General features: G+C 38.8%; 60 protein-coding genes, 17 tRNA genes and 1 rRNA gene. 77 read left to right on the forward strand and 1 reads right to left on the reverse strand.

The window, feature by feature from the left end; translation table 11 throughout:
- Nucleotides 1-11: 11 nt before the first annotated feature.
- The 29 genes from rrf (at nt 12) to purH (ending at nt 16,921) form a co-directional block, all read left to right on the forward strand.
- Nucleotides 12-127 (forward strand): 5S ribosomal RNA (gene rrf, locus ACYTR8_RS04560).
- 16 nt (nt 128-143) lie between these two features.
- Nucleotides 144-216 (forward strand) — tRNA-Val (locus ACYTR8_RS04565).
- A 19-nt stretch (nt 217-235) separates the two neighbouring features.
- A tRNA-Asp gene (locus ACYTR8_RS04570) sits at nt 236-308 on the forward strand.
- A 31-nt stretch (nt 309-339) separates the two neighbouring features.
- Nucleotides 340-412, forward strand: a tRNA-Lys gene (locus ACYTR8_RS04575).
- Nucleotides 413-417: 5 nt separating this feature from the next.
- Nucleotides 418-499: transfer RNA gene (locus tag ACYTR8_RS04580), tRNA-Leu, on the forward strand.
- Between the two features lie 10 nt (nt 500-509).
- Nucleotides 510-582: transfer RNA gene (locus ACYTR8_RS04585), tRNA-Thr, on the forward strand.
- Nucleotides 583-593: 11 nt separating this feature from the next.
- Nucleotides 594-665 (forward strand) — tRNA-Gly (locus ACYTR8_RS04590).
- 8 nt (nt 666-673) lie between these two features.
- Nucleotides 674-758 (forward strand) — tRNA-Leu (locus ACYTR8_RS04595).
- A 15-nt stretch (nt 759-773) separates the two neighbouring features.
- Nucleotides 774-847, forward strand: a tRNA-Arg gene (locus ACYTR8_RS04600).
- A 6-nt stretch (nt 848-853) separates the two neighbouring features.
- Nucleotides 854-927 (forward strand) — tRNA-Pro (locus ACYTR8_RS04605).
- 5 nt (nt 928-932) lie between these two features.
- Nucleotides 933-1,006: transfer RNA gene (locus tag ACYTR8_RS04610), tRNA-Met, on the forward strand.
- 20 nt (nt 1,007-1,026) lie between these two features.
- A tRNA-Ile gene (locus tag ACYTR8_RS04615) sits at nt 1,027-1,100 on the forward strand.
- A 12-nt stretch (nt 1,101-1,112) separates the two neighbouring features.
- A tRNA-Ser gene (locus tag ACYTR8_RS04620) sits at nt 1,113-1,202 on the forward strand.
- Nucleotides 1,203-1,211: 9 nt separating this feature from the next.
- Nucleotides 1,212-1,285: transfer RNA gene (locus ACYTR8_RS04625), tRNA-Met, on the forward strand.
- Between the two features lie 17 nt (nt 1,286-1,302).
- Nucleotides 1,303-1,375, forward strand: a tRNA-Phe gene (locus ACYTR8_RS04630).
- A 9-nt stretch (nt 1,376-1,384) separates the two neighbouring features.
- Nucleotides 1,385-1,455: transfer RNA gene (locus ACYTR8_RS04635), tRNA-Gly, on the forward strand.
- Nucleotides 1,456-1,481: 26 nt separating this feature from the next.
- Nucleotides 1,482-1,555: transfer RNA gene (locus ACYTR8_RS04640), tRNA-Ile, on the forward strand.
- Between the two features lie 7 nt (nt 1,556-1,562).
- Nucleotides 1,563-1,650 (forward strand) — tRNA-Ser (locus tag ACYTR8_RS04645).
- Nucleotides 1,651-2,563: 913 nt separating this feature from the next.
- Nucleotides 2,564-3,766 (forward strand): peptidoglycan hydrolase PcsB, encoded by a 1,203-nt coding sequence (pcsB, locus tag ACYTR8_RS04650; protein WP_479641745.1) that lies wholly within the window; start codon nt 2,564-2,566, stop codon nt 3,764-3,766.
- 153 nt (nt 3,767-3,919) lie between these two features.
- Entirely contained in the window at nt 3,920-4,882 is a 963-nt protein-coding gene (locus ACYTR8_RS04655; RefSeq protein WP_003049033.1) for a ribose-phosphate diphosphokinase, read from the forward strand.
- Between the two features lie 224 nt (nt 4,883-5,106).
- Nucleotides 5,107-5,871, forward strand: coding sequence for a DNA repair protein RecO (gene recO, locus ACYTR8_RS04660; protein WP_111714656.1), 765 nt, complete (start codon nt 5,107-5,109; stop codon nt 5,869-5,871).
- A gap of 106 nt (nt 5,872-5,977) precedes the next feature.
- A complete protein-coding gene (plsX, locus tag ACYTR8_RS04665) occupies nt 5,978-6,985 on the forward strand; it encodes a phosphate acyltransferase PlsX (RefSeq protein WP_111714659.1) in 1,008 nt (335 codons plus the stop codon).
- Entirely contained in the window at nt 6,978-7,220 is a 243-nt protein-coding gene (locus tag ACYTR8_RS04670; RefSeq protein ID WP_111714661.1) for a phosphopantetheine-binding protein, read from the forward strand. The genes plsX and ACYTR8_RS04670 overlap by 8 nt, the downstream gene beginning before the upstream one ends.
- A gap of 164 nt (nt 7,221-7,384) precedes the next feature.
- Nucleotides 7,385-8,095, forward strand: coding sequence for a phosphoribosylaminoimidazolesuccinocarboxamide synthase (gene purC / locus ACYTR8_RS04675; RefSeq protein ID WP_479641746.1), 711 nt, complete (start codon nt 7,385-7,387; stop codon nt 8,093-8,095).
- A gap of 208 nt (nt 8,096-8,303) precedes the next feature.
- Complete coding sequence (locus ACYTR8_RS04680) at nt 8,304-12,029, forward strand: phosphoribosylformylglycinamidine synthase (protein WP_479641759.1); 3,726 nt, start codon at nt 8,304-8,306, stop codon at nt 12,027-12,029.
- 118 nt (nt 12,030-12,147) lie between these two features.
- Complete coding sequence (purF, locus tag ACYTR8_RS04685; protein WP_138124332.1) at nt 12,148-13,599, forward strand: amidophosphoribosyltransferase; 1,452 nt, start codon at nt 12,148-12,150, stop codon at nt 13,597-13,599.
- 151 nt (nt 13,600-13,750) lie between these two features.
- Nucleotides 13,751-14,779, forward strand: coding sequence for a phosphoribosylformylglycinamidine cyclo-ligase (purM, locus tag ACYTR8_RS04690; protein ID WP_479640502.1), 1,029 nt, complete (start codon nt 13,751-13,753; stop codon nt 14,777-14,779).
- A complete protein-coding gene (gene purN / locus ACYTR8_RS04695; protein ID WP_111714673.1) occupies nt 14,772-15,326 on the forward strand; it encodes a phosphoribosylglycinamide formyltransferase in 555 nt (184 codons plus the stop codon). The genes purM and purN overlap by 8 nt, the downstream gene beginning before the upstream one ends.
- Before the next feature lie 50 nt (nt 15,327-15,376).
- Nucleotides 15,377-16,921 (forward strand): bifunctional phosphoribosylaminoimidazolecarboxamide formyltransferase/IMP cyclohydrolase, encoded by a 1,545-nt coding sequence (gene purH / locus ACYTR8_RS04700; RefSeq protein ID WP_479641747.1) that lies wholly within the window; start codon nt 15,377-15,379, stop codon nt 16,919-16,921.
- Nucleotides 16,922-17,000: 79 nt separating this feature from the next.
- Here the strand turns inward: purH and scrM are convergent, their stop codons facing one another.
- On the reverse strand, nt 17,001-18,128 hold the full coding sequence (gene scrM, locus ACYTR8_RS04705) for a peptidoglycan hydrolase ScrM (RefSeq protein WP_111714679.1): 1,128 nt from the start codon (nt 18,126-18,128) through the stop codon (nt 17,001-17,003).
- A gap of 280 nt (nt 18,129-18,408) precedes the next feature.
- Between scrM and purD the strand changes: the two genes are divergently transcribed.
- The 48 genes from purD to rplQ all read left to right on the forward strand — a co-directional run bounded on the left by purD (nt 18,409) and on the right by rplQ (nt 55,203).
- On the forward strand, nt 18,409-19,671 hold the full coding sequence (gene purD / locus ACYTR8_RS04710; protein ID WP_269760991.1) for a phosphoribosylamine--glycine ligase: 1,263 nt from the start codon (nt 18,409-18,411) through the stop codon (nt 19,669-19,671).
- Nucleotides 19,672-20,071: 400 nt separating this feature from the next.
- A complete protein-coding gene (purE, locus tag ACYTR8_RS04715; RefSeq protein WP_479641748.1) occupies nt 20,072-20,560 on the forward strand; it encodes a 5-(carboxyamino)imidazole ribonucleotide mutase in 489 nt (162 codons plus the stop codon).
- Entirely contained in the window at nt 20,547-21,629 is a 1,083-nt protein-coding gene (purK, locus tag ACYTR8_RS04720; protein WP_479641749.1) for a 5-(carboxyamino)imidazole ribonucleotide synthase, read from the forward strand. The genes purE and purK overlap by 14 nt, the downstream gene beginning before the upstream one ends.
- 14 nt (nt 21,630-21,643) lie before the next feature.
- Complete coding sequence (locus ACYTR8_RS04725) at nt 21,644-22,441, forward strand: hypothetical protein (RefSeq protein ID WP_479641750.1); 798 nt, start codon at nt 21,644-21,646, stop codon at nt 22,439-22,441.
- Nucleotides 22,442-22,509: 68 nt separating this feature from the next.
- A complete protein-coding gene (locus ACYTR8_RS04730; protein ID WP_479641751.1) occupies nt 22,510-23,049 on the forward strand; it encodes a hypothetical protein in 540 nt (179 codons plus the stop codon).
- A 148-nt stretch (nt 23,050-23,197) separates the two neighbouring features.
- Complete coding sequence (locus ACYTR8_RS04735; RefSeq protein WP_479641752.1) at nt 23,198-23,998, forward strand: hypothetical protein; 801 nt, start codon at nt 23,198-23,200, stop codon at nt 23,996-23,998.
- 202 nt (nt 23,999-24,200) lie between these two features.
- Entirely contained in the window at nt 24,201-26,369 is a 2,169-nt protein-coding gene (locus tag ACYTR8_RS04740) for a hypothetical protein (protein ID WP_479641753.1), read from the forward strand.
- Complete coding sequence (locus ACYTR8_RS04745; protein WP_479641754.1) at nt 26,359-26,670, forward strand: hypothetical protein; 312 nt, start codon at nt 26,359-26,361, stop codon at nt 26,668-26,670. The genes ACYTR8_RS04740 and ACYTR8_RS04745 overlap by 11 nt, the downstream gene beginning before the upstream one ends.
- Before the next feature lie 62 nt (nt 26,671-26,732).
- Nucleotides 26,733-28,025: an adenylosuccinate lyase gene (purB, locus tag ACYTR8_RS04750; RefSeq protein ID WP_269760994.1), complete on the forward strand. Its 1,293-nt coding sequence runs from the start codon at nt 26,733-26,735 to the stop codon at nt 28,023-28,025.
- Between the two features lie 142 nt (nt 28,026-28,167).
- The gene (locus tag ACYTR8_RS04755; protein ID WP_111714689.1) at nt 28,168-29,079 is read left to right on the forward strand and encodes a helix-turn-helix domain-containing protein; all 912 of its coding nucleotides are present in this window, start codon (nt 28,168-28,170) and stop codon (nt 29,077-29,079) included.
- An 86-nt stretch (nt 29,080-29,165) separates the two neighbouring features.
- Complete coding sequence (locus ACYTR8_RS04760; RefSeq protein ID WP_014611913.1) at nt 29,166-29,264, forward strand: quorum-sensing system DWW-type pheromone; 99 nt, start codon at nt 29,166-29,168, stop codon at nt 29,262-29,264.
- Between the two features lie 33 nt (nt 29,265-29,297).
- Nucleotides 29,298-30,296, forward strand: a complete 999-nt coding sequence (gene ruvB, locus ACYTR8_RS04765; protein WP_015057190.1) for a Holliday junction branch migration DNA helicase RuvB — start codon at nt 29,298-29,300, stop codon at nt 30,294-30,296.
- Nucleotides 30,297-30,430: 134 nt separating this feature from the next.
- On the forward strand, nt 30,431-30,862 hold the full coding sequence (locus tag ACYTR8_RS04770; protein ID WP_111714695.1) for a low molecular weight protein-tyrosine-phosphatase: 432 nt from the start codon (nt 30,431-30,433) through the stop codon (nt 30,860-30,862).
- 28 nt (nt 30,863-30,890) lie between these two features.
- Entirely contained in the window at nt 30,891-31,292 is a 402-nt protein-coding gene (locus tag ACYTR8_RS04775) for an MORN repeat-containing protein (RefSeq protein ID WP_111714697.1), read from the forward strand.
- Entirely contained in the window at nt 31,289-33,064 is a 1,776-nt protein-coding gene (locus ACYTR8_RS04780; protein WP_269760995.1) for an acyltransferase family protein, read from the forward strand. Before ACYTR8_RS04775 ends, ACYTR8_RS04780 begins: the two co-directional genes overlap by 4 nt.
- 319 nt (nt 33,065-33,383) lie before the next feature.
- Nucleotides 33,384-36,026 carry a bifunctional acetaldehyde-CoA/alcohol dehydrogenase gene (gene adhE, locus ACYTR8_RS04785; protein ID WP_479641755.1) on the forward strand — a complete coding sequence of 881 codons (2,643 nt, stop codon included), beginning with the start codon at nt 33,384-33,386 and terminating at the stop codon, nt 36,024-36,026.
- A 283-nt stretch (nt 36,027-36,309) separates the two neighbouring features.
- Nucleotides 36,310-37,326 carry an alcohol dehydrogenase AdhP gene (gene adhP / locus ACYTR8_RS04790; protein ID WP_479641756.1) on the forward strand — a complete coding sequence of 339 codons (1,017 nt, stop codon included), beginning with the start codon at nt 36,310-36,312 and terminating at the stop codon, nt 37,324-37,326.
- Nucleotides 37,327-37,516: 190 nt separating this feature from the next.
- Nucleotides 37,517-39,001: a threonine synthase gene (gene thrC / locus ACYTR8_RS04795; protein ID WP_479641757.1), complete on the forward strand. Its 1,485-nt coding sequence runs from the start codon at nt 37,517-37,519 to the stop codon at nt 38,999-39,001.
- Between the two features lie 39 nt (nt 39,002-39,040).
- Nucleotides 39,041-40,315, forward strand: a complete 1,275-nt coding sequence (locus ACYTR8_RS04800; protein WP_479640508.1) for an MATE family efflux transporter — start codon at nt 39,041-39,043, stop codon at nt 40,313-40,315.
- Between the two features lie 215 nt (nt 40,316-40,530).
- Nucleotides 40,531-40,839: a 30S ribosomal protein S10 gene (rpsJ, locus tag ACYTR8_RS04805; RefSeq protein ID WP_003046044.1), complete on the forward strand. Its 309-nt coding sequence runs from the start codon at nt 40,531-40,533 to the stop codon at nt 40,837-40,839.
- 105 nt (nt 40,840-40,944) lie between these two features.
- On the forward strand, nt 40,945-41,571 hold the full coding sequence (rplC, locus tag ACYTR8_RS04810) for a 50S ribosomal protein L3 (RefSeq protein ID WP_129555162.1): 627 nt from the start codon (nt 40,945-40,947) through the stop codon (nt 41,569-41,571).
- Between the two features lie 23 nt (nt 41,572-41,594).
- Entirely contained in the window at nt 41,595-42,218 is a 624-nt protein-coding gene (rplD, locus tag ACYTR8_RS04815; RefSeq protein WP_002986657.1) for a 50S ribosomal protein L4, read from the forward strand.
- A complete protein-coding gene (locus ACYTR8_RS04820; RefSeq protein ID WP_111714715.1) occupies nt 42,218-42,514 on the forward strand; it encodes a 50S ribosomal protein L23 in 297 nt (98 codons plus the stop codon). The genes rplD and ACYTR8_RS04820 overlap by 1 nt, the downstream gene beginning before the upstream one ends.
- Nucleotides 42,515-42,531: 17 nt before the next feature.
- Nucleotides 42,532-43,365 carry a 50S ribosomal protein L2 gene (gene rplB / locus ACYTR8_RS04825; protein WP_002986654.1) on the forward strand — a complete coding sequence of 278 codons (834 nt, stop codon included), beginning with the start codon at nt 42,532-42,534 and terminating at the stop codon, nt 43,363-43,365.
- Between the two features lie 138 nt (nt 43,366-43,503).
- Nucleotides 43,504-43,782 carry a 30S ribosomal protein S19 gene (rpsS, locus tag ACYTR8_RS04830; RefSeq protein ID WP_000533765.1) on the forward strand — a complete coding sequence of 93 codons (279 nt, stop codon included), beginning with the start codon at nt 43,504-43,506 and terminating at the stop codon, nt 43,780-43,782.
- Nucleotides 43,783-43,797: 15 nt separating this feature from the next.
- The gene (gene rplV, locus ACYTR8_RS04835) at nt 43,798-44,142 is read left to right on the forward strand and encodes a 50S ribosomal protein L22 (RefSeq protein ID WP_002986651.1); all 345 of its coding nucleotides are present in this window, start codon (nt 43,798-43,800) and stop codon (nt 44,140-44,142) included.
- A gap of 12 nt (nt 44,143-44,154) precedes the next feature.
- Nucleotides 44,155-44,808 (forward strand): 30S ribosomal protein S3, encoded by a 654-nt coding sequence (gene rpsC / locus ACYTR8_RS04840; protein ID WP_003046050.1) that lies wholly within the window; start codon nt 44,155-44,157, stop codon nt 44,806-44,808.
- A 3-nt stretch (nt 44,809-44,811) separates the two neighbouring features.
- Nucleotides 44,812-45,225 (forward strand): 50S ribosomal protein L16, encoded by a 414-nt coding sequence (rplP, locus tag ACYTR8_RS04845; protein WP_003049114.1) that lies wholly within the window; start codon nt 44,812-44,814, stop codon nt 45,223-45,225.
- Between the two features lie 9 nt (nt 45,226-45,234).
- Nucleotides 45,235-45,441, forward strand: coding sequence for a 50S ribosomal protein L29 (rpmC, locus tag ACYTR8_RS04850; protein WP_003046054.1), 207 nt, complete (start codon nt 45,235-45,237; stop codon nt 45,439-45,441).
- A gap of 27 nt (nt 45,442-45,468) precedes the next feature.
- Nucleotides 45,469-45,729, forward strand: a complete 261-nt coding sequence (gene rpsQ / locus ACYTR8_RS04855; RefSeq protein WP_003049116.1) for a 30S ribosomal protein S17 — start codon at nt 45,469-45,471, stop codon at nt 45,727-45,729.
- 24 nt (nt 45,730-45,753) lie between these two features.
- Nucleotides 45,754-46,122, forward strand: coding sequence for a 50S ribosomal protein L14 (rplN, locus tag ACYTR8_RS04860; RefSeq protein WP_000615920.1), 369 nt, complete (start codon nt 45,754-45,756; stop codon nt 46,120-46,122).
- Between the two features lie 83 nt (nt 46,123-46,205).
- Nucleotides 46,206-46,511, forward strand: a complete 306-nt coding sequence (gene rplX / locus ACYTR8_RS04865) for a 50S ribosomal protein L24 (RefSeq protein ID WP_003046059.1) — start codon at nt 46,206-46,208, stop codon at nt 46,509-46,511.
- Nucleotides 46,512-46,534: 23 nt separating this feature from the next.
- Nucleotides 46,535-47,077, forward strand: coding sequence for a 50S ribosomal protein L5 (gene rplE, locus ACYTR8_RS04870; protein ID WP_003046060.1), 543 nt, complete (start codon nt 46,535-46,537; stop codon nt 47,075-47,077).
- A gap of 15 nt (nt 47,078-47,092) precedes the next feature.
- A complete protein-coding gene (locus tag ACYTR8_RS04875; RefSeq protein ID WP_002987746.1) occupies nt 47,093-47,278 on the forward strand; it encodes a type Z 30S ribosomal protein S14 in 186 nt (61 codons plus the stop codon).
- A 207-nt stretch (nt 47,279-47,485) separates the two neighbouring features.
- Complete coding sequence (rpsH, locus tag ACYTR8_RS04880; RefSeq protein ID WP_003049119.1) at nt 47,486-47,884, forward strand: 30S ribosomal protein S8; 399 nt, start codon at nt 47,486-47,488, stop codon at nt 47,882-47,884.
- Between the two features lie 201 nt (nt 47,885-48,085).
- Nucleotides 48,086-48,622: a 50S ribosomal protein L6 gene (rplF, locus tag ACYTR8_RS04885; RefSeq protein WP_003049121.1), complete on the forward strand. Its 537-nt coding sequence runs from the start codon at nt 48,086-48,088 to the stop codon at nt 48,620-48,622.
- 104 nt (nt 48,623-48,726) lie between these two features.
- Complete coding sequence (gene rplR, locus ACYTR8_RS04890; RefSeq protein ID WP_003046068.1) at nt 48,727-49,083, forward strand: 50S ribosomal protein L18; 357 nt, start codon at nt 48,727-48,729, stop codon at nt 49,081-49,083.
- Nucleotides 49,084-49,101: 18 nt separating this feature from the next.
- The gene (rpsE, locus tag ACYTR8_RS04895; RefSeq protein WP_003046070.1) at nt 49,102-49,596 is read left to right on the forward strand and encodes a 30S ribosomal protein S5; all 495 of its coding nucleotides are present in this window, start codon (nt 49,102-49,104) and stop codon (nt 49,594-49,596) included.
- A 14-nt stretch (nt 49,597-49,610) separates the two neighbouring features.
- On the forward strand, nt 49,611-49,793 hold the full coding sequence (gene rpmD / locus ACYTR8_RS04900; RefSeq protein ID WP_002986624.1) for a 50S ribosomal protein L30: 183 nt from the start codon (nt 49,611-49,613) through the stop codon (nt 49,791-49,793).
- Between the two features lie 214 nt (nt 49,794-50,007).
- Nucleotides 50,008-50,448: a 50S ribosomal protein L15 gene (gene rplO, locus ACYTR8_RS04905; protein WP_003049124.1), complete on the forward strand. Its 441-nt coding sequence runs from the start codon at nt 50,008-50,010 to the stop codon at nt 50,446-50,448.
- A gap of 16 nt (nt 50,449-50,464) precedes the next feature.
- Complete coding sequence (secY, locus tag ACYTR8_RS04910) at nt 50,465-51,769, forward strand: preprotein translocase subunit SecY (RefSeq protein WP_003049126.1); 1,305 nt, start codon at nt 50,465-50,467, stop codon at nt 51,767-51,769.
- Nucleotides 51,770-51,915: 146 nt separating this feature from the next.
- On the forward strand, nt 51,916-52,557 hold the full coding sequence (locus ACYTR8_RS04915) for an adenylate kinase (protein WP_111714720.1): 642 nt from the start codon (nt 51,916-51,918) through the stop codon (nt 52,555-52,557).
- Nucleotides 52,558-52,674: 117 nt separating this feature from the next.
- A complete protein-coding gene (gene infA, locus ACYTR8_RS04920) occupies nt 52,675-52,893 on the forward strand; it encodes a translation initiation factor IF-1 (RefSeq protein WP_001040189.1) in 219 nt (72 codons plus the stop codon).
- Between the two features lie 25 nt (nt 52,894-52,918).
- On the forward strand, nt 52,919-53,035 hold the full coding sequence (rpmJ, locus tag ACYTR8_RS04925) for a 50S ribosomal protein L36 (protein WP_000868345.1): 117 nt from the start codon (nt 52,919-52,921) through the stop codon (nt 53,033-53,035).
- 17 nt (nt 53,036-53,052) lie between these two features.
- On the forward strand, nt 53,053-53,418 hold the full coding sequence (gene rpsM, locus ACYTR8_RS04930) for a 30S ribosomal protein S13 (protein ID WP_003046081.1): 366 nt from the start codon (nt 53,053-53,055) through the stop codon (nt 53,416-53,418).
- A 17-nt stretch (nt 53,419-53,435) separates the two neighbouring features.
- Nucleotides 53,436-53,819, forward strand: a complete 384-nt coding sequence (gene rpsK, locus ACYTR8_RS04935) for a 30S ribosomal protein S11 (protein ID WP_001118387.1) — start codon at nt 53,436-53,438, stop codon at nt 53,817-53,819.
- A 44-nt stretch (nt 53,820-53,863) separates the two neighbouring features.
- On the forward strand, nt 53,864-54,802 hold the full coding sequence (locus tag ACYTR8_RS04940) for a DNA-directed RNA polymerase subunit alpha (protein WP_479641758.1): 939 nt from the start codon (nt 53,864-53,866) through the stop codon (nt 54,800-54,802).
- A gap of 14 nt (nt 54,803-54,816) precedes the next feature.
- The gene (gene rplQ, locus ACYTR8_RS04945; protein WP_002986602.1) at nt 54,817-55,203 is read left to right on the forward strand and encodes a 50S ribosomal protein L17; all 387 of its coding nucleotides are present in this window, start codon (nt 54,817-54,819) and stop codon (nt 55,201-55,203) included.
- Nucleotides 55,204-56,024 lie beyond the last annotated feature (821 nt).

Raw genomic sequence — 56,024 nt, forward strand, 5'->3', positions numbered from 1 at the left:
AGGTTCAAAAGTTAAGTGACGATAGCCTAGGAGATACACCTGTACCCATGCCGAACACAGTAGTTAAGCCCTAGAACGCCTGAAGTAGTTGGGGGTTGCCCCCTGTTAGATACGGTAGTCGCTTAGCTTAGAGGCCACTCAATGGGAGTTTAGCTCAGCTGGGAGAGCATCTGCCTTACAAGCAGAGGGTCAGCGGTTCGATCCCGTTAACTCCCATAGTATTTGAAAAGATACAGGTCCCGTAGTGTAGCGGTTATCACGTCGCCCTGTCACGGCGAAGATCGCGGGTTCGATTCCCGTCGGGACCGTTCAAAGAGTAGTCATATTTTTTGAAGGAAAGACTCGTTAGCTCAGTTGGTAGAGCAATTGACTTTTAATCAATGGGTCACTGGTTCGAGCCCAGTACGGGTCATAGAAGCGGGTTTGGCGGAATTGGCAGACGCACCAGATTTAGGATCTGGCGCTTAACGGCGTGGGGGTTCAAGTCCCTTAACCCGCATAAAAGATTAGCCGGCTTAGCTCAGTTGGTAGAGCATCTGATTTGTAATCAGAGGGTCGCGTGTTCAAGTCATGTAGCCGGCATAAAAAAAGTTGCGAACGTAGTTCAGTGGTAGAACACCACCTTGCCAAGGTGGGGGTCGCGGGTTCGAATCCCGTCGTTCGCTTTTGAGGAGCCGGGGTGGCGGAACTGGCAGACGCACAGGACTTAAAATCCTGCGATGGTTTACATCGTACCGGTTCGATTCCGGTCCTCGGCATTAATTTAATATAGAGCACCCTTAGCTCAACTGGATAGAGTACCTGACTACGAATCAGGCGGTTAGAGGTTCGACTCCTCTAGGGTGCATCAGTTCGGGAAGTAGCTCAGCTTGGTAGAGTACTTGGTTTGGGACCAAGGTGTCGCAGGTTCGAATCCTGTCTTCCCGATTGATGGCGGTGTAGCTCAGCTGGCTAGAGCGTCCGGTTCATACCCGGGAGGTCGGGGGTTCGATCCCCTTCGCCGCTATTGTTTTTATGGATGACTTGGGACCTTTAGCTCAACTGGTTAGAGCACTCGGCTCATAACCGAGCGGTCGTAGGTTCGAGTCCTACAAGGTCCATATATTATATTTGGAGGATTACCCAAGTCCGGCTGAAGGGAACGGTCTTGAAAACCGTCAGGCGTGTAAAAGCGTGCGTGGGTTCGAATCCCACATCCTCCTTATAACTATCGCGGGATGGAGCAGTTAGGTAGCTCGTCGGGCTCATAACCCGAAGGTCGTAGGTTCAAATCCTGCTCCCGCAATACATATAAATGTAGTTGGCTCGGTAGCTCAGTTGGTAGAGCAATGGATTGAAGCTCCATGTGTCGGCGGTTCGATTCCGTCTCGCGCCATATTATATCGCGGGTGTAGTTTAGTGGTAAAACTACAGCCTTCCAAGCTGTTGTCGCGAGTTCGATTCTCGTCACCCGCTTTATAGTTTTTCCCAAGCTATGGCTTGGGCGCGTAGCTCAGGTGGTTAGAGCGCACGCCTGATAAGCGTGAGGTCGGTGGTTCGAGTCCACTCGTGCCCATTTATTTGGAGAATTACTCAAGTGGCTGAAGAGGACGGTTTGCTAAATCGTTAGGTCGGGTAACTGGCGCAAGGGTTCGAATCCCTTATTCTCCGTTGGTTAGACAAGGTTATCTTTATGGTAACTTTGTTTTTTTATATAGAATTTTCCTAGCTCATTATCAGCTGTAGTGGGTTCTTATAGCTAAGTATTATGAGGAGCGAAAACGGTCTCCTCTTTTGCAATACTCAAAACGAGGAAGGTACAAAGTTTTCAAAATTTCGATATCAGAAGACTCCTATTTGATGAGTTTATTCATTTCTATGAGCTAAGTTAGTTCTTTAATGATATTAGTGGTAGATAGGATAAAATGGATTAAGTGATAGTTACCTATTCATTTTTGAATAAGTTTCGAGGAGTATTTGAGATCCCGATTCATGTATTGAACAATTTGGAATATAGGAGGAGCGATTGAATGATGGGGGTATCGGGTACAATTAGAGTGACTGTTTTGATTTTATAGTTCAGGTGTTCTTTATATGGATTTGTTTGTATGCTCCAAAAGGCTAATAATCACTACGATCGTTTTACCCAGTACAGAAATTAGAGAGATGGATTTCTTTGATGAGTACATAAGTTACTTGTAAATGATTTCAACTATTTCTTTTTTGTGAGGGAATGAAGTAATGGGCTATACTACTAAAGGACTATAACCTTATTTTGTTATTAACATGTGGATAAGTTTACTAATTGCAGTTTCTATCTGTGGATAAGAAAAACATAACCTTAGTAAGTCTGATAAAGAGAGAACAATGCTTTACATACAATTGGTAATAGTTTGAATCTGATAACATTTCAGAAATACGCTCTATTAGTTGGGAGAGGTCTTTGACTTTCCACATCTACTAATAAATAAGAAGAGAATTTTAGTGATTATTACACATAACTGTAACAATTGCGTAACATTAAATGCTTATTTTTTTGGTAAAATATAAGATGTCTTATCGAAAAAGGAGTAATTTTTTAATTATGAAAAAAAGAATTTTATCAGCCGTTCTTGTAAGTGGTGTAACCCTTGGAGCAGCTACTGTAGTTAGCGCGGATAATTTTGATACCAAAATCTCTGATGCTAACTCAAGAATCTCAGCCTTAACTGCAGAACAGCAATCTGCTCAGAATCAAGTTAATGCATTACAGGCACAAGTTAGTTCATTACAATCTGAACAAGAGAAATTAATAGCAAAAAATTCAGAACTTGAAGAACTTTCAAAAGGATTCGAACAAGAAATTCAATCTCTTACAAGCCAAATTATTGCTCGTAACGAAAAACTGAAAAATCAAGCACGTAGCGCTTATAAGAATAATGAAACATCTAGTTACATCAATGCGCTTTTAAATTCTAAGTCAATTTCTGACGTGGTTACTCGTTTAGTTGCTATTAACAGAGCAGTCTCTGCTAATGCTAAAATGCTAGAGCAACAAAAAGCTGATAAAGCTTCACTTGAAGAAAAACAAGCGGCTAACCAAGAAGCTATTAACACCATTGCTGCTAATATGGCAGTGATTGAAGAAAATCAAAATACTTTACGTACTCAACAAGCAAACTTAGAAGCTGCAACTGCTAATCTAGCTCTTCAATTGGCAACTGCTAATGAAGACAAAGCAAACTTAGTAGCTCAAAAAGAAGCAGCAGAACAAGTAGCCGCTCAGGCTTTAGCAGAAGAACAAGCAGCTAAAGCTAAAGCTCAAGAACAAGCAGCTCAACAAGCAGCTTCTGTTGAGGAAGCAAAAGCGGCAATCGTTGCACCAGCAGCTATGGTAGCTGAAAGCCCAGCAGCTCCTGCTCCAGCTTCAGTTACAGCACTTTCTGCAACACCAGTAGCATCTGTAGCAAGACCACAAGTTTCATATAGTTCTGTTAATAATTACCCAGTAGGACAATGTACATGGGGTGCGAAATCATTAGCTCCATGGGCAGGAAACAATTGGGGTAACGGTGGACAATGGGCTGCAAGTGCTCAAGCAGCGGGCTACTCTGTAGGATCTACACCTATGGCAGGAGCTATTGCAGTTTGGAATGATGGTGGTTATGGTCACGTCGCAGTAGTTGTTGAAGTTCAAAGTTCATCAAATATTCGAGTGATGGAATCAAACTACAGTGGTAAACAGTATATTGCTGATCACCGTGGCTGGTTTAACCCATCTGGAGTCGTATTTATCTACCCACATTAATGATCGTTTAGGTTAGAATAGTTCTGTTCTAACCTTTTTTATTTCTTTTCAAAAATAAAGGGAAGAAGTTTTGTGAGTTGCCTTTTTAATTTCATTTGATAAATACCTTAAAAAACGTTAAAATAGTATAGGATTAAAACTTTGGAGGAAAAAATGTCTTATTCTGATTTAAAATTGTTTGCCTTATCGTCAAACAAGGAATTAGCAGAAAAAGTTGCGTCTGCAATGGGGATTCAACTTGGGAAGTCTACTGTACGTCAGTTTTCAGATGGTGAAATTCAAGTAAATATTGAAGAATCAATTCGTGGTCATCATGTCTTTATTTTGCAATCAACTAGTTCGCCAGTCAATGACAACTTGATGGAAATCCTGATTATGGTTGATGCATTGAAACGAGCTAGTGCAGAGAAAATTTCAGTTGTGATGCCTTACTACGGCTATGCACGCCAAGACCGTAAAGCACGTTCTCGTGAACCGATTACTTCTAAATTAGTTGCTAATATGTTAGAAGTTGCTGGTGTAGATCGCTTATTAACGGTTGATTTGCATGCTGCTCAAATTCAAGGGTTCTTTGATATTCCAGTTGACCACTTGATGGGTGCACCTTTAATTGCAGACTATTTTGATCGTCATGGTTTAGTGGGTGAAGATGTTGTCGTTGTCAGTCCTGACCATGGTGGTGTGACTCGTGCGCGTAAGTTAGCACAATTCCTCCAAACACCAATTGCAATTATTGATAAGCGTCGTAGTGTGGATAAGATGAACACCAGTGAAGTGATGAATATTATCGGTAATGTTGAAGGTAAGAAATGTATCTTGATTGATGATATGATTGATACCGCAGGGACTATTTGCCATGCAGCAGATGCCCTTGCTGAAGCGGGTGCAACAGCTGTGTATGCGTCATGTACGCATCCAGTTCTTTCTGGTCCAGCACTTGATAATATTCAACGGTCGGCTATCGAAAAACTAATTGTTCTTGATACTATTTATCTGCCAGAAGAACGTCTCATTGATAAAATTGAACAAATCTCGATTGCTGATTTGGTTGCGGAAGCTATTATTCGTATTCATGAAAAACGTCCATTATCACCTTTATTTGAAATGGGGAAATAATTTGATAAAGCTTGAGACCTTATGTCTCAGGCTTTTTATGTCTCTTTCTTTTTACTAGTTAAGTTTATTTGTTTTAAGGGGACTATTCTTCCTTAATATGAGAAGTTTTAAGCAAGACTAGTGAGTTAATGTTAGTCATGCAATTTTCTGAAATTTTGGGTATAATAAGAGCAGTATTTAATGCTCTGGATGGGCTAAAGTTGAGAAAAGATGTGGCGAGGAATATGCAGTTAAACGAGTCATTAGGAATTGTTCTTTTTAATAGGAATTATCGAGAAGATGATAAATTGGTCAAGATATTCACAGAGACAGCAGGCAAACGTATGTTTTTCGTGAAACATATTAGTCGTTCTAAACTTTCTTCCGTCATCCAACCTTTAACGGCTGCTGACTTTATATTTAAGTTGAACGAATCAGGTCTTTCTTATATTGACGACTACAATCATGTGGATACTTATCAACAGATTAATAAAGATCTTTTTCGACTTTCCTATGCGAGTTATGTAGTGGCTTTGGCAGATGCCGCTATTTCAGATAATGAGCCAGATCCTCACCTCTTTGCCTTTCTGAAAAAGACACTTGATTTAATGGAAGAGGGGTTGGATTACGAGGTTTTGACCAACATTTTTGAAATCCAAGTTTTAGAGCGTTTTGGGATTAGAATAAACTTTCATGACTGTGTTTTTTGTCATCGTGTCGGTCTACCATTTGATTTTTCACATCACTATTCGGGTGTGCTTTGCCCTGAACATTATCATAAAGATGACTACCGGAATCATCTAGATCCTAATGTCATCTATTTACTAGACCGTTTTCAAACCATTCAGTTTGATGAATTGAGAACCATTTCCTTAAATGATGAGATGAAAAGAAAACTTCGTTATTTTATTGACGAGTTATATCATGACTATGTAGGAATCAAGTTAAAAAGTAAAACGTTTATTGATGATTTAGCTAAATGGGGCGATATTATGAAACCAAAGGACTAGCTAAGTCTTTCTTGGTCCTAAATGGGAAATGTCCTTAGATTGTGCTATAATAATGACGTTATGATAAGTGATATCAAAAAGATGAAATGAAATCAAAGGAGCAAAAATGAAGAAAATTGCAATAGATGCTATGGGCGGAGACAACGCTCCTAAAGCCATCATTGAAGGTGTGAATCAGGCAATAGAAACTTTTCCAGATATTGACATTCAACTTTATGGAGATCAAGCTCAAATTGAGGCTTATCTTGTTCCCTCTGATCGGGTCTCTATTATCCATACTGATGAGAAAATTTATTCAGAAGATGAGCCTGCAAAAGCCATTCGTCGAAAAAAGAATGCGTCAATGGTTTTAGCAGCTAAGGCTGTTAAAGAAGGAGAGGCAGATGCCATTCTTTCAGCAGGAAATACAGGTGCCCTTTTAGCCGCAGGTTTATTTATTGTGGGGCGTATCAAAGGTGTTGATCGTCCAGGGTTATTATCAACTATTCCCACCACAGATGGTAAAGGTTTTGATATGTTAGACCTTGGCGCCAATGCTGAAAATACAGCAGCACATTTGCATCAATATGCGATTTTGGGTTCTTTTTACGCAAAGAATGTTCGAGGTGTTCATAAGCCTCGTGTTGGTTTGTTAAACAATGGAACAGAGGCCACTAAGGGGGATTCGCTTCGGAAGGAAACTTATAACCTTTTGGCTGCAGATCCTAATTTAACCTTTGTAGGGAATGTGGAAGCGCGTGATTTGATGTCAGGTGTTGCAGATGTTGTAGTCGCAGATGGTTTCACAGGAAACGCAGTTTTGAAGGCCATAGAGGGAACTGCGATTAGTATTATGGGACAACTCAAAGAGGCTATTAAATCGGGTGGTCTGAAAGCAAAAATAGGAGCACTTCTCTTGAAAGATAGCCTTTATGACATGAAGAATTCTTTAGATTATTCTAGTGCTGGTGGAGCGGTTTTATTTGGTTTAAAGGCACCTTTTGTGAAATCCCATGGTTCAAGCGATGCTAAGGCTATCTTTTCAACGATTAAACAAGTACGCACTATGCTAGAGACACAGGTTGTTGGGCAATTGGTGGAAGAATTTGCCAAGGAGACTGAAACAAATGACTAGAGAAGCTATTTTAGAGAGATTGATTGCATTAATCAAAAAACAAAGGAGTCACCTAGAACTCATTATTACAGAGCAAACAAGTCTAAAAGATGATTTAGCTGTTGACTCTATTGAATTGGTGGAATTTGTGATTAATATTGAAGATGAATTTCATATCGCTATTCCAGATGAAGATGTTGATGGGATGAAGTCTATGGGAGATATGTTAGATTATTTGGTCAACCGTTTGGCCTAGGGTGATATTAGAGTAGACAAAGAGCGCAAGCTCTTTTTTATTTTTACTTCTCTTTATAAAAAACGAACATTAAAAACAAGTTCACTTATAAATGTAAATAAATACTTGAATAATGTTTTTTGTTATGTTATTCTTAAATAAAAAAATGACGAAAGACGAATATTATGGAAACTAACCAACTTATTTATTCAGGTAAAGCCAAAGACCTTTATGCTACGGAAGATAAGCACATGATTTTATCTGTTTATAAGGATCAGGCAACGATGCTAAATGGAGCCCGGAAGGAGACTATTAACGGAAAGGGACGCCTAAATAATGCTATTTCTTGTTTAATTTTTGAAAAGTTAAACACTGTTGGGATAAACACACATTTTGTGAAACGCTTGTCAGAAACCGAACAATTAGTCAAAAAAGTGACTATTATTCCTTTAGAAGTAGTGCTTCGCAATGTCGCTGCAGGTTCTTTTTCTAAGCGGTTTGGTATTGAAGAGGGAGTGGTTTTAGAGACACCTATTATTGAATTCTACTACAAAAAAGATGAGTTGGATGATCCTTTTCTTAATGAAGAGCATATTAGCTTGTTAAAAATTGCTAGTGAGGAAGATATCGCTTATATCAAACAAGAAACACGTCGTATTAATGCTTATCTTAAGACTTGGTTTGAACAAGTTGGTCTTCGATTAGTTGACTTTAAACTAGAGTTTGGCTTTGATAAGGATAGTCATATTCTGCTAGCTGATGAATTTTCACCAGATAATTGTCGTCTTTGGGATGAAGATGGGCATCATATGGACAAGGATGTCTTTCGAAGGGATTTAGGTAGTCTGACAGCTGTTTATGAGGTTGTTTTAGAGAAGTTAAAAGAGCTGGATTAAGACAAACGTAGTGAGAAAATGAAAGGAAATTGAACCCGTCCGGCAAGCGATAGGGAAAACGCGTGAATAAGTCAGAGGCGTCGTCATAGACGTCTGAACCTTCTTTGAAAGTTCTAGTCGCCCTGACGGGGGTGTGTCAACGCAATCAAAGATTTCGGACTTACCACCATTTTTCAGACGCTTGCTGGTCGGACTTGGTATCATAATTATGGACAAACGTATTTTCGTTGAGAAGAAGGCTGATTTTCAGATTAAGACCGAGTCGTTGGTAAAGGAACTGACGCATAATTTGCAGTTATCGACGTTGAAAACACTTCGTATGATTCAAGTTTATGATGTATTTGGATTAACCGCTGCTTTGTTTCCACGTGCAGAGAAACACATCTTTTCTGAACAGGTTACAGATTGTATCTTACCTGAGGAAACTATTAAAACAGAGCTGACTAATGCTGCTTTTTTTGCAATTGAGAGTTTGCCAGGACAGTTTGATCAAAGAGCAGCATCTGCTCAAGAAGCTTTATTATTGTTAGGAGCTCCCAATGATGTGATGGTTAACACGGCTCAACTATATTTGGTCAATAAAGACATTTTAGAAACAGAGCTTGAAGCTATAAAACGTTATCTTCTCAATCCAGTTGATTCTCGATTTAAAGATATAACAAGAGACATTGAGCGGCATGACTTTTCTGAGTCGGACAAGGTTATCCCAACCTTGGATTTCTTTGAGACTTACACGTCAAATGAGTTTAAGATTTATAAGGCAGAGCAGGGCTTGGCAATGGAGGTTGATGACCTTGTTTTCATTCAAGAGTACTTTAAATCAATTGGCCGTGTACCGACAGAAACAGAGTTAAGAGTTTTGGACACTTATTGGTCCGATCACTGTCGTCATACCACTTTTGAAACAGAATTAAAACATATTGATTTTTCCGCTTCTAAATTTCAAAAACAACTACAAGCGACTTACGATAAATATATCGCTATGCGTGAAGAATTGGGACGTTCTGATAAGCCACAGACGCTTATGGATATGGCGACAATTTTCGGTCGCTATGAGCGTGCGAATGGGCGTTTGGATGATATGGAAGTGTCTGATGAAATCAATGCTTGTTCCGTTGAGATTGACGTGGATGTTGATGGTGTTAAAGAGCCATGGCTCTTGATGTTTAAAAATGAGACACACAATCATCCAACAGAAATCGAACCTTTTGGTGGAGCAGCGACTTGTATTGGTGGAGCCATTCGTGATCCATTATCAGGGCGATCGTACGTTTATCAAGCGATGCGTATTTCAGGTGCTGGAGACATTACAACGCCTATTTCTGATACTCGCGCTGGAAAACTCCCTCAGCAAGTCATTTCAAAAACAGCAGCGCACGGCTATTCCTCATACGGAAACCAAATCGGTCTTGCTACAACTTATGTTAAGGAATACTTCCACCCAGGATTTGTCGCAAAACGTATGGAATTGGGAGCCGTTGTTGGTGCAGCACCTAAAGGAAATGTGATCCGTGAAAAACCAGAAGCTGGTGATGTTGTTATTCTTCTAGGTGGGAAAACAGGTCGTGATGGTATCGGTGGAGCAACGGGTTCCTCTAAGGTACAGACCGCTGAGTCTGTGGAGACGGCTGGTGCCGAAGTCCAAAAAGGGAATGCTATCGAAGAACGGAAAATTCAGCGTCTCTTCCGTAATGGTGAAGTAACACGCCTGATTAAGAAATCAAATGACTTTGGCGCAGGTGGTGTTTGTGTAGCTATTGGGGAATTGGCTGATGGTTTAGTAATTGATTTAAACAAAGTACCGCTCAAATACCAAGGGTTAAATGGAACAGAGATTGCTATTTCAGAGTCCCAAGAGCGGATGGCGGTTGTCGTTCGTTCTAAAAATGCTGAGGAGTTTATTACTAAGTGTTCCAAAGAAAATATTAAGGCTGTTACTGTAGCAACGGTTACTGAAAAGCCAAATCTAGTCATGACTTGGAATGGCCAAACTATCGTTGACATTGAACGTTCTTTCCTAGATACTAATGGTGTTCGTGTCGTTGTTGATGCAAAGGTAGTTGACAAGGCTGTCAACTTGCCTGAAAGTCGCATAACATCAGTAGCAACGCTTGAAAAAGATACACTTACTGTGCTTTCAAATCTTAATCATGCTTCTCAGAAAGGTCTTCAAACCCTTTTTGATTCTTCTGTTGGTCGTTCAACAGTTAATCATCCCATCGGGGGTCGTTACCAACTTACCCCAAGCGAGGCTTCTGTCCAAAAACTACCTGTTCAAAATGGTGTCACCACAACAGCCTCAGTTATCGCTCAAGGGTACAATGCCTACATTGCTGAGTGGTCACCATATCATGGTGCAGCTTATGCTGTAATTGAGGCCACAGCACGATTGGTGGCATCTGGTGCTAACTGGTCTAAAGCACGTTTCTCTTATCAAGAGTATTTCGAGCGCATGGATAAACAGGCAGAGCGCTTTGGCCAACCCGTTTCAGCACTACTTGGTTCTATTGAAGCTCAAATTCAACTTGGCCTACCATCCATTGGTGGCAAGGATTCCATGTCTGGAACATTTGAGGAATTGACAGTACCATCAACCTTGGTTGCTTTTGGTGTTACAACTGCACACACACAAGACGTTTTATCTCCGGAATTTAAAGCCGCAGGTGAGACTATTTACTATCTTCCTGGTCAAACTATTTCTGAAGAGATTGATTTTGACCTCATAAAAGCCAATTTTAGTAACTTTGAAAGTATTCAAGCTAACCATACGATTAGTTCTGCATCAGCTATAAAATATGGGGGTATTATAGAGAGCTTGGCTCTAGCTAGTTTTGGTAATCATATTGGAGCATCTGTAACCTTGACAGAGCTTGACAATAGCTTGACAGGACAACTTGGTGGCTTTATATTTACTTCAGCTGAAGAAATCTCAGGTGTAACCAAAATTGGAAAAACACATGCGGACTTTACAGTTACTGTCAACGGAGTTATTCTTTCGGGTGCCAAGTTGCTGACAGCTTTTGAAGGAAAATTGGAAGATATTTATCCAACTACTTTTAGTCAAAGTCAAGATATAGAAGACGTTCCTGTTGTCGTCTCTGATGCAGTTATCACGACTCAAAAAATAATTGACAAACCATTGGTTTATATTCCGGTGTTTCCTGGTACAAACTCTGAATATGACTCAGCTAAGGCTTTTGAACAGGCGGGAGCAGAGGTTCATTTGGTCCCGTTTGTGACCTTGAATGAAGTGGCTATTGCACAGTCAGTTGACACAATGGTTGACAATATCAGTAAGGCCAATATTATTTTCTTTGCTGGTGGATTTTCAGCAGCGGATGAGCCAGATGGTTCTGCCAAATTCATCGTCAACATCCTACTCAATCAAAAGGTCCGCTCTGCTATTGATAATTTTATTGAAAAAGGTGGACTTATCATAGGTATCTGTAATGGTTTTCAAGCTCTTGTTAAATCTGGACTCTTACCTTATGGCAATTTTGAAAATGTCAAGGAGAGTTCTCCAACTCTCTTCTACAATGATGCTAATCAGCATGTGGCTAAGATGGTCGAGACGCGCATTGCAAATACTAATTCACCATGGCTTTCAGGTGTGGAAGTTGGTGATGTGCATGTGATTCCAGTTTCACATGGTGAAGGGAAGTTTGTTGTCTCTGCAGAGGAATTCGCAGAGTTGCGCGATAATGGTCAAATTTTTAGTCAATACGTAGATTTTGATAGTCATCCAAGTATGGATAGTCGCTACAATCCAAATGGATCGGTCAATGCTATCGAAGGAATTACCAGCAAAAATGGTCAAATTATTGGTAAGATGGGGCACTCAGAACGTTGGGAAGAAGGCCTTTTCCAAAATATTCCAGGGAATAAAGATCAAAAACTCTTTGAATCCGCAGTCCGTTATTTTACTGGTAAGTAAGGTTGCCAACAAGGAGAGCGCGATTCACGGGTGTCATTCTCAAATCATGGTGTTTTAAAAAAGAGCAATAGTGACTTTGGATTTAAAGAGCATTGCTAAAAGAAATTAGGAAAAACAAATGTACGAAGTAAAATCTCTTAATGAAGAATGTGGTGTCTTCGGAATATGGGGACATCCTCAAGCAGCTCAGGTAACCTATTTTGGGCTTCATAGTCTTCAGCATCGAGGTCAAGAAGGTGCCGGTATTATCTCAAATGATGAAGGTAACCTACATCAACACCGAGCCACTGGCCTTTTATCAGATGTTTTTAAAAATCAGAATGACTTGACTAAGTTGACAGGTCATGCAGCAATTGGGCATGTTCGTTATGCCACGGCAGGATCTGCTTCTATTAATAATATTCAACCCTTCTTGTACCAGTTTACAGATGCTCAATTTGGGTTATGTCACAATGGTAATTTAACCAATGCGATTTCCTTAAAGAAAGAACTAGAGAGAGAAGGAGCTATTTTCAATGCTTCGTCAGACACTGAAATTCTGATGCATTTGGTCCGCCGTAGCCACCAGTCTGACTTTATTGGAAAAGTTAAAGAAGCTCTTAATAGGGTAAAAGGTGGTTTTGCCTACCTACTTATGACAGAAAAGCAATTAATTGCTGCCCTCGATCCAAATGGTTTTAGACCGCTGTCTATTGGTAAAATGAAAAATGGGGCTTGGGTAGTTTCCTCGGAAACCTGTGCTTTTGAAGTGATTGGAGCTGAATGGATTCGAGATGTGAAGCCAGGAGAATTGATTGTCATTGATGATTCGGGCATTACCTACCATCAGTATACGACGGATACTCAACTAGCCATTTGTTCCATGGAATATGTTTATTTTGCACGTCCAGATTCTACTATTTATGGTGTAAATGTTCATACGGCGCGTAAGGAGATGGGAAAAAGGCTAGCGCAGGAATTTCAACATGAAGCTGATATAGTGGTTGGAGTGCCCAACTCATCACTATCAGCGGCTATGGGCTTTGCTGAAGAATCTGGGTTGCCAAATGAAATGGGTTTGGTCAAAAATCAATACACCCAACGAACCTTCATTCAACCGACACAGGACTTGCGAGAACAGGGTGTTCGCATGAAGTTATCAGCAGTGTCAGGTGTGGTAAAAGGAAAACGTGTGGTAATGGTGGATGATTCTATTGTCAGAGGAACAACGTCACGCCGTATTGTTAGTTTGCTCCGTGAAGCGGGAGCCACTGAAGTTCATGTGGCAATTGGTAGTCCCGAACTGAAATATCCTTGTTTTTATGGTATTGACATCCAAACAAGAAGGGAATTAATTTCTGCTAATCATACAGTCGAAGAAGTATGTGACATTATTGGAGCAGATAGTTTAACCTATCTTTCTCTAGATGCCATGATTGACGCTATAGGCCTTGAAACGGATGCTCCTAAAGGTGGGCTCTGTGTGGCTTATTTTGATGGGGAATACCCAACACCTTTGTATGATTATGAAGACGAGTATTTACGAAGTTTAGAAGAACAAACTAGTTTTTATATTGAGAAAGTGAAATAACTGCATACAGGAGTAGATTTCAACAGTTAATCAGTAAGTTTGTTAATGACAATAGTTGCTTCCTAAGCCATATAAGAAATGACGATTAGTAGCAGGACCTGCCTAGGACTGTACCACTTTAGTTGAGTTTTAATCAAAAAAGGAAAAAATGATGATAGAAAAAAACGCTTATGCCCAATCTGGAGTAGATGTTGAGGCGGGATATGAAGTTGTGGAACGTATAAAAAAACACGTGGCTCGTACAGAGCGATTAGGAGTTATGGGAGCTCTAGGTGGTTTTGGTGGTATGTTTGATTTGTCCCAGACAGGTATTAAAGAACCAGTTCTTATTTCTGGAACAGACGGTGTGGGTACCAAACTCATGCTGGCGATCCAGTATGATAAACATGATACGATTGGTCAGGATTGTGTAGCCATGTGCGTTAATGATATTATTGCCGCAGGTGCAGAGCCTCTCTATTTCCTTGATTATATTGCAACTGGTAAAAATGAACCTGCTAAGTTGGAACAAGTTGTTGCAGGTATGGCAGAAGGTTGTGTACAGGCTGGCTGTGCCCTTATCGGAGGTGAAACAGCAGAAATGCCAGGCATGTACGGCGAAGAGGATTATGACTTGGCTGGTTTTACAGTTGGTATTGCTGAAAAGTCTCAGATTTTGGATGGGTCAAAAGTTGCCGAAGGTGATATTCTTCTAGGCCTTGCTTCAAGTGGCATCCACTCGAATGGTTATTCACTTGTTCGTCGTGTCTTTGCTGATTATACAGGAGATGAGGTTTTGCCTGAACTGGAGGGTCAAAAACTTAAAGATGTTCTTCTTGAGCCAACTCGTATTTATGTGAAAGCTGTGCTTCCTCTTATCAAGGAAGGGTTGGTTAATGGCATTGCCCATATCACTGGTGGTGGTTTTACAGAGAATATTCCTCGTATGTTTGCAGATGATTTAGCTGCTGAAATTGACGAAAATAAGTTGCCTGTTCTTCCAATTTTTAAAGCTCTTGAGAAGTATGGGCAGATTAAGCATGAGGAAATGTTTGATATTTTCAATATGGGGATTGGCCTGGTTCTAGCAGTTACACCGGAAAATGTGGATCGTGTCAAGAAACTCCTTAACGAACCAGTCTATGATATCGGTCATATCGTGACCAAAAGGGATGCTAGTGTGGTGATTTCAAATGGCTAAAAAAATAGCCGTCTTTGCATCTGGCAATGGATCAAATTTTCAAGTGATTGCAGAGCAATTCCAGGTTGAACTGGTCTTTTCAGATCGACGAGATGCTTATGTTTTAGAACGTGCCCAAAAACTTGGGGTTAGGGCAGTTACATTTGAACTCAAGGAATTTGAAACTAAGGCTGCCTATGAAAAAGAAATTGTCCAGTTTCTTGACAAACATGACATTGATTTGATTTGTTTAGCAGGCTATATGAAAATTGTAGGGCCTACTCTTCTGGATGCTTATGAGGGCCGAATGATTAATATTCATCCAGCTTATTTACCAGAATTTCCAGGAGCTCATGGGATTTCAGATGCCTGGCAAGCAGGCGTAGACCAGTCAGGCGTAACTGTGCATTGGGTTGACAGCGGAGTTGATACGGGTGACATCATACAGCAGGTGCGCGTGTCACGGTTGGCTAGTGATACCATTGAAGATTTTGAAACAAGGATTCATAAAGCGGAGTATCAGCTTTATCCAGAAGTATTGGATCGTTTAGGCGTTGACAGGAAATAGATAACAGTTAAATAAAAAACGTCCTAGTGACACTTATTAAGGAGAATAGAATGAAACGTGCACTCATTAGTGTTTCAGATAAAGCGGGCATTGTAGAGTTTGCTCAGGAATTAAAAAATCTTGGTTGGGACATTATTTCAACTGGTGGGACTAAGACGGCACTTGATGCAGCAGGTCTTGAGACCATTGCTATTGATGATGTGACAGGATTTCCAGAAATGATGGATGGTCGTGTTAAGACCCTTCATCCCAATATTCACGGGGGGCTTTTAGCTCGTCGTGATAGAGATAGTCACTTGCAGTCTGCTCGCGAGAATAATATAGAGCTTATTGATCTTGTAGTGGTCAATCTTTACCCTTTTAAGGAAACTATTTTGCGTCCAGATGTGACGTATGATTTAGCAGTGGAGAATGTTGATATTGGTGGTCCCTCAATGCTGCGCTCTGCAGCAAAAAATCATGCCAGTGTGACTGTTATAGTTGATCCGAGTGATTACCCTCTTGTCTTGGCAGAACTGACTGAAACCGGGAATACAACATATGAGACGCGTCAGCGTCTGGCTGCTAAAGTTTTTCGTCATACCGCTGCCTATGACGCTTTGATTGCAGATTATTTCACGACTCAAGTTGGTGAAAATAAGCCAGAAAAACTGACTTTGACTTATGATTTGAAACAATCTATGCGTTACGGAGAAAATCCCCAACAAGCTGCTGATTTTTATCAAAATGCTATTCCAACGGAATATGCCATTGCTTCTGTCAAACAACTTAATGGAAAGGAATTGTCTTTTAACAACGTTCGAGATGCAGATGCGGCAATCCGAATTATTCGCGATTTTAAAGATCAACCAACAGTTGTGGCTCTTAAGCATATGAATCCATGTGGCATTGGGCAGGCAGATACTATTGAAACAGCGTGGGATTACTGCTATGAGGCCGATCCGGTATCTATATTTGGTGGGATTGTGGTTCTCAACCGTGAAGTTGATGCCATGACAGCTCAGAAGATGCATCCTGTTTTTCTTGAAATCATTATTGCGCCATCTTACACGGAAGAAGCGCTCGCCATTCTAACCCATAAAAAGAAAAATTTGCGTCTCCTTGAATTACCTTTTGGTGCTCAAGATGCCAGCGAACTGGAAAAGGAGTATACCGGTGTAGTTGGTGGAATGCTCGTCCAAAATCAGGATGTTGTTTCAGAGAGTCCGGCGGATTGGCAAATAGTTACGGAACGACAACCATCAGAGCAGGAAATGACTGCTTTGGAGTTTGCTTGGAAAGCCATCAAATATGTTAAATCAAATGGGATTCTTATCGCGAATGACCGTATGACTTTAGGTGTAGGTCCAGGACAAACCAATCGTGTGGCTTCTGTTCGTATTGCTATTGAGCAAGCTAAGAAGCATCTTGATGGAGCAGTATTAGCTTCCGATGCTTTCTTTCCTTTTGCTGATAATATTGAAGAAATTGCGGCTTCAGGGATTAAAGCCATTATTCAGCCAGGTGGTTCAGTTAGAGATCAAGATTCTATTGACGCTGCCAATAAACATGGCCTGACTATGGTATTTACAGGTGTCAGACATTTTAGACATTAAAAACTAAAAGAGATGTGGTCGTCTAGGACACATCTCTTTTAGTATAATATTTAGAGAAAACGAAGAAGAGGAAAAGGGGTTATGGCAATTTAGAGGCTTTATCAGCAGTTAACCATGTTCCACGTGATCCAATCTTGACATAAATCCCATTGCTTGGTCGGTCGACTTTCAGTACCCTATAGTTACCTGGGATAACAAAAAACTCACCGGCCTGTAAAATTTGATTTCCTGCTTTTACTCCTTTACGATCTGTTTCATCCAAAGGTGAGGGATCAATCCAGTTAAGAGAAGTAGCGCCCCCACCAGCTAGTTCCTCGCTAACTAATAGATTGTTTACAATACGATCCACACGGAAAACGCCAGGGAAAGTCACTCTATCGCCAATATTGATAGGCGATGTTGTCTCAGAGACTTGTTGTGTTTTTTGCTCTATCTTTTTAATTGGGATATAACGTCGACTTCCTGAAAAACTGAGATAGCTAATCCATTCATGACCGTCAACGGTCATAGCTTGATCGTAATGAACAGATTGTCCAGGATTATAATAAGCTAAGTCAGGGCTAGTGAGTTGAGCCTGTGCTTTAACAGGAGTACGCTCAGTAAAATGGTAAGTTCCTCCTTGTTTTACTGCTTCTTTAGAAACCTGTTGTTCTTTTGTTTGAGACTTACTTGCTTCACCACTAGGCAAATCTTTAAAATGAATATAACCGCTCACATGGTTTTTAGGGATTTGACGCTTATGGTATTTCTCAGGTCCTTGACCAGCATTGTAATTATATTCCTCAATCACAACAGAATCTCCACGTATTTCGGCTACCCAAGCCACATGACCATACGTTGCATGAGATTGGAAAGCGTTAGTATCAAACCACGCTACTGCCCCGACTTTAGGGGTCTTATTGACAGTATAGCCTTGTTTTTTTGCAATATGTCCCCAAGTGCAGGCATTCCCATAGCCTTTGGGCAACTGAAAACCATTTGCTGAACTCAGACGGAAAGCGACAAATGATGTGCACTGACGAACATACATATTCCAAGAATCAATTCCAGATCCCTTTTTCCATTTGCTAGGATAATTATCCCCAAGGACAGCTGCATGAACAACTCCTGTATGCTCTGCATTCAAAGTGGATGCAACTGAAGATACAGCACCATTAACACTCAAAAGGATTGCTCCTGACACTAACAATTGATGAATTTTTTTCATTCATTACCTCCTGTAACTAATTATTCGAAAGAGGAGGACAAAAATGACAGAAGTTGATTAATATTTTAAAAAATAGTTACTGTGGACACAGTAGTAAAAGGGTAATCAAGGCTGGAGACTGGGAAACTTTGAACAATGTGAAAGTAAATTTGAAACAGGACACACTTAATCAATTAACGAACATTATATAAATAAAACCTATAAATAGACGGAAAACAAAACATTAAACGAACAAATGTGTTATAATGTTTTAAGATAATACGTAAATGAGGTATTTGTTTTGAAGTTATTAGTTGTTGGTTCTGGTGGTCGTGAACATGCTATCGCTAAAAAATTATTAGAGTCTGATGGGGTTGAGGCTGTTTTTGTTGCTCCTGGTAATGATGGCATGACCTTAGATGGTTTGCAATTGGTCGACATTGCTATTTCCGAACATTCAAGATTGATTGCCTTTGCGCAAGAAAATGATATTGCTTGGACGTTTATTGGTCCAGATGATGCTTTGGCAGCTGGGATTGTTGATGATTTTAACATAGCCGGCTTGAATGCTTTTGGCCCAAGTCGTTTAGCAGCAGAGCTTGAGTGGTCTAAGGATTTTGCTAAGGAAATCATGGTTAAGTACCAAGTTCCGACAGCAGCCTATGGCACATTCTCCGACTTCGAAGAAGCAAAGGCCTACATCCTAGAAAAAGGCGCGCCAATCGTTGTTAAGGCTGACGGTTTAGCTCTTGGTAAGGGTGTTGTTGTGGCTGAAACGGTTGATCAGGCGGTAGAAGCTGCTCATGAGATGCTTCTAGACAATAAATTTGGCGATTCTGGTGCCCGAGTAGTCATTGAAGAGTTTCTTGAGGGTGAGGAATTTTCACTCTTTGCTTTCGTTAATGGCGACAAGTTCTATATGATGCCGACAGCGCAAGACCATAAGCGGGCCTATGATGGTGACAAGGGTCCTAATACAGGCGGTATGGGAGCTTATGCCCCAGTTCCGCACATTTCACAAGATGTGGTTGATCAAGCTGTGGAAACCATTGTTAAACCGGTTCTTGACGGCATGATTAAGGAAGGACGTCCTTACCTTGGAATCCTTTATGCGGGTCTGATTTTGACGGATGAGGGTCCAAAAGTTATTGAGTTCAATGCTCGTTTCGGTGATCCTGAGACTCAGATTATTCTTCCGCGCCTCACATCAAACTTTGCCCAAAACATTTCAGACATTCTTGATCAAAAGGACACCACAATCACTTGGTTAGAAGAAGGACTTACTCTGGGTGTCGTGGTTGCCTCAGAAGGTTACCCATTAGCCTATGACAAAGGTGTTGTTTTGCCAGCTAAAAGCGAGGGCGAGATTGTGACTTACTATGCCGGCGCTAAGTTTTCGGCGGATGGCCAAGCACTGCTGTCCAATGGCGGTCGGGTTTACATGTTGGTCACCACAGCTGACGATGTCTCAGCTGCGCAAACCAGAATTTACCAAGAACTGGACAAACAAAAACGGCCAGGCCTCTTTTACCGTAACGATATCGGAAGCAAGGCTTTGAAATAAAATTGGCAGTAGGTTTGTTAATTTATTTGAATTTATCATCAAATTGAAATATTAAAAAGCGCAAGCAAGAAGCGAACGTAGTGAGCCAACTTGCAGTGACATAGTGGTGAAAGTCATAGCCTGTTAAGGCTATGACAGGGAAAATGGGAGACCTCAGGCTCACATTTTAACAATGAAACGCCCTAAATTGAGAAAGGCGGTTGCTTGTGTCCCTCACCACAATGTCACTGCAAAAAAAGAAAGATTAATATAGGTGGCTTAATCATATGGAAAAGAAACTTGAGACACTTTATTAATATATTTATATTTATCATCTGATAGACATCGTAAAAAGCGCAAGCAAGAAGCGAACGCAGTGAGCCAACTGAAAAAAGAAAAGTTATTTTAAAAAGGAGAGAAAATGGAAGCAATTGTATCCATCATCATGGGATCAAGTTCTGACTGGACTACCATGCAAAAAGCAGCAGACGTTTTGGATAAATTTGGCATTGCCTATGAGAAAAAAGTGGTTTCTGCCCATCGGACACCGGATTTAATGTTCAAACACGCCGAAGAAGCGCGTGGTCGCGGCATTAAGATTATTATTGCGGGTGCAGGCGGAGCTTCCCATTTGCCTGGTATGGTAGCTGCTAAAACAACCTTGCCAGTTATTGGTGTGCCGGTTAAATCGCGTGCTTTGAGTGGTCTTGATTCCCTTTACTCCATTGTTCAAATGCCAGGTGGCGTGCCTGTCGCAACTATGGCCATTGGAGAAGCTGGAGCAACCAATGCGGCGCTGACAGCTTTGCGAATCCTTTCTATTGAAGATCAAAAGATTGCGGATGCCTTAGCTGATTTCCAAGTGGAACAAGGTAAAATTGCGGAGGCCATGACAGATGAACTCAAGTAAAACCATTGGTATTATTGGTGGCGGACAACTTGGTCAAATGATGGCTATTTCCGCTATTTATCTAGGACACAAAGTGATTACGCTAGTCCCTTCAGCTGACTGTCCAGCAGGGCGTGTTAGCCAGCTGATTGTGGCGCCTTATGACGATGTGGCAGCTCTGACTGAGCTTGCAGAGCGCTGCGATGTCCTAACCTATGAATTTGAAAATGTGGACGCTGATGGTTTGGATGCTGTCATCAAGGAGGGTCAACTGCCCCAAGGGACAGACCTACTTCGGATTTCTCAGAATCGAATTTTTGAGAAGGAGTTTTTGGCCAATAAAGCCAAAGTCACTGTCGCACCTTACAAGGTAATTAAGAGTGCTACCGACTTGGACGCTATTGACCTCAGTAAAAAATACGTTTTAAAAACGGCGACAGGTGGTTACGATGGGCATGGACAAGTGGTCATTGCATCAGACGCCGACCTAGCTGCCGCTAGGGAATTAGCGGACTCTGCCGACTGTGTCTTGGAAGAATTTGTGGCCTTTGACCTGGAAGTGTCGGTCATCGTTTCAGGTAACCAAAAAGAATTCACTGTCTTCCCGGTTCAAGAAAACATTCACCGCAACAATATCTTATCAAAAACCATTGTGCCGGCCCGCATTTCAGAAGACCTAGCAGAAAAAGCTAAGACCATGGCCTTGGAGATTGCTAAGGAGTTGAACCTGGCAGGAACCCTTTGTGTGGAAATGTTTGCCAGCAAAGATGACATTATTGTCAACGAGATTGCCCCAAGACCGCATAATTCTGGTCACTATTCTATCGAAGCCTGTGATTTCTCACAGTTCGACACGCATATTCTGGGTGTGCTTGGTTTGCCGCTGCCAGCCATTACTTTACACGCTCCAGCGGTCATGCTCAATGTCTTAGGTCAACATGTGGACAAAGCGCAAGCCTATGTCCAAGAAAACCCTAGCGCCCACCTTCATCTTTATGGTAAACTAGAAGCGAAACAAAACCGCAAGATGGGACATGTGACGCTGTTTGCGGAAGATGCTGAAGAGTTTGGCAAAGGAATCGATTTTTAAAAATATGGTGCTAAATGAATAGAATTATAAATAAGGATATTTTACCTAGAATCTCAAAAATTTCTAAAAATCAATTAGAAAATGATTTATTATCTATAGCTTATATTGTTTTGTTAATATTTATAATACTTGCTAGCGGAGTAGTTATACTTAATAATTTAAGACCGATATTTATTCAATTGAGTGTAATTTTTTTAAATTTTTATAATAGTATTGAAGCATTTATTTTAAAAAAAGACTCATTTTTACATTATAATTTTCCAAATGATTTTGGAGGTATATTTGGAGGAGCTATAAACTTATTTGTAAACCTATTTGTAAAGATATTTTTTATTACTTTTATACCTTTAATACTTAGAAAAATATTTAATAAAGAAAATTTTTTTTGTGAAATTATTGTTGTATTAGGAGCAACTATTGCCATAATTATAACTTTTAATTTGTATTTAGGAATAGGGATTGTGGCTGGTATAATCTTCTTATTTCTTGCATTTGTTCCAATAGGTAAGAATCGTTTTTACAAATTTGTTCAAAATTTAAATTATTTTGAAGAAGTGATTTTTAATTATTATGAAGAAAATCCGTTCGATATTAATGAACAACAAGTACTATATAAAACTGTACTTATAATCTTTTTTGTTTTTATAATTGACTTTACAATGGTTAGAATGTTAAATTTTAACATAAAGTTTTCTACAATCCTAGCTTGTTCAGCTATTTTATTGGTATGGTTGTATCAAAACAAATCTGTTACAGAATCTTATCTCTTAAAAAAGTTAATAATTTATATTATTTTTTTCTTGCAACATTAATTGGGAATTTTGAAAATAAATCCTCAATTTTAGAAATGCCATTACTCTTCATTAGTATATTTTTTACGTTGGATAGAATAATTGCTCTTACTAAGGAAGTGGAAGAACTGATTAAATCTAAGAGTATTTTATTTTATTATGAACAAGAAGATATAAAACCCTCACTACTTCTTAATGAAATACGAGAAATAAAGTATCTTGAAAGTACAAATACTGGCGAGATTGAACTTGTTAAACAAATGGTAATTAGATTACGACTAAATTTAGATGAAGAATTTTTGAGGTTGTCTGAAATATACTTCGAAAATGAATATGAACAGTATGTGCAATTTGTGCAAGGTAATGTTTATTTTATAAAATTTGAATCTATAACACGGCCTAATTTTGCTAGTCTAAAATCAATATTAATGTCAATTCTTGATAAACCTAACCAAAAAATATTTATACCAAAAATTTACGAGGAATATGCTTTTGTTTTGGCTTCTTTAGGAGAAATTGAAGAGTCGAAGAAAGTCATAGATGATGTATCAGACTACTTAACTGAAGAAACTTTACAATATTTTGAAAAACTTTATATTACGAATAAAGAAGTTAATAAAAACATTTAAGGTGAGAAAACTTGATTAATAGTTATGTCCGCACTGATTTTGAGGGTAAATTGAAGTACTTTAGGATTCAAGTAAAATTTGAAATGTGAATTATCTTAATATATATCAATGCGCTAGATCAGGTTGAGGAGTTTTAAGGAGAGTCTTTATGCTATATAAAATTTTTTCAAATGATTCAGAATGGGATATATTTAATAATGTTCTATCAACTAATAATAATTTATTATATGCAAAATCAAAAGATGAACAGAAGTTATTTCAACAGCTTAAAAGCTCAGAGTGGATTGATAATACTAGTACTCGACCTGATTTTATTTCAGAACAGTTTATGATTGAATTATTTGAAGTTGATGACATTGTGAGTACAAGGAAAGGGAAAAACAATCCTCAACGTAAAGCTGATGCACGAGCATTAAGGACTATCGAGGAATGGATGGGGAAATTTCCAGAAGGTACATTTAACGAAAATGTAAAAATTATTGCACATGGCGATACTAGATATAATCCTAAAGAGGATACATTTATTCCAGATGATTCAGTTAGTCATCATAATTATAATGCCTATATTAATAACTTCTCAAGAATCACTCAAAAACACTTAGATAGTATAACAGCTTATAGGGAAAATTTTCCAGATAGGAAGTTAGGATTCATGATTTTGGATGATTCTACATTCTATCTGCCTGAGAAGTATAGTACCAATGCAATTTCAGATAAACAAATATTTTTCCAAATGCCTTTTTTTGATAAACACTTCATGAAACTATTTATAAAATCAGATGTTGATTTTTTGATTTGGGCATTCGATAATAAATATGTTTATTCAGACAAAAATAAACATGGTTTAACGTTAGCAGTTCCCAAATTGGCAATAATTAGTAAAGAAAATTTTTATAATAAATATTCAAGATACTTTTTGGTAGATAATATGATTTCTTTAGAAGAATGACCAGAAATTAATAACATTTGAAAAGTAAATATGTAGTTTAAACTTGAATACTAGCACAATATTCAAAAACTCAAAAGGCGCGTTTAATGCTCATCACCCTTATATAGAAACTAAAAGTGGAACATAACTGTAAAATGAGATATGTGACTTTATTTAGTGATGTGCCTAATGGGGTTTAGTGATTTTTGGGAAAGGCAAAAGAATGAAAAAAATCGATTTACACATTCATACTCAAGAATGTAAACAAGGGGATGGAAAGAAAAGAGTAATTACTCCTGAAAATTTTATCAGAAAAATGAGAGATAATAATGTCGAAGTCTGTTCAATTACAAACCACAATAAATTCGATATAGATGAATTTAAAGAAATTAAATCACTTGATGAGGAACTAACAATTTTTCCAGGAATGGAAATTGACGTTATGCTACCAGGAGAAAGTCATAGACATATTATTGTGGTTGTAAACCCAGATAAAGCCGAAGAATTTGATAGTATCTTTGATGATCCAGATAGAAACTATGATGACTATAATATTGGCTATGAAGAGTTTCTTGATAAAGTAAGATTTTTTAACTCGACAGACTTAATAATAATTCCTCATTTTTACTCAAAAGATAAAAAAAGAGGAGTTACTGAAGCAGAAGCTACTAGACTTAGAGAAGATTTAAAAGACTATATTATAATATTAGAACCCAAAAATATACAAGCAATGGGAATAATAAATGCCCATAACGACTTAGCTTTGTTTGGAAGTGATGTTAAAGATTGGGGAAAATATGAAGATATTATTTTGCCAGAGATAAAATACAAGATTGATAATTTTAGAAAATTTTATAAACTAGCCGAGGATCCATCATTTTTCGTAAAAAGTGTATTAGAACAGACAAGAAGTTATGCAGTAACGAAATATGACGGAGTAAAAGCATATAAAGATTTAAATAGTGCAGTAGATATTTTTGAAGATATTAATATTATTTTTGGCGAAAAAGGTTCAGGGAAAACAGTTTTTGTAAAAAATTATATTTACCCAACTTTGAAAAGTTTAGGTAAAAATGTTTTTTTACATGAAGGAAAAGATTATAATTCAGAATATCAATCAATTGTTGATGATCTAGGAAATAATGTTGTAATTGATGAAGAACAATTGAATGAAATAAAGCAAATAATTACGTTGTTATTAGATTACTCAGAGTTAAACAAATTTGACGGCTTACAACAAATTATTGACTTTAATAACTCTGAACTAACCAATCGAAATGCTTTAAGTATACAAAAGAGAAATGCAAGAGTCTCTAGAACTTCTAATAGTGAAGCAGTTAGTTCTATACTAAATGAAACGAGTTTGTTTTATAAAAAAATTGATGAAGTGAAGATAATCAATAATCGGATTGAAAGAAATGGAGAGAATAAGAAGAATTTAGATAGAAATTTAGATTTATTAAAAAATGATATTTTAATAGATACAAAACATATTATCAAAAATTATTTTTCAAATAAAGGTGCTGTTCAATCCATTAATAGTATAAAAGATAGCATAAAAAAACAAACCGGTTCAGACTCTAAGCCTACTCATATTGGTTTTTCAGAACTAGTTGGGAAAAGACTTGAGCGTATTAAGAATAATCAAAGACTAAAAAATTTGTTAAAAGAAATTGAGAAGACTGAAATTAATTCCTTAGGTGTATTACCTCAAAAAGGCAAAGTAAATTTAAAAACTGAGATAAAAGTTCTTCCTGAAACTGAAGTATATTCAAGTCAGTCTGAATTTGATAGAAACGGAATAGTCTCTCGAAGAGAAATGATGAAAAAAATTAATCATTTTGATATTAACTCTAGTTTCCATGAAATAAATAAATATTTTAATATCAGTGAAAAAGAGACTGATGTGGATGATTTTGTTGGAAAAATAATAAAGCGTTTTAATAAGGTTGTTCTAATAAATAGTGGCGGACAATCAACAAATTATGATCCATCAGAAGGGGAAAAGGCGATTCTCTCTATTAGTGCAATATTGGAAAATAATCAATTTGATTTTTATATCTTTGATGAAGTTGAAAGAGGATTAGGAAACTATTACATTAGTACATATTTGATACCTAAAATTAAGGAATTAAGGGATAGAGGGAAAACAATTGTAATATCGACACATAATGCTAATATAGCAATTAACACACTTCCTAGTCAAACAGTGTATTGTGATTATGATGTAGTAAATGATATCCCAATATTTTATGTTGGAAATATGTATAGTAATGAACTTATTAACCCATCAAAACCAGATGGAAATTTAAAATGGGAAACGGTTGCTTTGAAGCATTTAGAAGGAAGTGAAGAAATGTTCACTAATAGGAGAGAGCTCTATGGAATATGATAGACTATTAATAAAACTTGAAAAATCTGAAGAAGGTAAATTAATTTTTAAATCAGATGATTTAAATTGTATTATTAATTTAGAAGAATATCAGGCAGATGATTTAAAAGTTTTCTTTGACAAAATATTTGAATATATAGTCAGTAATGAAATTTTGATAAAATTTGAGCTAGAACCTTCAGAAGAGAAAGAACTTTTTATAAATGTTTCCAAGGATCTTGTTGAGCAAATCAATGCAGAAATTAGGGATTCAGAAGATAATTTCAATAAAATTATTGATTTTAAAAATTCAGTGAATTAAGAAAGAAATTTGTATCTAAAAAAACAAGATTTTGGACAATATATTTTTATAGAGGAGAAAAGATGTTAGAACGTTATTCACGCCCTGAGATGGCGAACATTTGGAGTGAAGAAAATAAGTACCGTGCTTGGTTAGAGGTGGAAATCTTGGCCGATGAGGCTTGGGCTGAGCTTGGGGAGATTCCTAAAGAGGATGTGGCTAAGATTCGTGCTAATGCGGATTTTGATGTGGATCGGATTCTTGAGATTGAAAAAGAGACTCGCCATGATGTGGTGGCTTTCACTCGTGCGGTTTCCGAAACGCTTGGTGATGAGCGTAAGTGGGTTCACTATGGTTTGACGTCAACGGACGTTGTTGATACGGCTTATGGTTACCTTTACAAACAGGCTAATGATATTATCCGTCGCGACCTTGAGAACTTTACGCAAATCGTGGCTGATAAGGCGCGTGAGCACAAGATGACCATCATGATGGGGCGTACTCACGGTGTTCATGCGGAACCGACGACTTTTGGTCTTAAACTGGCAACTTGGTATAGCGAGATGAAACGGAATCAAGAGCGTTTCGAGCGTGCTGCTGCTGGGGTTGAGGCTGGTAAAATCTCTGGCGCGGTAGGCAATTTCGCCAATATTCCTCCATTTGTGGAAGAATATGTTTGCGGTAAACTTGGCATCCGCCCCCAAGAAATTTCAACACAGGTCCTACCTCGTGATTTACATGCCGAATACTTTGCGGTTCTAGCCAGCATCGCAACTTCTATTGAACGCATGGCAACTGAAATCCGTGGTTTGCAAAAATCTGAACAACGTGAAGTGGAAGAGTTCTTTGCTAAAGGGCAAAAAGGTAGCTCTGCTATGCCACATAAACGTAACCCAATCGGTTCTGAAAACATGACTGGCTTGGCGCGCGTTATCCGTGGTCATATGATCACTGCCTACGAAAATGTTCCTTTATGGCATGAACGTGATATTTCCCATTCTTCTGCAGAACGGATTATTACTCCAGATACAACCATTCTGATTAACTACATGCTTAACCGCTTTGGCAATATCGTTAAAAACTTAACGGTCTTCCCAGAAAATATGATCCGCAATATGGGTTCGACCTTTGGTCTTATTTTCAGTCAACGCGTGATGCTTAAATTGATTGAAAAAGGTATGACCCGTGAAGGTGCCTATGACTTGGTTCAACCCAAAACAGCTTACTCATGGGATAACCAAGTGGACTTTAAACCCCTTTTAGAAGCTGATGAAGAAGTAACTTCTCGTCTTACACAAGAAGAAATTGACGAACTCTTCAACCCCGTTTATTACACACAACGTGTGAATGACATCTTTGAACGATTAGGACTTTAAAAAAGAAAACATTAATGAAAGAAGGTCTAAACCTTCTTTTTTTGTTTAAAAAGCGAACAAAAGTTGCAAAAAACTCATAAAAATTAGTTTTTTATTAAACAATGTGATATAATAAAGAAAATAGCTTTGGAAGAGAGAAAGCATGTTAGAGCATTTTGGTGAAAAAGTGAGAGGACTAAGACTTGAGAAAGGGATTAGTCGAGAGGAATTGTGTGGAGATGAGGCAGAATTGTCTGTTCGCCAGTTGGCGAGGATAGAGCTAGGTCAATCTATACCAAGCTTAGCGAAGGTTATTTTTATTGCGAAAGCCTTAGAGGTCAGCGTCGGTTATTTGACGGATGGCGCTAACCTAGAACTCCCTAAACGATATAAAGAGTTAAAATATCTCATTTTAAGGACTCCGACTTATATGGACGATGGCAAATTACAGGTCCGAGAGTCTCAGTTTGATGAGATATTTGAAAACTATTATGATCAATTGCCCGAGGAGGAAAAAATAGCGATTGATATTATCCAGGCAAAATTTGAAGTTTATCAGACAGGTGATATTAATTTTGGTTTTAATATTTTAAAAGAATTTCTACCACAACTAAAAAAGAAAACGGTTTATAACTTAAATGAATTATTATTAATTGATTTATATTTAATTATTTTAGTTGTTTCTAACTTTACAAATGACCTATTTAATGAGGAATTTTATAAAGAAATAACGGAGCGAATCTTAGAACAGCATCAATACCTGTTATTAGAAGATTTATTTCTATTAAATAATATTCTTTTATCTTGCGCAGATACTTCTATTCGTTTAAAAATGTTTGAACGACTAAAGGATACGTTACAACTCAGCCATTTTATTATGTCAACCATTCAAGATTTTCAGCGAATGCCCATGTATTGCATGTATGAATGGAAATTATCTATCTTTTATTTAAAAGATATTAAACGAGCAGAAACTTATTTTAGTCAATCTCTCACGTTTACTCAAATGACTAATGATAGTTATTTGGCACAAAAGCTTCAAAAAGAATGGGATAAGGATATTCATCCCTCTTAAAAAATTTTAAGGACATCCATGTCATGTTGATTTGAGTAAATTATAGATATACTGTCTCTTGTAAATAAAATTTTAGGAGATAGTTGATGTTTAAAAAAATCAAACCATATTTGTTATTAGCCGCAGTCGTTGCTTTCAAAGTTGCTCGTGCAATGAACGAATTTGATTGGTGGAACCTAGGGTGATCCCCCTCTCCTACTTTGTGTTATAATACTATTATGGCTAGAATTTTAGATAATGATGTAATGGGGGATGAAGAGCTTGTTGAGCGAACGCTTCGTCCGCAGTATTTACGTGAGTACATTGGGCAAGATAAGGTTAAGGAACAGTTAACCATTTTTATTGAAGCGGCTAAGCTCCGTGATGAATCTTTAGATCATGTGTTGTTGTTTGGCCCTCCAGGTTTAGGGAAAACCACAATGGCATTTGTGATTGCTAATGAATTAGGGGTTAACTTGAAGCAAACTTCAGGACCAGCGATTGAGAAGGCTGGTGATTTGGTAGCTATTTTGAATGATCTGGAACCAGGAGATGTGCTCTTTATTGATGAAATTCATCGTCTGCCTATGGCAGTCGAAGAAGTATTGTACAGTGCTATGGAAGATTTTTACATCGACATTATGATTGGTGCTGGGGACACTAGTCGAAGTGTTCATTTGGATTTGCCACCTTTTACATTGATTGGAGCTACAACGCGAGCTGGGATGTTATCAAATCCTTTGCGAGCTCGATTTGGCATTACTGGACACATGGAGTATTATCAGGAAGCTGATTTGACTGAAATTGTCGAACGAACAGCCGATATTTTTGACATGGAAATTGTTCACGAAGCGGCTCAAGAGTTAGCTTGCCGTAGTCGGGGAACACCGCGTATTGCTAATAGATTGTTAAAGCGGGTACGTGATTATGCTCAGATTGTTGGAGATGGCGTCATCACGGCTCAGATTACAGACAAAGCCCTAACCATGCTTGATGTTGACCGAGAAGGTCTTGATTATGTAGATCAGAAGATTTTACGCACCATGATTGAAATGTATCAGGGTGGACCTGTTGGGTTAGGCACTTTATCAGTTAATATTGCAGAAGAACGTGATACAGTTGAAGACATGTACGAACCTTATCTGATTCAAAAAGGATTTCTAATGCGTACACGAACTGGTCGTGTGGCGACGGAAAAAGCCTATCGTCATCTTGGTTATCCATATCCGTCTAAGTAATCCGTTTGTATTAAGGAATCATCATCTGAACCTGTTCTTAGTGTTCAGATTTTTTGTGTGAAGGCCTAAAATTATTATCTCTATTTCTCCGATAGAGGTGAGAAATTTGATATAATAGTCCAAAGGAGTTTTTCATGAAAAAAGTATGTTTTGTTTGTCTTGGGAATATTTGTCGAAGCCCTATGGCTGAATTTGTCATGAAAACTTTGGTGTCATCTGATACTGTTTTCGTGGAGAGTCGAGCGACCTCAAGTTGGGAGCAGGGCAATCCTATTCATCCGGGCACGCAATCCATTTTGAAGGCTTATCAGATTGACTATGACGTGGCAAAACGTGCTCAGCAAATCACAGTAGCTGATTTTGAGGCTTTTGATGTGATTATTGGTATGGATAGCCAAAATGTTAAAGATCTTAGGGATATGTCACACCATCAGTGGGATGCTAAAATTAAACTTTTTAGAGAGGGTGGCGTCCCTGATCCTTGGTACACAGGCGATTTTGAAGAAACCTATCGATTAGTAACCCAAGGTTGTCAGAAGTGGTTAAAGGAACTAGGGGTTGACTAGTAGTCAACTTAGAAAATGAGTAGTAGGAATGACAAATATACAAAGTATGATTAAAAAATGGAATATCACACGAGCCAAGCTTGAAATTTTCTCAGTCATTGTTATTTTGGTTTGTACCCTTTCGGTTTTTGGAGTGAGGCTAACACATCAAACTAGTCTGACCTACGAACAGGGAAAAATGCGGTATACAGGTTATGTTGTCAACCATAAGATGAATGGCAAAGGTAAGCTGATTTATCCCAATGGGGATACTTATGTTGGGACCTTCAAAAATGGTGTTTTTGAGGGAGAGGGAACTTTTACAGCTAAAACAGGCTGGTCTTATAAAGGTCAGTTTCATAAAGGTCAAGCAGATGGTAAAGGTGTGCTAAAGGCAAAAAATGCGAAGGTTTATAAAGGAACCTTCAAACAGGGGATATTTCAAAAATGAGAATAAAATGGTTTTCGTTTGTTAGGGTAACAGGGCTTTTGCTGGTCTTACTCTATCACTTTTTTAAAAACACATTTCCAGGAGGCTTTATAGGAGTTGATATTTTCTTCACTTTTTCAGGCTATCTAATCACAGCTCTCTTGATAGATGAATACACCAAAAAAGAAAGCATAGATATTATTGGTTTCCTAAGAAGGCGGTTTTATCGTATTGTTCCTCCGCTCGTTTTAATGATTTTATTGACTATCCCTTTTACTTTTTTAGTTAAAAGCGATTTTATTGCTAATTTAGGAAGTCAGATTGCAGCTGTTCTAGGGTTCACAACTAATATTTATGAGATATTAACAGGAAGCAGTTACGAAAGTCAATTTATCCCTCATCTCTTTGTTCACACGTGGAGTTTAGCCATTGAAGTCCATTTTTATTTGATTTGGGGAGTGTTGATTTGGTTGTTGGCTAAGCGTCAGGATAGTCATAAGAAGCTGAGAGGCCTTCTCTTTTTAATATCATCAGGAGTTTTTGCAGTCAGCTTTTTGAGCATGTTTATCAGATCTTTTGTGACTTCTAATGTATCATTGATTTATTTTTCAAGCTTCTCACATAGTTTCCCTTTCTTTTTGGGAGCGATGTTTGCGACGATGACAGGTATCAAGGAAACGACCGTTCGTTTTCAAAAAAATGTTCGGTTGTGGTCGCGTCAGCAAGTGATTGCTGTGATGGTTGGTGCTTTTGCCCTTTTACTCTTATTGACCATTACCTTGAATTTTAATCATATTGTGACTTATTTATTTGGCTTTGCATTAGCTAGTTTATTTGCATCGGTTATGATTTACGCTGCGCGTGTGCTTCACGAACAGACGCCAGACTGGCAAGAGCCTAAAGTAGTAACGTATTTGGCTGATATTAGTTACGGTATTTACCTTTTCCACTGGCCATTTTATATTATTTTTACCCAATTGATGTCAAATGTCTTGGCGGTTATTCTGACCACTTTCTTTTCGGTCTTGTTTGCTACCATGTCTTATTATATTGTGGAACCTTTGATTCAAGGTAAGAAACCTAACTTGCTTGGTTTGGAAATTGATTTGTCTCCCTATTATAAGTGGATTTCAGGAGTATCATTGGCCTTAGCCTTCCTGGCTTTGGGGACCTGTGTTGCAGCTCCAAAAGTGGGCAAATTTGAACGTCAGCTATTGGTAAGTTCTTTGCAACAGGCACAAAATAATATTGAACGAACACATACACTAGCAGCAGGAGATGCAAATGCTTTAAGTGATGTGAGCATTATCGGTGACTCTGTTGCTCTTAGATCCAGTGCGGCTTTCTCAAAACTCATGCCACAGGCTCAGCTAGATGCCGCGGTAAGTCGTAATTTTTCGGAAGCATTTGAGTTATTTACTAATCAAATTAACTCTAACTCTTTATCTAAGACAGTTGTTTTAGCAGTTGGGGTCAATTCACTCGATAACTATGGCCAAGACGTTCAATCGTTTATTGAAGCTTTACCTAAGGGACATCGCTTGGTTTTAGTTTCTCCGTATAATGCTAAAAATGCAGCTCAAGTAGCTGAGGCGAGAGATTATGCTATTAAGCTCCCTAAAAAATATAAGTACGTGACGATAGCAGACTGGTACAAGGTTGCTACCGATAACCCAGATATCTGGTATGGCAGTGATGGTGTGCATTACAGTGAAGACAGTCAAGGGGCTGAGTTATACGTTTCTACTATCCAAAAAGCCATTGAACAAGCTGCTAAAAAAGCCGCTAAATAAAATGCTTGCAGATTATTTTACTAAGAAAAGCCGGAGTTAATTTGCTCTGGCTTTTTGTGAGAATGAAATATTTTTTTGATCTCATAGGGAAGTAGTAACTCAAAGTTGTGTAAGAAAACGCTTTCAGAAATTGTCGTCCTAATTGAGATTTTATTTCTGAAAAAGTAAGTGTAAAAAAGCGCGCTATCAAAGGGTTTCAGAAAGACTTTGAAAAAAACTTCACAAAAATCTTGTGAAATGATTTACAAATTTTCAAAAAGTGTTATAATAATTTTGTAAACAAAATTGTGAAACTTTTAACAAGATAAAGGAGTCTCAAATGACTGAAGGACATAACACTGTTGAAACAACCTCTGTTTCTGCGACAATTGATACTCTTGTTCAAAAAGGTTTAGCTGCTCTTGAAGAGATGCGTAAGCTTGACCAAGAACAAGTTGACTATATCGTAGCAAAAGCTTCTGTTGCTGCCTTGGATGCACACGGAGAACTTGCTAAACATGCTTACGAAGAAACAGGTCGTGGTGTCTTTGAAGATAAAGCAACAAAAAATCTATTTGCTTGTGAGCATGTGGTTAATAACATGCGCCATCAAAAAACAGTAGGGATTATTGAAGAAGATGACGTGACAGGTTTGACGTTGATTGCTGAGCCGGTGGGTGTTATCTGTGGGATTACGCCAACAACTAACCCGACTTCAACAGCTATCTTTAAATCTTTGATCTCGTTAAAAACACGTAATCCAATCATTTTTGCTTTCCACCCATCTGCTCAAGAATCATCAGCGCATGCCGCTCGGATTGTTAGAGACGCTGCTATCGCCGCTGGTGCTCCTGAGAACTGTGTTCAGTGGGTTGAAACACCATCACTTGAAGCAACAAATGCTTTGATGAATCATGATGGCATTGCAACCATCCTTGCTACAGGTGGAAATGCTATGGTTAAAGCAGCTTACTCGTGTGGAAAACCTGCTCTTGGGGTAGGTGCAGGTAATGTTCCAGCCTATGTGGAAAAATCTGCTAACATCCGCCAAGCAGCTCATGATATTGTTATGTCAAAATCATTTGACAACGGTATGGTCTGTGCATCTGAACAAGCTGTTATCGTGGACAAAGAAATCTATGACGATTTTGTTGCAGAGTTCAAATCTTACCATACTTATTTTGTAAATAAAAAAGAAAAAGCCCTTCTTGAAGAATTCTGTTTTGGTGCAAAAGCTAACAGTAAAAACTGTGCTGGCGCTAAATTGAATCCAAACATTGTTGGGAAACCAGCTACTTGGATTGCAGAACAAGCTGGATTTACTGTTCCAGAAGGAACCAATATTCTTGCTGCAGAATGTAAAGAAGTTTCAGAAAATGAACCTTTAACACGTGAAAAATTATCTCCAGTCATTGCTGTTTTGAAATCTGAATCACGTGAAGACGGTGTTGAAAAAGCTCGTCAAATGGTTGAATTTAATGGACTTGGTCACTCAGCTGCCATTCATACAGCAGATGCAGAGTTGGCAAAAGAATTTGGTACTAGAATTCGTGCTATCCGTGTCATCTGGAATTCACCTTCTACATTTGGTGGTATCGGTGATGTTTACAATGCTTTCTTACCATCATTGACCTTAGGATGTGGTTCTTATGGCCGCAACTCAGTTGGTGATAACGTTAGTGCTGTTAATCTCTTGAACATCAAAAAAGTAGGAAGACGTAGAAATAATATGCAATGGTTTAAAGTCCCTTCAAAAACATACTTCGAACGTGATTCAATTCAATACCTTCAAAAATGCCGTGATGTTGAACGCGTGATGATTGTTACTGACCATGCCATGGTTGAACTTGGCTTCTTGGATCGTATCATTGAACAATTGGACCTTCGTCGTAATAAAGTGGTTTACCAAATCTTTGCTGATGTTGAACCAGATCCAGATATTACAATAGTTATGAAAGGTACTGAATTAATGCGTACCTTCAAACCAGATACCATTATTGCCCTTGGGGGTGGTTCTCCAATGGATGCTGCCAAAGTAATGTGGTTATTCTATGAGCAACCAGAAGTTGATTTCCATGACCTTGTCCAAAAATTCATGGATATTCGTAAACGTGCTTTCAAATTCCCAGAACTTGGTAAGAAAACAAAATTCATTGCCATTCCAACTACATCTGGTACAGGTTCAGAGGTAACACCATTTGCTGTTATTTCAGACAAGGCTAACAACCGTAAGTACCCAATTGCTGACTACTCATTGACACCAACTGTGGCAATTGTTGACCCAGCTTTGGTATTGACAGTTCCAGGCTTTATCGCTGCAGATACTGGTATGGACGTTTTGACACACGCCACAGAAGCTTATGTATCTCAAATGGCTAACGACTTTACAGATGGTTTGGCGCTTCAAGCAATTAAGATTGTCTTTGAAACTCTTGAAAAATCTGTTAAAGAAGCTGACTTTGAGTCACGTGAAAAAATGCATAATGCTTCAACAATGGCAGGTATGGCATTTGCCAATGCTTTCCTAGGTATTTCTCACTCAATGGCACATAAGATTGGTGCACAATTCCACACTGTTCATGGTCGTACCAATGCAATCTTGCTTCCATACGTTATCCGTTACAACGGTACACGTCCAGCTAAGACTGCAACATGGCCTAAGTACAATTACTACCGTGCGGATGAAAAATACCAGGACATTGCGAAATTGTTAGGACTTCCAGCTTCAACACCAGAAGAAGCCGTTGAGTCTTATGCGAAAGCTGTTTATGACCTTGGTTGCCGTGTTGGCATTAAGATGAACTTCAAAGATCAAGGAATTGATGAGAACGAGTGGAAAGAACATTCACGTGCCTTGGCTTACCTTGCTTATGAAGACCAATGTTCGCCTGCTAACCCACGCTTACCAATGGTTGACCATATGCAAGAAATCATTGAAGATGCTTACTATGGTTACGCAGAGCGCCCAGGACGCCGTAAATAATCTCTTTTAAAGTGTTGTGATGCAACGACCTCTTATGACTAGAACCATAAGAGGTCGTTTTTTTCGTGTATTGAGTTGACTACAACATACCCAAAATCCCCTCTAAAAGGAAGAAAGGATTTTGCTTATAATAATCAAAGAGAGGTTTCAACAACTTAACTAGTTAACTTAATTTTCAGAAAACTTTCGAAAATGAGTTGACAATAATTGTGAAAAGATATACAATCTTAATTGTAAACGATTACAGAAGTAACGATTAAACATTAAAATATGGAGGACTTATATGAAAGCCGTAGTTGTTAATGAAGCTAGTACAGGTGTTGAAGTTGTTGATCATGAAATGCCATTAATTGGGCACGGAGAAGCACTTGTTAAAGTCGAATATTGTGGTGTTTGCCATACAGATTTGCACGTAGCGCATGGCGATTTTGGACAAGTTCCTGGGCGTATTCTAGGCCATGAAGGCATTGGTATTGTCGAAGAAATTGGTGAAGGTGTAACCTCATTACAAGTTGGTGATCGTGTCTCTATTGCTTGGTTCTTTGAGGGTTGTGGCCATTGTGAATATTGTACGACTGGTCGTGAAACTCTCTGCCGTTCTGTTAAAAATGCAGGTTACAGCGTTGATGGAGGAATGAGCGAATATGCTGTCGTAACAGCTGATTACGCTGTAAAAGTCCCTGAAGGACTTGATCCTGCCCAAGCTTCATCAATCACATGTGCGGGTGTCACTACTTATAAAGCTATCAAAGAAGCGGGTGCTGCTCCAGGTCAATGGATTGTTATTTTTGGTGCTGGGGGTCTTGGAAACCTAGCTGTTCAATACGCTAAGAAAGTCTTTAATGCTCATGTTGTCGCAGTCGATATCAACAATGATAAACTAGAGTTGGCTAAAGAAGTCGGCGCTGATATTGTGGTTAATGGTAAAGAAATTGAAGACGTTCCAGGTTACATTCAGGAAAAAACAGGTGGAGCCCATGGTGTCGTTGTAACAGCTGTTTCTAAAGTTGCCTTTAACCAAGCGATTGATAGCGTCCGTGCAGGAGGAACTGTTGTAGCTGTAGGCCTTCCATCAGAATATATGGAACTTTCTATCGTAAAAACGGTTCTAGATGGTATCAAAGTGGTTGGATCACTTGTGGGAACACGTAAAGACTTGGAAGAAGCCTTTGCCTTTGGTGCAGAAGGTCTGGTTGTTCCAGTTGTTGAAAAAGTTCCAGTTGATACTGCTCCAGATGTCTTTGATGAAATGGAACGTGGCTTGATTCAAGGACGCAAAGTTTTGGATTTTACTCGCTAAGATACTAAAATATGAAGTATTATCTAGCAATGGCTTCGTTTGCTGGAGTAATTCTTAAATTGTACCATTAGTAGCATTCTTGAGTAAGAGAGCTTCTCTCTGCTTGAGAATGCTTTTTTATTTTTTAGAAGTTTTAAAAATTGAGAATATATTATATAATGGAAAAAATAAAGATAGGTAGGGTAGAGCGATGCCAGTGATGTACCAATCAACACGAGATCAAGAGAATAAAGTGACGGCAAGTCAAGCTATTTTGCAAGGCTTAGCTGCAGATGGAGGATTATTTACACCTGTTAGTTTTCCTAAGTTAGCATTGTCATTTAACAAGCTTAAGGATGAAAGTTATCAAGCCATTGCCAAGATTGTGCTATCCGCTTTTTTTGATGATTTTACTGAAGATGACATTGAGTACTGTATCAGCTCAGCTTATGATGATAAATTTGACACCTCTCTTATTGCACCAGTAGTTTCTCTAACGGACTCTCATCACTTGGAATTGTTTCACGGAACAACGATTGCTTTCAAAGATATGGCTCTGTCTATTTTGCCTTATCTTTTGACCACTGCAGCTAAAAAGCAAGGCGTGGAACAGAAAATTGTGATTTTAACAGCTACTTCTGGAGATACAGGTAAAGCTGCTATGGCAGGTTTTGCAGATGTTCCTGGAACAGAAATTATTGTTTTTTACCCTCACGCAGGTGTTAGTAAGATTCAAGAATTGCAAATGACAACTCAAGTTGGAGAAAATACTCACGTTGTTGCCATTGAGGGCAATTTTGATGATGCTCAAACAGATGTGAAACGTATGTTTAATGACCCTGACTTGGCTCAGAAATTAGCAGCTCGCGGGATGCAGCTCTCATCTGCAAACTCCATGAATATTGGTCGTCTTATTCCACAAGTAGTTTATTATATTTATGCTTATGCTCAATTGATTAAAGCTGGTCAGATTGAAGCAGGGCAGAACATTAATATTACGGTTCCTACTGGTAATTTTGGGAATATTTTAGCTGCTTATTATGCCAAGAAAATTGGTCTACCTGTAGCAACATTTATTTGTGCTTCTAATGAGAACAAGGTCTTAACGGATTTCTTTACCAGTGGTATCTATGATAAAAAACGGCCCTTCAAAGTCACAACAAGTCCTTCGATGGATATTTTGGTATCATCTAATTTAGAACGTCTTGTTTTCCATTTAGTAGGGGATAATGCTGAAAAAACCAAGGATTTAATGGATGCTTTAGCAAAAAAGGGATCCTACGAATTACAAGATAGTGATGAGGCTGTTTTGTCTCAGTTTGTTGCTTGTTTTGCCACAGAAGCAGAAACAGCGGCTGAAATTAAACGAGTATTTGAGTTAGACGATTATGTTATGGATCCTCATACCGCAGTTGCTTCGGCAGTTTACCAAAATTATCGTCACGAGACAGGGGATGACACACCGACACTCATTGCCTCAACAGCCAGTCCTTATAAATTCCCGGGTGTTGTAGTAGAAGCAATTACTGGGAAACCGGTCGCCGATGACTTTGAAGCAGTGAGTCAACTTAAGCAGCTTTCTCACGTGGTACTACCAAAAGCTGTGATAGGATTGCAAAACGCAAGGGTTCGGCACCGTCTGCTTGTGAAAACGGCAGATATGCAGACAGCTGTTGAAAATTATCTTGGTCTGTAAAACGGAGCCGACAAGGCTCCTTTAGTTTGGAAATGATAAATGACATATAATAGAAGAAAATTGCTTTCTTTGGCTTTGCCTGCAATGGCAGAAAATATTTTACAAATGGTAATGGGGATGGTTGATAACTACCTTGTCGCTCAAATTGGCTTAGTGGCAGTTTCAGGTGTTTCCATAGCCAATAATATTATTACTATTTATCAGGCTCTTTATATTGCTCTAGGAGCTGCTATATCTAGCTTGATTGCTCGAAGTATTGGAGAACACAATCAAAACAAACAGTTAAATGGTATCGCTGATGCCCTCCGGCTAACCTTAGGGGTATCTGTCCTTCTTGGGGTTTTCTCAGTCCTTGGTCGCCGACAGATTTTAAAAGTGTTAGGAGCTGATGATAGCCTCACCCTAATTGGAAGCCAGTATTTAGCGATTGTTGGCGGTATGATTGTGAGTTTAGGGCTTTTGACAATTTTAGGAGCTATTGTTCGTGCTCAAGGAAAACCTCGTATCCCTATGCAAGTTAGTTTTTTAATAAATCTGCTGAATGCTGTTTTCTCTGCTTTATCCATCTACGTTTGGGGCTTCGGGCTTGCGGGGGTTGCCTGGGCAACTGTTCTATCTCGTTTAGTAGGTGTACTTTTGCTTTGTCGCTTTGTTCCTATAAAAAGCGTTGTGAGACGATTGACGAGGCCTATAGATAAAACGATCTTTAATCTCTCCTTACCTACTGCCGGTGAACGTTTGATGATGAGGGCAGGAGATGTTCTGATTACGATTATTATTGTACACTTTGGAACAACCGTTTTAGCAGGAAATGCAATTGGAGAAATACTAACTCAGTTTAATTACATGCCTGGACTTGCTATGTCAACGGCTACAGTCATTCTAGTCGCTGGTCAATTAGGAAGTGGAAAAGGAGCAGATATTAGATGTACGATTAGAGAATCGTTTCTTTTATCAACTCTGATGATGTTCACCATGGGATTTCTAACCTATTTGCTCGGTCCCCTCTTATTGAATATGTTCACTCAAAATCCTCATGCTCGTGACTCGGCCATGATTGTCCTTCTTTTTTCACTATTAGGAGCTCCTGCAACAGCGGGGACTTTAGTTTACACGGCTGCTTGGCAGGGGATTGGAAGACCTCAACTTCCTTTTTACGTAACCACTATAGGAATGTGGTTGATTCGTATTGTTCTTGGTTATCTTCTTGGAGTTGTCTGTCAAATGGGATTGATGGGAGTTTGGGTAGCAACTGTTTTAGACAATTCTGCTAGATGGCTGATTTTATCGAGACAATTTAAGAAATACCAGTAGATTGCTTTTCACTAGAAAGGCAATCTTTTTTTTAAAAATATGCCTAAAAAGCTTGCATTGAATGAGTGATTCTGTTATTATATTATGGTGCTGTAAAAATACAGCTTTAGCTATGATACGAGAGGTTGCGACACACTCGGTTGCATTGCCACGCAACAGGTGTCGGTTTTCTCGAGGAGCTAGCCTATTATCGTAAATAGACGAGAGGAGAAAAGATGGCAAACAAAAAAATCCGTATCCGTTTGAAAGCGTACGAACACCGTACACTTGACACAGCGGCAGAAAAAATCGTTGAAACTGCAACACGTACAGGTGCTACTGTAGCTGGACCAGTTCCACTTCCAACAGAACGTAGTCTTTACACAATTATTCGTGCGACTCACAAATACAAAGATTCTCGCGAACAATTTGAAATGCGTACACACAAACGTCTTATTGACATCGTGAACCCAACTCAAAAGACTGTTGACGCTCTTATGAAATTGGATCTTCCAAGTGGTGTTAACGTAGAAATCAAACTTTAATTTGATTTCTGAGCACAAAAAACGCTCGTAAAAAACTTTTTTGAGCATGAAAAACGCTCATAAAAAACTTTTTGAAATATTATTAAGAAAAGGAAATATTTTCTCATGACAAAAGGAATCTTAGGGAAAAAAGTGGGAATGACTCAAATCTTCACTGAAACTGGTGAATTTATCCCTGTTACTGTCATCGAAGCAACTCCAAACGTTGTGCTTCAAGTTAAAACTGTTGAAACAGACGGTTATGAAGCGGTTCAAGTTGGTTTTGATGACAAACGCGAAGTATTGAGCAACAAACCTGCCAAAGGCCATGTAGCGAAAGCTAACACAGCTCCTAAGCGCTTCATTCGTGAATTCAAAAACATTGAAGGCTTAGAAGTAGGATCAGAAATTACTGTTGATACATTCGCAGCTGGAGATGTTGTTGATGTAACTGGTACTTCAAAAGGTAAAGGTTTCCAAGGTGTTATCAAACGCCATGGTCAATCACGTGGTCCTATGGCTCACGGTTCTCGTTACCACCGTCGTCCAGGTTCAATGGGACCTGTTGCGCCAAACCGTGTTTTCAAAAACAAACACTTGGCAGGACGTATGGGTGGCAACCGTGTGACAATTCAAAATCTTGAAATTGTACAAGTTATCCCAGAAAAGAACGTTATCCTTATCAAAGGTAACGTACCAGGTGCTAAGAAATCTCTTATCACTATCAAATCAGCAGTTAAAGCTGCTAAATAATAAGAAAGGAGAAAACAGTTAAAATGGCAAACGTAAAACTATTTGACCAAACTGGTAAAGAAGTTAGCTCAGTTGAATTGAACGATGCTATCTTCGGTATCGAACCAAACGAATCAGTTGTTTTTGATGTTGTAATTAGCCAACGCGCTAGCCTTCGCCAAGGTACTCATGCGGTTAAAAACCGTTCAGCAGTATCAGGTGGTGGACGTAAACCATGGCGTCAAAAAGGAACTGGACGTGCTCGTCAAGGTTCTATCCGCTCACCACAATGGCGTGGTGGTGGTGTTGTCTTCGGACCAACTCCACGTTCATACGGATACAAACTTCCACAAAAAGTTCGTCGCCTTGCTTTGAAATCAGTTTACTCAGCAAAAGTTGCTGAAGATAAATTTGTAGCTGTAGAAGGCCTTTCATTTGCAGCACCAAAAACTGCTGAATTTGCAAAAGTGCTTTCAGCCCTTAGCATTGATACAAAAGTACTTGTTCTTGTTGAAGAAGGAAACGAATTTGCAGCGCTTTCTGCACGTAACCTTCCAAACGTAACTGTTGCAACTGCAGCAACTGCAAGTGTTCTTGATATCGTGAACGCAGACAAACTTCTTGTTACTAAAGAAGCAATCTCTACAATTGAGGAGGTTCTTGCATAATGAATTTGTACGACGTAATCAAAAAACCAGTTATCACTGAGAAGTCAATGATTGCTCTTGAAGCAGGAAAATACACTTTCGAAGTTGATACTCGTGCACACAAACTTTTGATCAAACAAGCTATTGAAGCTGCCTTTGACGGAGTTAAAGTTGCAAGTGTAAACACTGTTAACGTTAAACCAAAAGCAAAACGCGTTGGTCGTTACACAGGTTTCACTTCAAAAACTAAAAAAGCTATCATCACTCTTACAGCTGATTCTAAAGCAATCGAGTTGTTCGCAGCTGAAGCTGAATAATCTAAGGAGGAAATAACGTGGGTATTAAAGTTTATAAACCAACGACAAATGGCCGTCGTAACATGACTTCTTTGGATTTCGCGGAAATCACAACAAGCACACCTGAGAAATCATTGCTTGTTTCTCTTAAGAGCAAAGCTGGTCGTAACAACAATGGTCGCATCACAGTTCGTCACCAAGGTGGTGGACACAAACGTCATTACCGTTTGATCGACTTCAAACGTAACAAAGATGGCGTTGAAGCAGTTGTTAAAACAATCGAATACGATCCAAACCGTACTGCAAACATCGCACTTGTACACTACACTGACGGTGTGAAAGCTTACATCATTGCACCTAAAGGTCTTGAAGTAGGTCAACGTATTGTTTCTGGTCCAGATGCCGACATCAAAGTTGGTAACGCACTTCCATTAGCAAATATCCCTGTCGGTACAGTTGTTCACAACATTGAGTTGAAACCTGGTAAAGGTGGAGAACTTGTTCGTGCAGCTGGAGCTTCTGCTCAAGTACTTGGTCAAGAAGGTAAATACGTTCTTGTTCGTCTTCAATCAGGCGAAGTTCGTATGATTCTTGGTACATGCCGTGCAACTATCGGTACTGTTGGTAACGAACAACAATCGCTTGTTAACATTGGTAAAGCAGGACGTAGCCGTTGGAAAGGTATCCGCCCAACAGTTCGTGGTTCTGTAATGAACCCTAACGATCACCCACACGGTGGTGGTGAAGGTAAAGCACCAGTTGGACGTAAAGCGCCATCAACTCCATGGGGTAAACCAGCGCTTGGTCTTAAAACTCGTAATAAGAAAGCTAAATCAGACAAACTTATCGTTCGTCGTCGTAACGAAAAATAATTTTAGTAAGTCGCTCAAAACTTGCTGAAACAGCGTTACAATAGCTTTGCTATTTATTCCGCCAACTCGGTAGAGTTTAGAGTGTGGCTCTTGAACTCAAGCCGCTGTGGTACATTATTTAAAGGAGAAAACTACAAAATGGGACGTAGTCTTAAAAAAGGACCTTTCGTCGACGAGCATTTGATGAAAAAAGTTGAAGCTCAAGCAAACGACGAAAAGAAAAAAGTAATCAAAACTTGGTCACGTCGTTCAACGATTTTCCCAAGTTTCATCGGATATACAATCGCAGTTTATGATGGACGTAAACATGTACCTGTTTACATCCAAGAAGACATGGTAGGTCACAAGCTTGGTGAATTTGCACCAACTCGTACTTACAAAGGTCACGCAGCTGACGACAAGAAAACACGTCGTTAATAGGAGGAGGACACAATGGCAGAAATTACTTCAGCTAAAGCAATGGCTCGTACAGTGCGTGTTTCACCTCGTAAAACACGTTTAGTACTTGATCTTATCCGTGGTAAGAAAGTTGCTGACGCAATCGCAATCTTAAAATTCACTCCAAACAAAGCAGCTCGTGTTATTGAGAAAACTCTTAACTCAGCAATTGCTAACGCAGAAAACAACTTTGGTTTGGAAAAAGCTAACTTGGTAGTATCTGAAACATTCGCTAACGAAGGACCAACAATGAAACGTTTCCGTCCACGTGCGAAAGGTTCAGCTTCACCAATCAACAAACGTACAACTCACGTAACAGTAGTTGTATCAGAAAAATAAGGAGGTAAAATCGTGGGTCAAAAAGTACATCCAATTGGTATGCGTGTCGGTATCATCCGTGACTGGGATGCGAAATGGTATGCTGAAAAAGAATACGCGGATTACCTTCATGAAGATCTTGCAATCCGTAAATTCATTAACAAAGAATTGGCAGAAGCTTCAGTTTCAACAATCGAAATTGAACGCGCTGTAAACAAAGTTATTGTTTCACTTCACACTGCAAAACCAGGTATGGTTATCGGTAAAGGTGGCGCAAACGTTGACGCACTTCGCGCTCAACTTAACAAATTAACTGGAAAACAAGTACACATCAACATCATCGAAATCAAACAACCTGATCTTGATGCTCACCTTGTTGGTGAAAACATTGCTCGTCAACTTGAGCAACGTGTTGCTTTCCGTCGCGCTCAAAAACAAGCAATCCAACGTACAATGCGTGCTGGAGCTAAAGGGATTAAAACTCAAGTTTCAGGTCGTTTGAACGGTGCTGATATCGCTCGTGCAGAAGGTTACTCAGAAGGAACTGTTCCTCTTCATACCCTTCGTGCGGATATCGATTACGCTTGGGAAGAAGCAGACACTACATACGGTAAACTTGGTGTTAAAGTTTGGATCTATCGTGGTGAAGTTCTTCCAGCTCGCAAAAACACTAAAGGAGGCAAATAACAAATGTTAGTACCTAAACGTGTTAAACACCGTCGTGAGTTCCGTGGGAAAATGCGTGGTGAAGCAAAAGGTGGAAAAACTGTAGATTTTGGTGAATATGGTCTTCAAGCTGCAACTAGCTCATGGATCACTAACCGTCAAATCGAAGCTGCTCGTATCGCGATGACTCGTTACATGAAACGTGGCGGTAAAGTTTGGATTAAAATTTTCCCTCACAAATCTTACACAGCGAAAGCTATCGGGGTTCGTATGGGTTCTGGTAAAGGGGCACCTGAAGGTTGGGTAGCACCAGTTAAACGTGGTAAAGTAATGTTTGAAATCGCAGGTGTTTCTGAAGAAATCGCTCGCGAAGCACTTCGTCTTGCTAGCCACAAATTACCAGTTAAATGTAAATTCGTAAAACGTGAAGCAGAATAAGGAGAAGACATGAAACTTGAAGAAATCAAAAAGTTTGTTGCTGAGCTTCGTGGCTTGTCTCAAGAAGAGCTTGCTAAAAAAGAAAACGAACTCAAGAAAGAACTTTTCGACCTTCGTTTTCAAGCTGCAGCAGGTCAACTTGATCAAACTGCTCGTTTGAACGAAGTTAAAAAACAAATTGCACGTGTTAAAACTGTGCAATCTGAAATGAAATAATAGATTGGGAAAGGAGAAATTCTAATAATGGAACGTAATCAACGTAAAACCCTTGTTGGACGCGTAGTATCTGACAAGATGGACAAAACAATCACTGTTGTAGTTGAAACAAAACGTAACCACCCAGTCTATGGTAAACGTATCAACTATTCTAAAAAATACAAAGCACATGATGAAAAGAACCTTGCTAAAGAAGGCGATATCGTTCGTATCATGGAAACTCGTCCACTATCAGCTACAAAACGTTTCCGTCTTGTAGAAGTTGTGGAAGAAGCTGTTATTATCTAATCAAACTAAAAGGAGAAAATTGAAATGATTCAACAAGAAACTCGCTTGAAAGTTGCTGATAATAGCGGTGCTCGTGAGATCTTGACTATCAAAGTTCTTGGTGGTTCAGGACGTAAATTCGCTAACATCGGTGACGTAATCGTTGCTTCTGTCAAACAAGCTACTCCTGGTGGAGCGGTTAAAAAAGGTGACGTGGTTAAAGCTGTTATCGTTCGTACAAAAACTGGTGCTCGCCGTCCAGACGGTTCATACATCAAGTTTGACGACAACGCTGCTGTAATCATCCGTGATGACAAAACTCCTCGCGGAACTCGTATCTTCGGCCCTGTTGCACGTGAATTGCGTGAAGGTGGCTACATGAAGATTGTTTCACTTGCACCAGAAGTACTTTAATTTTTAAAATTAAACAAACTAAGTCCCCTAGGCTTACCTAGGGTGCCCATCAGGGCGTAAGAAATTAATAGGAGAAACCCAGAATGTTTGTAAAAAAAGGCGACAAAGTTCGCGTAATTGCTGGTAAGGATAAAGGCACTGAAGCCGTAGTTCTTAAAGCACTTCCAAAAGTTAACAAAGTTGTTGTTGAAGGTGTTGGAATGATCAAAAAACACCAAAAACCAAATACTGAAAACCCTCAAGGTGCTATCGTTGAAAAAGAAGCTCCAATCCATGTATCTAACGTTCAAGTTTTAGATAAAAACGGTGTGGCTGGACGTGTTGGTTATAAAGTTGTTGACGGCAAAAAAGTACGTTACAACAAAAAATCAGGCGAAGTGCTTGATTAATCACGAAGGAAAGGAGAAGCATAATGGCAAATCGTTTAAAAGAAAAATATACTAACGAAGTAATTCCTGCGTTGACAGAGAAATTCAATTACACATCAGTTATGGCTGTGCCAAAAGTTGAGAAAATCGTTCTTAACATGGGTGTTGGTGATGCTGTATCAAACGCAAAAAACCTTGAGAAAGCTGCTGCTGAATTAGCACTTATCTCTGGTCAAAAACCACTTATTACTAAAGCTAAGAAATCAATCGCTGGCTTCCGTCTTCGTGAAGGTGTTGCGATCGGTGCGAAGGTAACTCTTCGTGGCGAACGTATGTACGAGTTCCTAGACAAATTAGTTAGCGTTTCACTTCCTCGTGTTCGTGACTTCCACGGAGTTCCAACAAAATCATTTGACGGACGTGGTAACTACACTCTTGGTGTGAAAGAACAACTTATCTTCCCAGAAATCAACTTCGATGATGTTGATAAAGTGCGTGGTCTTGATATCGTAATCGTCACTACTGCAAATACTGACGAAGAATCACGTGAATTGCTTAAAGGCCTTGGAATGCCTTTTGCAAAATAATAGGGGGTAAATAAATTGGCTAAAAAATCTATGATTGCTAAGAACAAACGTCCTGCAAAACACTCTACACAAGCTTATACTCGCTGTGAAAAATGTGGACGTCCACATTCAGTTTACCGCAAGTTTAAACTTTGCCGTGTTTGCTTCCGTGAATTGGCCTACAAAGGTCAAATTCCAGGTGTTGTTAAAGCTTCTTGGTAAAAAAATGATACAAAGAGCATAGCATACAAAGTGAAAATATAGAATCTAACAAAGACTGCTTGCATTCTAGGAAGGTTTATCTTTTTCACATAGGTTGCAGCTCGTGTCCAACTAGGTTATTCAGCCTAGTTGGACAACCCGCCCGGTCGGGCACGATTAACTAGCAAGTGATTGATTCAAACTACTAGTAAGAGGAGAAAAGATAAAATGGTTATGACTGACCCAATTGCAGACTTTTTAACACGTATCCGTAACGCTAACCAAGTGAAACACGAAGTGTTAGAAGTACCTGCTTCAAACATTAAAAAAGGGATTGCTGAAATCCTTAAACGTGAAGGTTTTGTAAAAAACGTTGAAGTTATCGAAGATGACAAACAAGGTATCATCCGTGTATTCCTTAAATATGGACAAAACGGTGAGCGCGTTATCACTAACTTGAAACGTGTATCAAAACCAGGTCTTCGTGTTTACGCAAAACGTGAAGATGTTCCTAAAGTTCTTAACGGACTTGGAATCGCAATTATTTCTACATCAGAAGGTCTTTTGACTGACAAAGAAGCTCGTCAAAAGAACGTTGGTGGAGAAGTTATCGCATACGTTTGGTAATTTAAGATACTAAGAGCGTCGTGGACAAAGTGAAAATAGGAAATCTGACGTAGAGTGTTTACACTCAAGGAAGATTTATCTTTTTCACACAGGCCACAGCTCATGTTCAATTTTGAAATATAAATTGAAGTATATCATTCTATCAAACCCCCGTGAAAACTAGTCGCTTGGCGGCTTGATAATTTAACAGGAGAAAAAATAATGTCACGTATTGGTAATAAAGTTATTACTTTGCCAGCAGGTGTCGAAATCATTAACAATGACAACGTTGTTACTGTAAAAGGCCCTAAAGGCGAACTCACTCGTGAGTTTAACAAAAATATTGAAATCAAAGTTGAAGGAACTGAGATTACTCTTGCACGTCCTAACGACTCAAAAGAAATGAAAACAATCCATGGTACAACTCGTGCTAACTTGAATAACATGGTTGTAGGTGTTTCTGAAGGTTTCAAAAAAGATCTTGAAATGAAGGGTGTCGGTTACCGCGCTCAACTTCAAGGTACTAAACTTGTCCTTTCAGTAGGTAAATCTCACCAAGACGAAGTTGAAGCTCCAGAAGGAATTACCTTTACTGTTGCTAACCCAACTTCAATCTCAGTTGAAGGAATCAACAAAGAAGTTGTTGGTCAAACAGCTGCTTACATCCGTAGCTTGCGTTCACCAGAGCCTTATAAAGGTAAAGGGATCCGTTACGTTGGTGAATACGTACGCCTTAAAGAAGGTAAAACAGGTAAATAATGTTCTTAGTCGGGTATGGGAAGTATTGCATCTTACCATGCTTGATAAGTTCAATCGACAACTTGTCAGTGAGACAAATTGATTAAAATTAAGAGGTGAAAATTGTGATTTCGAAACCAGATAAAAACAAAATCCGCCAAAAACGCCATCGTCGCGTCCGCGGTAAACTCTCTGGAACTGCAGAACGCCCACGTTTGAACGTATTCCGTTCTAATACAGGCATCTACGCTCAAGTTATTGATGACGTAGCGGGTGTAACGCTCGCAAGTGCATCAACTCTTGATAAAGACGTTTCTAAAGGAACAAAAACAGAACAAGCCGTTGTAGTCGGCAAACTTGTTGCTGAACGTGCAGTGGCTAAAGGTATTTCTGAAGTGGTGTTTGACCGCGGTGGATATCTCTATCACGGACGTGTTAAAGCCTTGGCTGATGCAGCTCGTGAAAACGGATTGAAATTCTAATAGGGAGGACACAAAATAATGGCATTTAAAGATAATGCAGTTGAACTTGAAGAACGCGTTGTTGCGATTAACCGCGTTACAAAAGTTGTTAAAGGTGGACGTCGCCTTCGCTTTGCAGCTCTTGTAGTTGTTGGTGATGGAAATGGTCGTGTTGGATTTGGTACTGGTAAAGCTCAAGAAGTTCCAGAAGCTATCCGTAAAGCAGTTGAAGCTGCTAAGAAAAACATGATCGAAGTACCAATGGTTGGTACAACAATCCCTCACGAAGTTTACACTAACTTCGGTGGAGCTAAAGTATTGTTGAAACCAGCTGTAGAAGGTTCTGGAGTTGCTGCTGGTGGCGCAGTTCGTGCCGTCATCGAATTAGCAGGTATTGCTGATATTACTTCAAAATCTCTTGGTTCAAACACTCCAATCAACATTGTTCGTGCAACTGTTGAAGGATTGAAACAACTTAAACGTGCAGAAGAAGTTGCCGCACTTCGTGGCATTTCAGTTTCTGACTTAGCATAAGAAAGGGGATCATCATGGCTCAAATTAAAATTACTTTGACTAAGTCTCCAATCGGACGTAAGCCAGAACAACGTAAAACTGTTGTTGCTCTTGGACTTGGTAAATTAAACTCTTCAGTAGTCAAAGAAGATAACGCTGCTATCCGTGGTATGGTGACAGCTATTTCTCACTTGGTTACCGTTGAAGACGTTAAATAAGTTATAACTGTGAAATCCCTGATTTCATAATTAAACACCAGCACAAAACCGACACTTGTAGTTTGCTTTTTTGGCAACAAACAGTAGTCGGTTAGTGCGTATCTGTATTAAGTTATTTTGGATAACTTAATCATCATTAATGTATAGGCGAGTTTCTATGGGGAGTCCTTTCCCCTCATAGAGGCGCTAGCATTTTACAAAAAAAGGAGAAAAAATGAAACTTCATGAATTAAAAGCTGCTGAAGGCTCACGTAAAGTACGTAACCGTGTTGGTCGCGGAACATCATCAGGTAATGGTAAAACATCTGGTCGCGGTCAAAAAGGTCAAAAAGCTCGTAGCGGTGGCGGCGTACGTTTAGGTTTTGAAGGTGGACAAACACCATTGTTCCGTCGTATTCCAAAACGTGGATTTACAAACATCAACGCTAAAGAATATGCACTTGTTAACCTTGATCAATTGAACGTTTTTGAAGATGGTACAGAAGTAACACCAGTTGTTCTTAAAGAAGCTGGAATCGTTCGTGCTGAAAAATCAGGCGTTAAAGTTCTTGGTAACGGCGAATTGACTAAAAAATTGACTGTAAAAGCAGCTAAATTCTCAAAATCTGCTGAAGCAGCGATTACTGCTAAAGGTGGTTCAATCGAAGTCATCTAATGAGGGGATACTCATTATGTTCTTAAAAATACTTAAAGACGCATTGAAGATAAAGACGGTAAGAAATAAAATTTTCTTTACTATCTTTATCATCCTTGTATTCCGAATAGGGACACACATCACTGTGCCAGGTGTAAATGCAAAAAGCTTAGAGCAACTGAGTGAACTTCCTTTCTTAAATATGTTGAATTTGGTCAGTGGGAATGCCATGAGAAACTTTTCAGTATTCTCTATGGGGGTTAGCCCTTACATTACGGCTTCCATTGTTGTTCAACTGTTACAAATGGATATTTTGCCTAAGTTTGTTGAGTGGGGTAAACAAGGTGAAGTGGGTCGCCGTAAATTAAATCAAGCGACACGCTATATTTCTCTTGTCTTAGCCTTTGCTCAGTCAATTGGTATCACAGCAGGTTTTAACACGCTATCAAGTGTTGCCCTTGTGAAAACACCAGATGTTAAAACTTATTTGCTTATTGGAGCATTGCTCACAACGGGTAGTGTGATTGTGACCTGGCTTGGAGAACAAATCACCGATAAAGGATTTGGTAATGGAGTGTCAATGATTATCTTTGCCGGTATCATTTCCTCAATTCCCAATGCGATTGCAACTATCCGTGAAGATTATTTTGTAAATGTTAAGGCAAGTGATTTACAGTCATCTTATCTCATTGTTGGCATTTTAATCTTAGCTGTTCTTGCTATTGTTTTCTTTACGACTTACGTTCAACAAGCGGAATACAAAATTCCAATCCAATATACAAAATTGATGCAAGGTGCGCCTACAAGTTCATACCTTCCATTAAAAGTAAATCCAGCCGGCGTTATTCCCGTTATCTTTGCCAGCTCGATTACAACTATCCCAAGTACGATTATTCCTTTTGTTCAAAATGGTAGAGATATACCATGGCTAACCCGTTTACAGGAGATTTTCAATTACCAAACTCCAGTCGGAATGATGGTTTATGCCGTGTTGATTATCTTGTTCTCATTCTTCTATACCTTTGTACAAGTAAATCCTGAAAAGACAGCAGAAAATCTTCAGAAGAATTCCTCATATATCCCAAGTGTTCGACCTGGACGTGAGACAGAACAATTTATGTCATCATTGCTTAAAAAATTAGCCACAGTAGGTGCTATTTTCCTAGCATTTATCTCTCTAGCTCCTATTGCAGCGCAACAAGCTCTCAACCTTTCTTCTAGTATTGCTCTAGGTGGGACAAGCTTGCTCATTTTGATTTCAACTGGTATCGAAGGCATGAAACAACTTGAAGGATACTTGCTCAAGAGAAAATATGTCGGATTTATGAATACAGCAGAATAGAATACAGGTTGACATTGTCAACCTTCTATTTTGTTTTTAAATGACAATAAGACTTCGTCGCAAAAACATTTCTTATTGCCATTTGAAAACAAAAAACCAAGGAAACTTATTTCCTGTTATCATTTATTTTAAAAGAGGAGAAAAAGATGAATCTTTTAATCATGGGCTTACCAGGAGCTGGTAAAGGAACTCAAGCTGCAAAGATTGTTGAAGCCTTTGGACTTATCCATATTTCAACAGGCGATATGTTCCGTGCAGCTATGGCTAACCAAACTGAAATGGGTATTCTCGCTAAGTCTTATATTGACAAAGGTGATTTGGTACCTGATGAAGTCACAAATGGAATCGTTAAAGAACGTCTGTCACAAGATGATGTTAACGAAAAGGGCTTCTTATTAGATGGTTATCCACGTACCATTGAACAAGCACATGCTTTGGATGCTACGTTAAAAGCATTAGGACTTACTTTGGATGGGGTCATTAATATTGATGTTGATCCTACTGCTCTTGTTGAAAGGCTTAGTGGTCGTATCATTAACAAGAAAACGGGCGAAACTTTCCACAAAGTCTTTAACCCACCAGCAGGTGATTATGATGAAAATGATTTTTATCAACGTGAAGATGACAAACCTGAGACTGTTAAACGTCGTTTAGATGTTAACATTGCACAAGGTGAGCCAATTCTTAATCACTATCGTCAAGCAGGAATTGTTCATGATATTGACGGAAATAAAGACATTTCAGAAGTTTTTGTAGATATCGACGAAGTCATTAAGGGTCTAAAATAAATTCAAGAAAATAGCTTGCGCAAGTTGTTAACTCGTGATATAATAGGCTAGTCTGACTTATAATTGTTACCTCTGTGCTCAGAGGACATCAAATCGAAATTTAGGGGGTACTTTTGCGTGGCAAAAGAAGACGTGATTGAAATTGAAGGCAAAGTAGTAGAAACGATGCCAAATGCAATGTTTACTGTTGAATTGGAAAATGGACATCAAATTCTAGCAACTGTATCAGGAAAAATCCGCAAAAATTACATTCGTATTTTAGTTGGTGATCGTGTTACTGTAGAGATGAGTCCATACGATTTGACACGTGGACGTATCACATACCGCTTTAAATAATCGAAATAATTGGAGGGATTAAAACATGAAGGTAAGACCATCGGTTAAACCAATTTGCGAATACTGCAAAGTTATTCGTCGTAACGGTCGTGTTATGGTGATTTGTCCAACAAATCCAAAACACAAACAACGTCAAGGATAAAATAGAAAGGAGAAAAAATGGCTCGTATTGCTGGAGTTGATATTCCAAATGATAAACGCGTAGTAATTTCACTTACTTATGTTTACGGAATTGGTCTTGCAACATCTAAAAAAATCTTAGCAGCTGCTGGTATTTCAGAAGATATCCGTGTTAAAGATTTGACATCAGATCAAGAAGACGCTATCCGTCGTGAAGTAGATGCAATTAAAGTTGAAGGTGACCTTCGTCGTGAAGTTAACTTGAACATCAAACGTTTGATGGAAATCGGTTCATACCGTGGGATCCGTCACCGTCGTGGACTTCCTGTCCGTGGACAAAACACTAAAAACAATGCTCGCACTCGTAAAGGTAAAGCTGTTGCGATTGCAGGTAAGAAAAAATAAAAAAGGAGGTAAAAAAATTGGCTAAACCAACACGTAAACGTCGTGTGAAAAAGAACATCGAATCTGGTGTTGCACATATTCACGCTACATTTAATAACACTATTGTTATGATTACAGATGTGCATGGTAATGCTCTTGCATGGTCATCAGCTGGTGCTCTTGGTTTCAAAGGTTCTCGTAAATCTACTCCATTTGCTGCTCAAATGGCTGCAGAAGCTGCTGCAAAATCTGCACAAGAACACGGACTAAAAACTGTTGAAGTTACTGTAAAAGGTCCTGGTTCAGGTCGTGAATCAGCTATTCGTGCCCTAGCAGCTGCTGGTCTAGAAGTAACTGCAATTCGTGATGTGACTCCTGTGCCACATAATGGTGCTCGTCCTCCAAAACGTCGTCGTGTATAATCATATAACAATAGTACACAAGTTTCGTTTCGAGGGGTGAAAAAATGATTGAGTTTGAAAAACCAATAATAACAAAAATTGATGAAAATAAAGATTACGGTAGATTTGTAATCGAACCACTTGAATGTGGCTACGGAACAACTCTAGGTAATTCTCTTCGTCGTGTACTCTTGTCTTCACTTCCAGGTGCAGCAGTAACATCAATTAAAATTGATGGAGTACTACACGAATTTGATACAATCCCAGGTGTACGTGAAGATGTCATGCAAATTATCCTTAATGTTAAAGGACTTGCTGTGAAATCATACGTCGAAGACGAAAAGATTATCGAACTTGAAGTAGAAGGACCAGCAGAAGTAACAGCTGGTGATATCCTTACTGACAGTGATATCGAACTTGTTAACCCGGATCATTATCTTTTTACAATTGCTGAAGGACATTCTCTACGTGCGACAATGACCGTTGCTAAAAAACGTGGATATGTACCAGCAGAAGGCAACAAAAAAGATGATGCACCTGTGGGTACATTGGCCGTAGATTCAATCTATACGCCAGTTAAAAAAGTTAATTATCAAGTTGAGCCTGCCCGTGTAGGTAGCAATGATGGATTTGATAAATTAACGATTGAAATCATGACAAACGGAACAATTATTCCTGAAGATGCTTTAGGTCTATCTGCTCGAGTTTTAATCGAACACTTAAACTTGTTTACTGATTTAACGGATGTTGCAAAAGCAACTGAAGTAATGAAAGAAACTGAAAAAGTGAACGATGAAAAGGTACTTGACCGCACCATCGAGGAACTTGATTTATCCGTACGCTCATATAACTGTTTGAAACGCGCAGGCATTAATACTGTCTTCGATTTAACAGAAAAATCTGAGCCTGAAATGATGAAAGTCCGTAACCTTGGACGCAAGAGCCTTGAAGAAGTTAAGGTTAAACTTGCTGATTTAGGTCTCGGACTAAAAAACGATAAATAATATAGGAGGACAAAATGGCTTACCGTAAACTAGGACGCACTAGCTCACAACGTAAAGCAATGCTTCGTGATTTGACGACAGATCTTTTGATCAACGAATCAATTGTAACGACAGAAGCACGTGCAAAAGAAATCCGTAAAACAGTTGAAAAAATGATTACTCTTGGTAAACGTGGTGATCTTCATGCTCGTCGCCAAGCAGCTGCATACGTTCGTAACGAAATCGCATCAGAAAATTATGATGAAGCTACTGATAAATACACATCAACTACAGCTCTTCAAAAACTTTTCTCAGAAATTGCACCTCGTTATGCAGAACGTAACGGTGGATACACTCGTATTCTTAAAACAGAACCACGCCGTGGAGATGCTGCTCCAATGGCAATTATCGAATTAGTTTAATTTTTATCAATTTTGTTGAGTGTTATGATGATGGAATAACCATTAGGGATATTCTTAGTCTAGCTCTGGTCTACCGCTAGGATTTTTCCTAGCGGGAACACTCATCATATTGTTAATGTGTAACGCTTGTTTACGAAATGTCTCTAATGTAGTAGAAACTTTTCGTAAGCAGGCGTTTTGTCATTTTATGAATTATTCAACAATACAACTAAAATTTACCTAAAAGCGTCTTTAACATCCTGTGAGACCATTTAAGAGGCTTCTAAAGCAATTAGAATAGAAAGCCCCTACAAAGAGCTTCTACGGCCAAATAAATGCATCAATTAGCTCCTTGTATAAATCACAATCAAAAAACTTTTAAGAAAGTTTGGCTCAGCACTTGTAATAATAAAAATATATTAGTAGTTTCGGTTCAGTTAAGAGTGATACTTGATGCAAATATTTTTCAGAATGAGAGAATTAAGCCTATTTTTCATCTTAAAAGTCGTTGATTTTAAGCTGTTTTCAATAAAAATGTAAAAAAAGACATAAAAGTACAAAAAAGAGTTGACATCAGGAGGATAAATATCGTATACTAATAAAGCTGTCGGCTGAGCAGACGTTGGCGACTGAAGTATTCGAAAAAAAGAGTAAAAAAGTTGTTGACAAAGTTAGTAAAAGTTGATAGAATAAAATAGTTGTCTCGAAAGAGGACAAGACCTTTGAGAACTGAATAAGACGAACCAAATGTGAGGGTGATATGGAGACATATTACCCGTCAAAAACGAGAAATAAATCTGTCAGCGACAGAAAGAACGAGTAAGTTCAAACAGATCTTAATG

It is taken from the genome of Streptococcus sp. F2 (assembly GCF_056500955.1).

What these genes read in the sequence shown, in the direction of transcription:
- pcsB (WP_479641745.1), top strand. Translation starts at nt 2,564, where the DNA reads ATGAAAAAAAGAATTTTATCAGCCGTTCTTGTAAGTGGTGTAACCCTT.
- ACYTR8_RS04655 (WP_003049033.1), top strand. Translation starts at nt 3,920, where the DNA reads ATGTCTTATTCTGATTTAAAATTGTTTGCCTTATCGTCAAACAAGGAA.
- recO (WP_111714656.1), top strand. Translation starts at nt 5,107, where the DNA reads ATGCAGTTAAACGAGTCATTAGGAATTGTTCTTTTTAATAGGAATTAT.
- plsX (WP_111714659.1), top strand. Translation starts at nt 5,978, where the DNA reads ATGAAGAAAATTGCAATAGATGCTATGGGCGGAGACAACGCTCCTAAA.
- ACYTR8_RS04670 (WP_111714661.1), top strand. Translation starts at nt 6,978, where the DNA reads ATGACTAGAGAAGCTATTTTAGAGAGATTGATTGCATTAATCAAAAAA.
- purC (WP_479641746.1), top strand. Translation starts at nt 7,385, where the DNA reads ATGGAAACTAACCAACTTATTTATTCAGGTAAAGCCAAAGACCTTTAT.
- ACYTR8_RS04680 (WP_479641759.1), top strand. Translation starts at nt 8,304, where the DNA reads ATGGACAAACGTATTTTCGTTGAGAAGAAGGCTGATTTTCAGATTAAG.
- purF (WP_138124332.1), top strand. Translation starts at nt 12,148, where the DNA reads ATGTACGAAGTAAAATCTCTTAATGAAGAATGTGGTGTCTTCGGAATA.
- purM (WP_479640502.1), top strand. Translation starts at nt 13,751, where the DNA reads ATGATAGAAAAAAACGCTTATGCCCAATCTGGAGTAGATGTTGAGGCG.
- purN (WP_111714673.1), top strand. Translation starts at nt 14,772, where the DNA reads ATGGCTAAAAAAATAGCCGTCTTTGCATCTGGCAATGGATCAAATTTT.
- purH (WP_479641747.1), top strand. Translation starts at nt 15,377, where the DNA reads ATGAAACGTGCACTCATTAGTGTTTCAGATAAAGCGGGCATTGTAGAG.
- scrM (WP_111714679.1), bottom strand. Translation starts at nt 18,128, where the DNA reads ATGAAAAAAATTCATCAATTGTTAGTGTCAGGAGCAATCCTTTTGAGT.
- purE (WP_479641748.1), top strand. Translation starts at nt 20,072, where the DNA reads ATGGAAGCAATTGTATCCATCATCATGGGATCAAGTTCTGACTGGACT.
- purK (WP_479641749.1), top strand. Translation starts at nt 20,547, where the DNA reads ATGAACTCAAGTAAAACCATTGGTATTATTGGTGGCGGACAACTTGGT.
- ACYTR8_RS04725 (WP_479641750.1), top strand. Translation starts at nt 21,644, where the DNA reads ATGAATAGAATTATAAATAAGGATATTTTACCTAGAATCTCAAAAATT.
- ACYTR8_RS04735 (WP_479641752.1), top strand. Translation starts at nt 23,198, where the DNA reads ATGCTATATAAAATTTTTTCAAATGATTCAGAATGGGATATATTTAAT.
- ACYTR8_RS04740 (WP_479641753.1), top strand. Translation starts at nt 24,201, where the DNA reads ATGAAAAAAATCGATTTACACATTCATACTCAAGAATGTAAACAAGGG.
- ACYTR8_RS04745 (WP_479641754.1), top strand. Translation starts at nt 26,359, where the DNA reads ATGGAATATGATAGACTATTAATAAAACTTGAAAAATCTGAAGAAGGT.
- purB (WP_269760994.1), top strand. Translation starts at nt 26,733, where the DNA reads ATGTTAGAACGTTATTCACGCCCTGAGATGGCGAACATTTGGAGTGAA.
- ACYTR8_RS04755 (WP_111714689.1), top strand. Translation starts at nt 28,168, where the DNA reads ATGTTAGAGCATTTTGGTGAAAAAGTGAGAGGACTAAGACTTGAGAAA.
- ACYTR8_RS04760 (WP_014611913.1), top strand. Translation starts at nt 29,166, where the DNA reads ATGTTTAAAAAAATCAAACCATATTTGTTATTAGCCGCAGTCGTTGCT.
- ruvB (WP_015057190.1), top strand. Translation starts at nt 29,298, where the DNA reads ATGGCTAGAATTTTAGATAATGATGTAATGGGGGATGAAGAGCTTGTT.
- ACYTR8_RS04770 (WP_111714695.1), top strand. Translation starts at nt 30,431, where the DNA reads ATGAAAAAAGTATGTTTTGTTTGTCTTGGGAATATTTGTCGAAGCCCT.
- ACYTR8_RS04775 (WP_111714697.1), top strand. Translation starts at nt 30,891, where the DNA reads ATGACAAATATACAAAGTATGATTAAAAAATGGAATATCACACGAGCC.
- ACYTR8_RS04780 (WP_269760995.1), top strand. Translation starts at nt 31,289, where the DNA reads ATGAGAATAAAATGGTTTTCGTTTGTTAGGGTAACAGGGCTTTTGCTG.
- adhE (WP_479641755.1), top strand. Translation starts at nt 33,384, where the DNA reads ATGACTGAAGGACATAACACTGTTGAAACAACCTCTGTTTCTGCGACA.
- adhP (WP_479641756.1), top strand. Translation starts at nt 36,310, where the DNA reads ATGAAAGCCGTAGTTGTTAATGAAGCTAGTACAGGTGTTGAAGTTGTT.
- thrC (WP_479641757.1), top strand. Translation starts at nt 37,517, where the DNA reads ATGCCAGTGATGTACCAATCAACACGAGATCAAGAGAATAAAGTGACG.
- ACYTR8_RS04800 (WP_479640508.1), top strand. Translation starts at nt 39,041, where the DNA reads ATGACATATAATAGAAGAAAATTGCTTTCTTTGGCTTTGCCTGCAATG.
- rpsJ (WP_003046044.1), top strand. Translation starts at nt 40,531, where the DNA reads ATGGCAAACAAAAAAATCCGTATCCGTTTGAAAGCGTACGAACACCGT.
- rplC (WP_129555162.1), top strand. Translation starts at nt 40,945, where the DNA reads ATGACAAAAGGAATCTTAGGGAAAAAAGTGGGAATGACTCAAATCTTC.
- rplD (WP_002986657.1), top strand. Translation starts at nt 41,595, where the DNA reads ATGGCAAACGTAAAACTATTTGACCAAACTGGTAAAGAAGTTAGCTCA.
- ACYTR8_RS04820 (WP_111714715.1), top strand. Translation starts at nt 42,218, where the DNA reads ATGAATTTGTACGACGTAATCAAAAAACCAGTTATCACTGAGAAGTCA.
- rpsS (WP_000533765.1), top strand. Translation starts at nt 43,504, where the DNA reads ATGGGACGTAGTCTTAAAAAAGGACCTTTCGTCGACGAGCATTTGATG.
- rplV (WP_002986651.1), top strand. Translation starts at nt 43,798, where the DNA reads ATGGCAGAAATTACTTCAGCTAAAGCAATGGCTCGTACAGTGCGTGTT.
- rplP (WP_003049114.1), top strand. Translation starts at nt 44,812, where the DNA reads ATGTTAGTACCTAAACGTGTTAAACACCGTCGTGAGTTCCGTGGGAAA.
- rpmC (WP_003046054.1), top strand. Translation starts at nt 45,235, where the DNA reads ATGAAACTTGAAGAAATCAAAAAGTTTGTTGCTGAGCTTCGTGGCTTG.
- rpsQ (WP_003049116.1), top strand. Translation starts at nt 45,469, where the DNA reads ATGGAACGTAATCAACGTAAAACCCTTGTTGGACGCGTAGTATCTGAC.
- rplN (WP_000615920.1), top strand. Translation starts at nt 45,754, where the DNA reads ATGATTCAACAAGAAACTCGCTTGAAAGTTGCTGATAATAGCGGTGCT.
- rplX (WP_003046059.1), top strand. Translation starts at nt 46,206, where the DNA reads ATGTTTGTAAAAAAAGGCGACAAAGTTCGCGTAATTGCTGGTAAGGAT.
- rplE (WP_003046060.1), top strand. Translation starts at nt 46,535, where the DNA reads ATGGCAAATCGTTTAAAAGAAAAATATACTAACGAAGTAATTCCTGCG.
- rpsH (WP_003049119.1), top strand. Translation starts at nt 47,486, where the DNA reads ATGGTTATGACTGACCCAATTGCAGACTTTTTAACACGTATCCGTAAC.
- rplF (WP_003049121.1), top strand. Translation starts at nt 48,086, where the DNA reads ATGTCACGTATTGGTAATAAAGTTATTACTTTGCCAGCAGGTGTCGAA.
- rpsE (WP_003046070.1), top strand. Translation starts at nt 49,102, where the DNA reads ATGGCATTTAAAGATAATGCAGTTGAACTTGAAGAACGCGTTGTTGCG.
- rpmD (WP_002986624.1), top strand. Translation starts at nt 49,611, where the DNA reads ATGGCTCAAATTAAAATTACTTTGACTAAGTCTCCAATCGGACGTAAG.
- rplO (WP_003049124.1), top strand. Translation starts at nt 50,008, where the DNA reads ATGAAACTTCATGAATTAAAAGCTGCTGAAGGCTCACGTAAAGTACGT.
- secY (WP_003049126.1), top strand. Translation starts at nt 50,465, where the DNA reads ATGTTCTTAAAAATACTTAAAGACGCATTGAAGATAAAGACGGTAAGA.
- ACYTR8_RS04915 (WP_111714720.1), top strand. Translation starts at nt 51,916, where the DNA reads ATGAATCTTTTAATCATGGGCTTACCAGGAGCTGGTAAAGGAACTCAA.
- rpmJ (WP_000868345.1), top strand. Translation starts at nt 52,919, where the DNA reads ATGAAGGTAAGACCATCGGTTAAACCAATTTGCGAATACTGCAAAGTT.
- rpsM (WP_003046081.1), top strand. Translation starts at nt 53,053, where the DNA reads ATGGCTCGTATTGCTGGAGTTGATATTCCAAATGATAAACGCGTAGTA.
- ACYTR8_RS04940 (WP_479641758.1), top strand. Translation starts at nt 53,864, where the DNA reads ATGATTGAGTTTGAAAAACCAATAATAACAAAAATTGATGAAAATAAA.
- rplQ (WP_002986602.1), top strand. Translation starts at nt 54,817, where the DNA reads ATGGCTTACCGTAAACTAGGACGCACTAGCTCACAACGTAAAGCAATG.